The 56,138-nt window shown below is 63.3% G+C and carries 55 protein-coding genes and 1 pseudogene (1 of these 56 only partly in view); 31 read left to right on the top strand and 25 right to left on the bottom strand.

Going from position 1 to position 56,138, the window contains the following annotated elements; all coding sequences use genetic code 11:
• Positions 1 to 81 carry the 5' end (the start) of a cysteine desulfurase family protein gene (locus XB14_RS08400; protein WP_077961162.1) on the bottom strand. Its footprint begins 1,086 nt before the window's first position, so only the first 81 of its 1,167 coding nucleotides appear in the window; the start codon lies at positions 79 to 81; its stop codon lies beyond the left edge, outside the window.
• Between the two features lie 224 nt (positions 82 to 305).
• Between XB14_RS08400 and XB14_RS08395 the strand changes: the two genes are divergently transcribed.
• Positions 306 to 983: an alpha/beta hydrolase gene (locus tag XB14_RS08395; protein ID WP_077961161.1), complete on the top strand. Its 678-nt coding sequence runs from the start codon at positions 306 to 308 to the stop codon at positions 981 to 983.
• 82 nt (positions 984 to 1,065) lie between these two features.
• On the opposite strand, the gene XB14_RS08390 is transcribed toward XB14_RS08395, so the two are convergent.
• Together XB14_RS08390 and XB14_RS08385 are read right to left on the bottom strand one after the other, a co-directional pair.
• On the bottom strand, positions 1,066 to 2,265 hold the full coding sequence (locus XB14_RS08390; protein ID WP_077961160.1) for a sensor domain-containing diguanylate cyclase: 1,200 nt from the start codon (positions 2,263 to 2,265) through the stop codon (positions 1,066 to 1,068).
• Between the two features lie 141 nt (positions 2,266 to 2,406).
• Positions 2,407 to 3,540 carry an anhydro-N-acetylmuramic acid kinase gene (locus tag XB14_RS08385; protein WP_077961159.1) on the bottom strand — a complete coding sequence of 378 codons (1,134 nt, stop codon included), beginning with the start codon at positions 3,538 to 3,540 and terminating at the stop codon, positions 2,407 to 2,409.
• A 99-nt stretch (positions 3,541 to 3,639) separates the two neighbouring features.
• Here XB14_RS08385 and tyrS point away from each other — a divergent pair, with 99 nt between their 5' ends.
• Positions 3,640 to 4,893 (top strand): tyrosine--tRNA ligase, encoded by a 1,254-nt coding sequence (gene tyrS / locus XB14_RS08380; protein WP_077961158.1) that lies wholly within the window; start codon positions 3,640 to 3,642, stop codon positions 4,891 to 4,893.
• Positions 4,894 to 4,947: 54 nt separating this feature from the next.
• Here tyrS and XB14_RS08375 read toward each other — a convergent pair whose 3' ends face one another.
• Entirely contained in the window at positions 4,948 to 8,340 is a 3,393-nt protein-coding gene (locus XB14_RS08375) for a DUF3971 domain-containing protein (protein ID WP_077961157.1), read from the bottom strand.
• 410 nt (positions 8,341 to 8,750) lie between these two features.
• On the opposite strand from XB14_RS08375, the gene XB14_RS08370 reads away from it, so the two are divergent.
• From XB14_RS08370 to XB14_RS08350, 5 genes are all read left to right on the top strand, one after another.
• Positions 8,751 to 9,218: a peroxiredoxin gene (locus tag XB14_RS08370; RefSeq protein WP_077961156.1), complete on the top strand. Its 468-nt coding sequence runs from the start codon at positions 8,751 to 8,753 to the stop codon at positions 9,216 to 9,218.
• Between the two features lie 7 nt (positions 9,219 to 9,225).
• On the top strand, positions 9,226 to 10,053 hold the full coding sequence (locus tag XB14_RS08365; protein ID WP_077961155.1) for a ferritin-like domain-containing protein: 828 nt from the start codon (positions 9,226 to 9,228) through the stop codon (positions 10,051 to 10,053).
• A gap of 105 nt (positions 10,054 to 10,158) precedes the next feature.
• Positions 10,159 to 11,487, top strand: a complete 1,329-nt coding sequence (locus XB14_RS08360) for a M23 family metallopeptidase (protein WP_327325864.1) — start codon at positions 10,159 to 10,161, stop codon at positions 11,485 to 11,487.
• 185 nt (positions 11,488 to 11,672) lie between these two features.
• Positions 11,673 to 13,181, top strand: coding sequence for a DEAD/DEAH box helicase (locus XB14_RS08355; protein WP_077961154.1), 1,509 nt, complete (start codon positions 11,673 to 11,675; stop codon positions 13,179 to 13,181).
• Between the two features lie 8 nt (positions 13,182 to 13,189).
• Entirely contained in the window at positions 13,190 to 13,621 is a 432-nt protein-coding gene (locus XB14_RS08350) for an NUDIX domain-containing protein (RefSeq protein WP_077961153.1), read from the top strand.
• Between the two features lie 91 nt (positions 13,622 to 13,712).
• Here XB14_RS08350 and XB14_RS08345 read toward each other — a convergent pair whose 3' ends face one another.
• The 7 genes and pseudogenes from XB14_RS08345 to XB14_RS08315 all read right to left on the bottom strand — a co-directional run bounded on the left by XB14_RS08345 (position 13,713) and on the right by XB14_RS08315 (position 19,538).
• On the bottom strand, positions 13,713 to 14,030 hold the full coding sequence (locus XB14_RS08345; protein WP_077961152.1) for a TfoX/Sxy family protein: 318 nt from the start codon (positions 14,028 to 14,030) through the stop codon (positions 13,713 to 13,715).
• A 1-nt stretch (position 14,031) separates the two neighbouring features.
• Positions 14,032 to 15,648, bottom strand: a complete 1,617-nt coding sequence (locus tag XB14_RS08340; protein ID WP_077961151.1) for an NTP transferase domain-containing protein — start codon at positions 15,646 to 15,648, stop codon at positions 14,032 to 14,034.
• On the bottom strand, positions 15,645 to 16,349 hold the full coding sequence (locus tag XB14_RS08335; RefSeq protein ID WP_077961150.1) for an XdhC family protein: 705 nt from the start codon (positions 16,347 to 16,349) through the stop codon (positions 15,645 to 15,647). The genes XB14_RS08340 and XB14_RS08335 overlap by 4 nt, the downstream gene beginning before the upstream one ends.
• A gap of 2 nt (positions 16,350 to 16,351) precedes the next feature.
• Positions 16,352 to 16,684 carry an XdhC family protein gene (locus XB14_RS08330; RefSeq protein ID WP_077961149.1) on the bottom strand — a complete coding sequence of 111 codons (333 nt, stop codon included), beginning with the start codon at positions 16,682 to 16,684 and terminating at the stop codon, positions 16,352 to 16,354.
• A 26-nt stretch (positions 16,685 to 16,710) separates the two neighbouring features.
• Positions 16,711 to 17,967: a vWA domain-containing protein gene (locus tag XB14_RS08325; RefSeq protein WP_077961148.1), complete on the bottom strand. Its 1,257-nt coding sequence runs from the start codon at positions 17,965 to 17,967 to the stop codon at positions 16,711 to 16,713.
• Entirely contained in the window at positions 17,967 to 18,896 is a 930-nt protein-coding gene (locus XB14_RS08320; protein WP_077961147.1) for an AAA family ATPase, read from the bottom strand. The genes XB14_RS08325 and XB14_RS08320 overlap by 1 nt, the downstream gene beginning before the upstream one ends.
• Before the next feature lie 115 nt (positions 18,897 to 19,011).
• Positions 19,012 to 19,538 (bottom strand): annotated as a pseudogene (locus XB14_RS08315) (flavin reductase family protein).
• A gap of 262 nt (positions 19,539 to 19,800) precedes the next feature.
• On the opposite strand from XB14_RS08315, the gene XB14_RS08310 reads away from it, so the two are divergent.
• The 7 genes from XB14_RS08310 (at position 19,801) to XB14_RS08280 (ending at position 25,770) form a co-directional block, all read left to right on the top strand.
• Positions 19,801 to 20,892, top strand: a complete 1,092-nt coding sequence (locus tag XB14_RS08310) for a branched-chain amino acid ABC transporter substrate-binding protein (RefSeq protein ID WP_077961146.1) — start codon at positions 19,801 to 19,803, stop codon at positions 20,890 to 20,892.
• Complete coding sequence (locus XB14_RS08305) at positions 20,889 to 21,896, top strand: P1 family peptidase (protein WP_077961145.1); 1,008 nt, start codon at positions 20,889 to 20,891, stop codon at positions 21,894 to 21,896. The genes XB14_RS08310 and XB14_RS08305 overlap by 4 nt, the downstream gene beginning before the upstream one ends.
• 76 nt (positions 21,897 to 21,972) lie before the next feature.
• The gene (rpe, locus tag XB14_RS08300) at positions 21,973 to 22,650 is read left to right on the top strand and encodes a ribulose-phosphate 3-epimerase (protein WP_077961929.1); all 678 of its coding nucleotides are present in this window, start codon (positions 21,973 to 21,975) and stop codon (positions 22,648 to 22,650) included.
• Positions 22,647 to 23,390, top strand: a complete 744-nt coding sequence (locus XB14_RS08295; RefSeq protein WP_077961144.1) for a DUF2259 domain-containing protein — start codon at positions 22,647 to 22,649, stop codon at positions 23,388 to 23,390. Before rpe ends, XB14_RS08295 begins: the two co-directional genes overlap by 4 nt.
• A complete protein-coding gene (locus XB14_RS08290) occupies positions 23,387 to 23,947 on the top strand; it encodes a hypothetical protein (RefSeq protein ID WP_143348291.1) in 561 nt (186 codons plus the stop codon). Before XB14_RS08295 ends, XB14_RS08290 begins: the two co-directional genes overlap by 4 nt.
• A 62-nt stretch (positions 23,948 to 24,009) precedes the next feature.
• The gene (gene purB, locus XB14_RS08285) at positions 24,010 to 25,311 is read left to right on the top strand and encodes an adenylosuccinate lyase (RefSeq protein ID WP_077961143.1); all 1,302 of its coding nucleotides are present in this window, start codon (positions 24,010 to 24,012) and stop codon (positions 25,309 to 25,311) included.
• 153 nt (positions 25,312 to 25,464) lie between these two features.
• Complete coding sequence (locus tag XB14_RS08280) at positions 25,465 to 25,770, top strand: PilZ domain-containing protein (RefSeq protein WP_077961142.1); 306 nt, start codon at positions 25,465 to 25,467, stop codon at positions 25,768 to 25,770.
• A gap of 197 nt (positions 25,771 to 25,967) precedes the next feature.
• On the opposite strand, the gene XB14_RS08275 is transcribed toward XB14_RS08280, so the two are convergent.
• Complete coding sequence (locus XB14_RS08275; protein ID WP_077961141.1) at positions 25,968 to 26,783, bottom strand: DUF2189 domain-containing protein; 816 nt, start codon at positions 26,781 to 26,783, stop codon at positions 25,968 to 25,970.
• A gap of 260 nt (positions 26,784 to 27,043) precedes the next feature.
• Between XB14_RS08275 and XB14_RS08270 the strand changes: the two genes are divergently transcribed.
• Complete coding sequence (locus XB14_RS08270) at positions 27,044 to 27,598, top strand: RBBP9/YdeN family alpha/beta hydrolase (RefSeq protein ID WP_077961140.1); 555 nt, start codon at positions 27,044 to 27,046, stop codon at positions 27,596 to 27,598.
• A 183-nt stretch (positions 27,599 to 27,781) separates the two neighbouring features.
• Entirely contained in the window at positions 27,782 to 30,304 is a 2,523-nt protein-coding gene (locus XB14_RS08265) for an EAL and GGDEF domain-containing protein (RefSeq protein WP_179119559.1), read from the top strand.
• 72 nt (positions 30,305 to 30,376) lie between these two features.
• On the opposite strand, the gene XB14_RS08260 is transcribed toward XB14_RS08265, so the two are convergent.
• Positions 30,377 to 30,691, bottom strand: a complete 315-nt coding sequence (locus XB14_RS08260; RefSeq protein WP_077961138.1) for a DUF1476 domain-containing protein — start codon at positions 30,689 to 30,691, stop codon at positions 30,377 to 30,379.
• Positions 30,692 to 31,020: 329 nt separating this feature from the next.
• Between XB14_RS08260 and purC the strand changes: the two genes are divergently transcribed.
• The 4 genes from purC (at position 31,021) to XB14_RS08240 (ending at position 33,348) form a co-directional block, all read left to right on the top strand.
• Entirely contained in the window at positions 31,021 to 31,785 is a 765-nt protein-coding gene (gene purC / locus XB14_RS08255) for a phosphoribosylaminoimidazolesuccinocarboxamide synthase (RefSeq protein ID WP_077961137.1), read from the top strand.
• 16 nt (positions 31,786 to 31,801) lie between these two features.
• The gene (gene purS, locus XB14_RS08250) at positions 31,802 to 32,044 is read left to right on the top strand and encodes a phosphoribosylformylglycinamidine synthase subunit PurS (RefSeq protein ID WP_034794427.1); all 243 of its coding nucleotides are present in this window, start codon (positions 31,802 to 31,804) and stop codon (positions 32,042 to 32,044) included.
• Between the two features lie 168 nt (positions 32,045 to 32,212).
• Positions 32,213 to 32,884, top strand: a complete 672-nt coding sequence (gene purQ / locus XB14_RS08245; RefSeq protein ID WP_077961136.1) for a phosphoribosylformylglycinamidine synthase subunit PurQ — start codon at positions 32,213 to 32,215, stop codon at positions 32,882 to 32,884.
• Between the two features lie 56 nt (positions 32,885 to 32,940).
• Positions 32,941 to 33,348, top strand: coding sequence for a hypothetical protein (locus tag XB14_RS08240; RefSeq protein ID WP_077961135.1), 408 nt, complete (start codon positions 32,941 to 32,943; stop codon positions 33,346 to 33,348).
• Positions 33,349 to 33,448: 100 nt separating this feature from the next.
• Here the strand turns inward: XB14_RS08240 and XB14_RS33140 are convergent, their stop codons facing one another.
• Entirely contained in the window at positions 33,449 to 33,679 is a 231-nt protein-coding gene (locus tag XB14_RS33140) for a DUF1127 domain-containing protein (RefSeq protein ID WP_419178569.1), read from the bottom strand.
• A gap of 106 nt (positions 33,680 to 33,785) precedes the next feature.
• On the opposite strand from XB14_RS33140, the gene XB14_RS08230 reads away from it, so the two are divergent.
• Both XB14_RS08230 and XB14_RS08225 read left to right on the top strand, forming a co-directional pair.
• A complete protein-coding gene (locus XB14_RS08230) occupies positions 33,786 to 35,204 on the top strand; it encodes a PLP-dependent aminotransferase family protein (protein WP_077961134.1) in 1,419 nt (472 codons plus the stop codon).
• Positions 35,205 to 35,277: 73 nt separating this feature from the next.
• Complete coding sequence (locus XB14_RS08225) at positions 35,278 to 35,856, top strand: acyloxyacyl hydrolase (protein WP_143348289.1); 579 nt, start codon at positions 35,278 to 35,280, stop codon at positions 35,854 to 35,856.
• A gap of 43 nt (positions 35,857 to 35,899) precedes the next feature.
• Here XB14_RS08225 and XB14_RS33135 read toward each other — a convergent pair whose 3' ends face one another.
• A complete protein-coding gene (locus XB14_RS33135; RefSeq protein ID WP_162768892.1) occupies positions 35,900 to 36,067 on the bottom strand; it encodes a hypothetical protein in 168 nt (55 codons plus the stop codon).
• Between XB14_RS33135 and purL the strand changes: the two genes are divergently transcribed.
• The 6 genes from purL (at position 36,054) to XB14_RS08195 (ending at position 42,582) form a co-directional block, all read left to right on the top strand.
• Complete coding sequence (purL, locus tag XB14_RS08220; protein WP_077961133.1) at positions 36,054 to 38,285, top strand: phosphoribosylformylglycinamidine synthase subunit PurL; 2,232 nt, start codon at positions 36,054 to 36,056, stop codon at positions 38,283 to 38,285. The genes XB14_RS33135 and purL overlap by 14 nt on opposite strands.
• 234 nt (positions 38,286 to 38,519) lie before the next feature.
• A complete protein-coding gene (locus XB14_RS08215) occupies positions 38,520 to 38,753 on the top strand; it encodes a BolA family protein (protein WP_034794447.1) in 234 nt (77 codons plus the stop codon).
• 7 nt (positions 38,754 to 38,760) lie between these two features.
• Entirely contained in the window at positions 38,761 to 39,006 is a 246-nt protein-coding gene (locus XB14_RS08210) for a hypothetical protein (RefSeq protein ID WP_077961132.1), read from the top strand.
• 131 nt (positions 39,007 to 39,137) lie between these two features.
• Positions 39,138 to 39,476 (top strand): Grx4 family monothiol glutaredoxin, encoded by a 339-nt coding sequence (grxD, locus tag XB14_RS08205; protein ID WP_043614534.1) that lies wholly within the window; start codon positions 39,138 to 39,140, stop codon positions 39,474 to 39,476.
• A gap of 474 nt (positions 39,477 to 39,950) precedes the next feature.
• Positions 39,951 to 41,189, top strand: coding sequence for a multidrug effflux MFS transporter (locus tag XB14_RS08200; RefSeq protein ID WP_077961131.1), 1,239 nt, complete (start codon positions 39,951 to 39,953; stop codon positions 41,187 to 41,189).
• Positions 41,190 to 41,289: 100 nt separating this feature from the next.
• A complete protein-coding gene (locus tag XB14_RS08195) occupies positions 41,290 to 42,582 on the top strand; it encodes a multidrug effflux MFS transporter (protein ID WP_077961130.1) in 1,293 nt (430 codons plus the stop codon).
• Between the two features lie 126 nt (positions 42,583 to 42,708).
• Here XB14_RS08195 and XB14_RS08190 read toward each other — a convergent pair whose 3' ends face one another.
• From XB14_RS08190 to XB14_RS08170, 5 genes are all read right to left on the bottom strand, one after another.
• Entirely contained in the window at positions 42,709 to 43,533 is an 825-nt protein-coding gene (locus tag XB14_RS08190; RefSeq protein ID WP_077961129.1) for an inositol monophosphatase family protein, read from the bottom strand.
• A complete protein-coding gene (ttcA, locus tag XB14_RS08185; RefSeq protein ID WP_077961128.1) occupies positions 43,530 to 44,414 on the bottom strand; it encodes a tRNA 2-thiocytidine(32) synthetase TtcA in 885 nt (294 codons plus the stop codon). The genes XB14_RS08190 and ttcA overlap by 4 nt, the downstream gene beginning before the upstream one ends.
• A 158-nt stretch (positions 44,415 to 44,572) precedes the next feature.
• Positions 44,573 to 45,520, bottom strand: a complete 948-nt coding sequence (locus tag XB14_RS08180; protein WP_077961127.1) for a glutaminase — start codon at positions 45,518 to 45,520, stop codon at positions 44,573 to 44,575.
• 153 nt (positions 45,521 to 45,673) lie between these two features.
• Complete coding sequence (gene rpsD / locus XB14_RS08175; protein ID WP_077961126.1) at positions 45,674 to 46,291, bottom strand: 30S ribosomal protein S4; 618 nt, start codon at positions 46,289 to 46,291, stop codon at positions 45,674 to 45,676.
• Between the two features lie 228 nt (positions 46,292 to 46,519).
• The gene (locus tag XB14_RS08170) at positions 46,520 to 47,047 is read right to left on the bottom strand and encodes a MarR family winged helix-turn-helix transcriptional regulator (protein WP_077961125.1); all 528 of its coding nucleotides are present in this window, start codon (positions 47,045 to 47,047) and stop codon (positions 46,520 to 46,522) included.
• A 111-nt stretch (positions 47,048 to 47,158) separates the two neighbouring features.
• Between XB14_RS08170 and XB14_RS08165 the strand changes: the two genes are divergently transcribed.
• Complete coding sequence (locus XB14_RS08165; protein ID WP_077961925.1) at positions 47,159 to 47,494, top strand: cupin domain-containing protein; 336 nt, start codon at positions 47,159 to 47,161, stop codon at positions 47,492 to 47,494.
• 80 nt (positions 47,495 to 47,574) lie between these two features.
• On the opposite strand, the gene XB14_RS08160 is transcribed toward XB14_RS08165, so the two are convergent.
• Positions 47,575 to 49,092, bottom strand: a complete 1,518-nt coding sequence (locus XB14_RS08160; protein ID WP_077961124.1) for an ATP-binding protein — start codon at positions 49,090 to 49,092, stop codon at positions 47,575 to 47,577.
• A 108-nt stretch (positions 49,093 to 49,200) separates the two neighbouring features.
• Between XB14_RS08160 and XB14_RS32600 the strand changes: the two genes are divergently transcribed.
• A complete protein-coding gene (locus tag XB14_RS32600; RefSeq protein ID WP_143348288.1) occupies positions 49,201 to 49,617 on the top strand; it encodes a hypothetical protein in 417 nt (138 codons plus the stop codon).
• On the opposite strand, the gene murI is transcribed toward XB14_RS32600, so the two are convergent.
• The 3 genes from murI to XB14_RS08140 all read right to left on the bottom strand — a co-directional run bounded on the left by murI (position 49,614) and on the right by XB14_RS08140 (position 53,332).
• Positions 49,614 to 50,459, bottom strand: coding sequence for a glutamate racemase (gene murI, locus XB14_RS08150; protein ID WP_077961122.1), 846 nt, complete (start codon positions 50,457 to 50,459; stop codon positions 49,614 to 49,616). The two genes, XB14_RS32600 and murI, sit on opposite strands and share 4 nt — an antisense overlap.
• Positions 50,446 to 51,291, bottom strand: a complete 846-nt coding sequence (locus XB14_RS08145; RefSeq protein WP_077961121.1) for an RNA methyltransferase — start codon at positions 51,289 to 51,291, stop codon at positions 50,446 to 50,448. Before XB14_RS08145 ends, murI begins: the two co-directional genes overlap by 14 nt.
• A 64-nt stretch (positions 51,292 to 51,355) precedes the next feature.
• Complete coding sequence (locus tag XB14_RS08140; RefSeq protein ID WP_077961924.1) at positions 51,356 to 53,332, bottom strand: FUSC family protein; 1,977 nt, start codon at positions 53,330 to 53,332, stop codon at positions 51,356 to 51,358.
• A 278-nt stretch (positions 53,333 to 53,610) separates the two neighbouring features.
• Here XB14_RS08140 and XB14_RS08135 point away from each other — a divergent pair, with 278 nt between their 5' ends.
• Complete coding sequence (locus tag XB14_RS08135) at positions 53,611 to 54,825, top strand: NADP-dependent isocitrate dehydrogenase (protein WP_043614565.1); 1,215 nt, start codon at positions 53,611 to 53,613, stop codon at positions 54,823 to 54,825.
• Between the two features lie 151 nt (positions 54,826 to 54,976).
• Here the strand turns inward: XB14_RS08135 and XB14_RS08130 are convergent, their stop codons facing one another.
• The gene (locus XB14_RS08130) at positions 54,977 to 55,972 is read right to left on the bottom strand and encodes a carbon-nitrogen hydrolase family protein (protein ID WP_077961120.1); all 996 of its coding nucleotides are present in this window, start codon (positions 55,970 to 55,972) and stop codon (positions 54,977 to 54,979) included.
• Between the last annotated feature and the right edge of the window lie 166 nt (positions 55,973 to 56,138).

The raw sequence follows: 56,138 nt of genomic DNA, 5'->3' as shown, positions 1-56,138 counted from the left end.
CGCAGACAGGCAGGCCTCGCGCGCTTCGGCAAGAAGCGGCGCCGTGGCGTTCCAGTCCATATAGATGCGCGAACCCGACATGATTTCCTTCGCTAGATCAACAGGCCGCAAGCCGGCAACCTCTGGCGATGCATTTTCCTTGAATTTTCCGCGCCGCTTGCCTTATGAGACGAAGCACAGGGCGGAATGCCCGCACAGAAGTTTTGAACGGTTCTAAACTAGGTTTTAGAAAAGCTGACTGCTTTCGTCAAGACTGATCGCGATCTGAACCCAAGATTCGAACCAGGAACACTCCCGGAGAGCCAATGCCCGAAATCATCTTCAACGGACCCGCCGGCCGCCTCGAAGGCCGTTATCAGCCTTCGAAGCAGAAGAGCGCGCCGATCGCCATCATCCTGCACCCGCACCCGCAGTTCGGCGGCACGATGAACAACCAGATCGTCTACCAGCTCTTTTACATGTTCCAGAAGCGTGGCTTCACCACGCTGCGGTTCAATTTCCGCGGCATCGGCCGCAGCCAGGGCGAGTTCGACCATGGCGCCGGCGAGCTTTCGGATGCGGCGTCCGCGCTCGACTGGGTGCAGAGCCTGCATCCGGATTCCAAGAGCTGCTGGGTCGCCGGCTATTCCTTCGGCGCCTGGATCGGTATGCAGCTCCTGATGCGCCGCCCGGAGATCGAAGGCTTCATGGCCGTCGCTCCGCAGCCGAACATCTACGACTTCTCATTCCTGGCACCCTGCCCGTCCTCCGGTCTGATCATCAACGGCGATTCCGACAAGGTCGCGCCGGAGAAGGATGTGAACGGTCTCGTCGAGAAGCTGAAGGCCCAGAAGGGCATTCTGATCACGCACCGCACCGTTCCCGGCGCAAACCACTTCTTCAACGGCCAGGTCGAGGGCCTGATGGCGGAATGCGAGGATTACCTCGACCGTCGCCTCAACGGCGAACTGACGCCGGAGCCGGCCGCCAAGCGCATCCGCTAACAGGACGCCTCAATACAGAATCAAACCGCCGTGGCTCTTCAGCCGCGGCGGTTTTTCGTTGAAACGGTGCGAGTAAGAAGCCCTAGGGACGCCCGATCCAATGGGGCACCCCCGGATTGACGACCGTGGTCGGCACTTCGGCGCATTCGACACGGTTGCGGCCATTCGCCTTGGCCATATAGAGCGCCTTGTCTGCGCGCTGTATCACAGGGTCGAGCGCCTCGCCGCTGCCGACGGCCGTGACGCCGAAGCTTGCCGTCACTCTTGCTGCTTCCGGAAGGCCGCCGATCTGCTGGGACATGATGGCCGCACGCATGCCGTGGGCGACGACGCGCGCTTCGGACAGGTCCGTGCAGGGCAGGAAAACCGCGAATTCTTCGCCGCCGAGGCGGCCGGCAACGGCACGATTTGGCATCACATCCATCAGAACCCGGGCGAATCGGCGAATGACCTCGTCGCCCGTGAGGTGGCCATAGGTGTCGTTGACCAGTTTGAAGCGGTCGAGGTCGGCGAGGATAAGCGTGCCGGGCGTCTGGGTGGCGCGGGCGTGCAGGAGCGGCATGACCCGCTCGATGAAGCCGCGGCGGTTGTAAAGGCCGGAGAGCAGGTCGATTTCCGAGCGCGCCTGTGCGTCGTCGACGATCTCCTTGACCATGACGCCGAGCATGGCAAGGCCGGCACCGACGATGAGGATCGCGCCAAGCGCCTGGGAAATGAGCGCAAAGGGACTTGAAACATAGTCCTGGGCGGTTGCGCCGGAACCGGCAGCCACCGCGGCGTAGATCTTTATCAGATAGTAGGCGGCAGAGAGCGCCAACAGGCCGAAAAGCAGCCAGTCGAAGAATGTGCGGCGGCCGGAGCGAAGGACGACGGATGCCGTCCACGCCTGGATCACGACGAAAGGTGCCTGGTATGGGATCGCATGCTGCCAGGTGCCTCTGGGCAGGTCGTAGATCGCCAGATCCAGGGCAACGCCGGCAGCGAAGAAGGCTCCCAGGAGGGGGAGCCGCACCGGCACCTGATAGAAGAGACCGAGGCCGAAACGCAGAATGCAGAAGCCGCTGAGCACGCAGGCGAAGGCGCTGATGGCGAAGAGACGCGGGGTCGAGGAAAAGGGAACGATGGCTTCGCAGACGGCGGCAAGCGAAGCGACGGCAAATCCGGCGGCGCACCAGAGAGCTGCGCGCCGCTGCCGGCTCTTCGCGGCGATGATGAGAAATGCGGCCGTGAATATCTGCGCGATGATGAAGTTCACAGCCAGCAGAGAAATCGCACCACCCATCGACGAACCCGAAACCTTCGTGCGGCACCAGGCCGCTCTTCGCCACCTTCTGTGGCAGCGGCCAAGATACTACGTCGCTGTTGCGAAAATTTGATTAACCCGCTCGGGAGGAAAGCACATGCCGAACCCGAGCGATCTACTTTAAGTTTTCCGGGCGAACCGGCCGCCGCTCACGGGATACCGGACGCCGGTCGTTCCCGGATAGGTGAGCGGCAGGTCCTGCAATGCGCGCACCGCGAGGTACGCCCAGGCTTCGGCCTCCATCGAATCGCCGTTGAAACCCACGTCCTCTGCCGCAAGCACCGCTGCCCCCTCGCCTTTGGCAAGCAAGCCGAGGTCACCCATGATCACCGGATTGAGCCGTCCGCCGCCGCAGACGACATAGGTGGCCGGCCGTTCCGGCAGATGCCCGGCCGACTTGATGATCGCCGCCGCTGTGACATGGGCCAGCGTGCGGGCACCGTCGGCAAGGCCCGCATCGCTTCCGGCCGGCGGTCCAAAATCGTTCCGGTCCAGCGAGCGGCGCGTGGCTGCGGTGAAGAAGGGGTTGGAGAGATAGCGTTCGGCAAGCGCCGGCAGCACGGTGCCCTCGCTGGCGATCATGCCGCCCTGGTCGTAGGGAATGCCGGCATGGGCCTCGACCCATTGGTCGATCAGCGTGTTGCCGGGGCCGCTGTCATAGGCAACCAGCGTTTCGCCCGCGCCGATGCCCCCGCCGATGAAGGTCAGGTTGGAAATGCCGCCGATGTTGACGAAGACGACCGGCGCCGCAAGACCGGCCGCACCCCGCGCAAGTGCTGCGTGATAGGCGGGGATCAACGGCGCGCCCTGCCCGCCGTGTTCCATGTCGTTGGCGCGCATGTCGTAAACAATGTCGATGCCGGTCTCGCGTGAAAGCAGCGGGCCGTCGCCGATCTGGACCGTCAGGGCCTCGTCGGGGCGGTGCAGCACGGTCTGCCCGTGAAAGCCGATTACCTCGATATCCGCCGCCGACAGGTTGTTCTGCTCAAGGAAGGTCTTCACCGCTTCCGCATGCCGCAGCGTCAGGTCGCGCTCGAGGTCAGAAAGTGCACCCGGCCTTTCATCGCGTTGCGTGATCGCCTTCGCTTCGACCAGTCCCTGCTTCAAACGATCCCGAAATCGTGCGTCGTAGGCGAAGCCCGCGGATGGACCGCGTTCGACAACGGTCTCCCCGTCTGTCCTCAGCATAGCGACATCGATGCCGTCCATGCTCGTGCCACTCATCAGGCCGATTGCCGTTCTTGTCTGTGTCATGCGGTCAATATTTCCAGAATCACTTTTGAAGTGATTATGCGCAAAAACAGTGCTAAACGCCCGTTCGTTCAAAAACTCCCCCCGCAAGAGAGACAGATCATGTCCGGTTTCAAGTCCGATTTCCTTCACACCCTCAGCGAGCGTGGTTTCATCCACCAGATCTCCGACGAGTCTGGTCTCGATGAACTGTTCCGGAAGGAAACCGTGACGGCCTATATCGGCTTCGACCCGACCGCGCCGAGCCTGCATGCCGGCGGTCTGATCCAGATCATGATGCTGCACTGGATGCAGGCGACCGGCCATCGGCCGATCTCGCTGATGGGCGGCGGCACCGGCATGGTCGGCGACCCGTCGTTCAAGGACGAAGCCCGTCAGCTGATGACGCCGGCAACGATCGATGCCAACATCGCCAGCATCAAGACGGTCTTCTCCAACTACCTGACCTACGGCGAAGGCCCCAAGGACGCGTTGATGATCAACAACGCCGACTGGCTGCTCGGCATCAACTACCTCGAATTCCTGCGTGACGTCGGCCGCCACTTCTCGGTCAACCGCATGCTGTCGTTCGACAGCGTCAAGACGCGGCTTGATCGCGAGCAGTCGCTGTCCTTCCTCGAATTCAACTACATGATCCTGCAGGCCTACGACTTCGTCGAGCTGCACAAGCGCACCGGTTGCCGCCTGCAGATGGGCGGATCTGACCAGTGGGGCAACATCATCAATGGCATCGACCTCGGCCACCGAATGGGCACCGAGCAGCTCTATGCGTTGACCTCGCCGCTCCTGACGACCTCGTCGGGCGCAAAGATGGGCAAGTCGGTCAACGGCGCCATCTGGCTGAACCCGGACATGCTGTCGGCCTATGACTTCTGGCAGTACTGGCGCAACACCGAGGATGCCGACGTCACCCGCTTCCTGAAGCTCTACACGACCCTGCCGATGGCCGAGATCGAGCGGCTCTCCAAGCTTGGCGGCTCTGAGATCAACGAGGTCAAGAAGATCCTGGCGACCGAGATCACCGCCATGCTGCACGGCCGCCCGGCCGCCGAGCAGGCGGCGGAAACCGCCCGCAAGACCTTCGAGGAAGGCGCTCTCGCCGCGGACCTGCCTTCGGTCGAAATCCCGGCTGCCGAGCTCGAAGCCGGCCTTGGCCTCTTGACGCTGATCGTGCGCGCAGGTCTGGCCGCTTCCAACGGCGAAGCCCGTCGCCACGTTCAGGGCGGTGCCGTCAGGATCAACGACGAGGCCGTCAGCGATGAGCGTCGGGTCATCGGCACCGGCGACGTCACCGGCGACAACGTCGTCAAGCTGTCGCTCGGCAAGAAGAAGCACATCCTGGTGCGCCCGGCCTGATCCGAGGCGTCCCACAATCGATTAAAAAAAGGCCGGCCTCACCGCCGGCCTTTTTCATTGGAATTCGAAGATGCTGCGGAAGACGCCGGGCGCGATGATCGACAGGGGGTTGATCGTCAGCTTCGGCTGATTGAACGGGCCGTTGAGCTTGAAGGTGATTCCGAGCAGGCCACGGTCGCGGCCATTGCCGAGCAATACGCCGATCAGCGGCAGTTCGCCGAAGATGCGGTTCAGACCATAGGCAGGCATGAAGGTGCCGGTCATGTCCATGATGCCGTTGTTGTCGCGCACCGTCCCCTGGAACGTCGCGCCGACATCGGTGCCTCGCAATACGCCGCCGTCGACGCGGATCGCGCCGCGGTCGAGCGCAAGCTGAGCGAAGCCACGCTCGAAGCGGGCCGAGCTTACGTCGATATCGCGCCGGACGGCCTGATTGAGGCTGCGTCCGTCCGCGCCGGTCGGGGTCGACACCATCGATTGCAGCCGCTGTTCGCCGACGAGCTGGAACTTGCGGATATCGACGCTGCCGCGCCAGGAGCGGCCGCCGCGGTCGCGCAGCTTAAGATTGATCAGGCCGCCACGCATGTTCTGATAGATGTCGGCAAACCGCGCCAGGGCCCCGGCGTCACCCGAGGTCAGCTCCAGCGTGTTGTCGGCGCCCGCTTTGGCAAGCCTGGCAACCAGCGCCTGGCCGCTGCTGGTGACGGCGGAAAGATTGACGTCCTCGATCTGGCGCCCGCGCTCGCCATAGACGAGATTGACGTTGGACAGGAACTCGCCGTTGAAGCCGGTAACGCGGCCAAGCTGCGCCTTGATCGTGACGTCGTCGCCCGCGTCCTGGCTCTGGTCGCTTCCAGCCTTGAGCTGGGCCAGGATCGGCCTGATGTCGGCAGCGGCACCCGTCAGGACCGCGGTATAGCCGCCCTTCTTGCGGTCGACCGAGACCTTGAAGTCGTCGCCCTGCGCCAGCCGCACATTGTCGAGATCGGCCGATACGAGGCCGCCATCGTCGACCTGCAGAGCGCCACGCGCGCCGAAACCGTCGCCGGCGATGGCGAAGTCGCTGATGCTGGTGCCGTCGCCGTCCTCGCTTGAGACGAACTGTGCCTCGGCGGGTATGCCCACTCCCTTGCTCCAGCCGATCCAGGGAAGCGAAAGCGCAGCCTTGGCGAGGCCGATCTTCACCTTCTGCTTGCCGGTCTCGTCGATCGTCACATCCATGGCGATCGGGCCGGAGATGATGCGCGACAGGCCCGGCGTGAGTTTCCGCCAGACTGCATCGTCGAGCGTGCCGGAAATCTGGCGCGAGCGTTTCACGGTCGAGCCGGATTCGACCGGCTCCGTCAGGATGACCTTGATCTTCGCCCCTTCGATACGGGCGTCTGCGTCAAGAAGCGCCTGCTGATTGTCCACCCGGAAGGTGCCGACGATGTCTTCGGCCGAACGTCCGAACATCGCCTTGTTGACGGTAACGCCGTCAAGCTGCATCTCCACCTGGTAGAGCGGCTTTGGCGGATGCTGGTCCGAAATCAGGCCGAAGCGCGCCCCGACGACGGCCGTCAGCGGGCCGCTGAAATCTTCCGGCAGCAGCGGTGTCTTCTGCAGCGCCTGGATCGGCTTGTAGCTGACGAGCTCGGCAATCGCGTCGGCATTTCCGCCGACCTCGATCTTCATCTCGGCCATCAGCGGCTTGGTGTAGACGTCGGGCAGGATGAACTCGCCGCCGTTGAGCGCGACCGAGCGCCCCGACGGGAAGAAGGCGGTGCCCTCTTTGATCTGGGCCGTCATGCGCTGGCCGCTCAGCTTGAACTTGCCTCCCGTGTCGCGCAGCGGCGGTATCTCGCCCGTAATGTTGATGCGGGTGTCATCGATATCGAAGTTGATATTGAGTTCCTGCTCGTTGAGCTTCAGTTCACCCTCGTTGTTGGCGATCCGGCCCTCGGCGACCGACACTTCGATGCGCGCATTGGTAACCGTGCCGCCGAAGAGGTTCGCGATCGCCCAGCGGCGCGCGCCCTTGGCCAGCCACCACGGCCACAATTGCTTGACGGCAGTCGCCTCCATGCGATCGGCGACCGAGGCGAAGCTGATCTGCGGCGACGTCTTGCCGAAGGCGACCGAAAGCGAGCCGTACATGGAGCCGAGCGGGCTCGATACGGCGAGCTGATCGAAGATCAGCCGGCGCTTGTCCGACACGAAGCGACCGTTTGCCTTGGCATCGAAGATCAGCGGCGCGTCGGCAACGTCTTCCGGCGCCGAACTCGCGTTCTTGAGCAAGAGGTCGATGGCAAAGCCCTTTTCCGTTGCGTCGGCAATCTTGTCGAGGTCGATGATCGCGCCGGTGAACGGAAAGGTCGAGCGGCCGATCTTGACCATCGACGGCAGGATCTCGACGGACGAACGCTCGAAGTCATAGGCGACGTCCATTTGCGACGTATTGAGGGTCGAGATGAGGTTGCCGGCATGGAATTCGCCCTTGGACGTGCGCACCGTGACGCGCAGATCCGGTTTCGCGTTCCCGGCTGCCCGTGTCGCCTTCAACTGCAGCCCGGCCGACGCGACCACGCCGAAGGGAGGCTCTGAACCCGATTTGCCATGGTAGAAGAATGGCGCGAGCGGCAGGTTGGTGATCGCCGCTTCGAAGCCGGTCACGTGTCCCTTGTCGCCGAGAGCGTCGGCGCTGAGATCGACATCCACCCCGTCGACCGTGACGCTCCCCTTCACGCTCATAGAGCCGCCGGCATCGCGGTTGAACTCAATCGCGTTGGCGACAATGGGTACGATGCGATCGCGCGAACCGATGACGGAAAAGCTGAAATCCGAAAGCGTGACCGTCTGGCTGCCGCGGCTGGCCGCCATCCGCGACATGCGGTCCACGTGGGAGAAGATTGCCTCAAGCGCATCGCCGACGTCGGCAATGCGAATTTTGGTCAGATCGAGCGGTTCGCCGCGCGGCAGCAGCCCCGTGTCGAAATCGCCGCCTTCGGCTTCGAGGTTGGAGACGGCGATCCGCCCGGTCATCAGCGCCAGCGGGTCGAGCGCGATCGAGATGGCGCGGAGCTTGGCGATCGGCTGGCCGGAGGAGGCTTCGCTGAGTGCCACTTCGCGAGCCCTGAGCGCGATCGCGCCGCTTGCGGTCATGCGCACGACGGTGCTGCCGACCTCGGCGCGATAGTTGTCGCCGAGCGCGGCATTGAGTGCAGTGCGGGCGCGCGCGTTGAGCGTGCTGTCCATCAGCCCGCTTTCGATGACAACGATGAGGATCGCTGCGATGGACAGCGCAAGCAGCGACGTCAGCAGCGCGATCTTGGCGCACAAGCGCGCGGCCGTGCCCTTGCGCGGCGCGTGCACGATCATGGGTTCGTGCGCCTGCGCCGAAGGCAACGCATGCAACGCGACGATGTCTTTCTTGCGAAAGCCGACTTTTTCGCCGCGGATCTCACTCATCAGCGCGGACGTCCTCCGTTCGATACGAGTTTTGCCGCCGCCTCTTTCCGTCGTTTCGGGGGGCGACCGCTTCTCGTTTCCTGTAGACCACATGTCGTCGTGCCGAGTCACCAAGGGACGCGGGACCATGCTGTGGAAAGCCACCACCTGCGAAAAGGATTCGCGCGCGCAGGCGACTGCAATGTTTCGTAACGGCAGATGCCGTCCGAAACCTGTCGAATCTAGCACAAATGCGCTGGACGGCAGTCGACGATTTTCGCTATGCCCAAGAGCGCCGCGCGCCTTGCGGCGCGCAAATGTCGCTCTGGAACTCAAGCACTGCACGTTTTGGCCTCAGGTCGGCAAAGACCAATAAAAACATGCAGTAGCGCGCGATTGTCTGCAAAACTTGGCGGAAGGAAGGTTTAATCATGGCAAGACCCGCTCCCGGAGATGTCGCTCCCGACTTCACCCTGCCGCGTGACGGAGGCGGCATGGTCTCGCTCTCCGCCCTGCGCGGCCGCCCGGTTGTTCTGTTCTTCTATCCGAAGGACGACACGCAGGCCTGCACGCTTGAGGCGATTTCGTTCACGGAGCTTGCCGACGAATTCGCGGCATCCGGCATCGCGCTGATCGGACTTTCGCCCGATTCGGTGAAGAAACACGACCGCTTCGCCAAGAAGCACAACCTGACGGTGACGCTCGCCGCCGACGAGGAAAAGTCGGTCGTCAATGCCTATGGCGTCTGGGTCGAGAAGATGATGTACGGGCGCAAATACATGGGCGTCGAGCGCAGCACCTTCCTGATCGGCGCTGACGGCGTCGTCGTCAAGGTCTGGGAAAAGGTGAAGGTCGACGGTCACGCCCGCGAAGTCCTTGAAGCCGCAAAGGCGCTCTGAGGAAGCGATGACCGAGTCGCCCGTGTTTCATAGCCTGCGGGGCGGTGCCGTCGAGGCGATCCGCGCCGCGGATCTGGAGGTCAAGACCGCGCTCGCGCAGGAAACCGCACGGCGCTGGCAGCGCCGCACGCTGTCGCTGCGCTCGCCGCTCGACCGGCCGGTGCCGGTGCGTCCCGGCCGGCCCGACAAGCCGGTGCTGACGCCGCCGACGCAGGTCAAGCGCCGGTCACTCGGATCGCTCAAGGGCCGCATCGCGCTTCTGCACTCCATCGCCCATATCGAACTGAACGCCGTCGATCTCGCCCTCGATATCGTCGCCCGCTTTGCAACCGAACCGGTGCCCAATTCCTTCTTCGACGGCTGGATGCGGGTCGCCTTCGAGGAGGCCAAGCATTTCCGTATGGTCCGCCAGCGTCTGAACGATCTCGGCGCTGACTACGGCGATCTGCCCGCCCACGACGGCCTCTGGCAGGCGGCGCACGACACCCGCAACGACCTGACGGCGCGGCTTGCCGTCGTGCCCCTCATTCTCGAAGCACGCGGCCTGGACGTGACGCCGGGGCTTCAGGCCAAGATGCGCGAAACCGGCGACTTCGAGAGCGCGGCCGTGCTCGATGTCATCTACGAGGACGAAAAGGGCCATGTCGCCGTCGGCGCAAAATGGTTCCGTTTTCTTTGCGCACGCGAAAAGAAGGATCCGGCGGCGACCTTCCAGGCGCTGGTGCGCGCCAATTTCCGCGGCCCTCTGAAGGCGCCGTTCAACGATATCGCCCGGGCGGAAGCCGGCCTGACGCCTTCGTTCTACCGATCGATGACCGCGTCGACCAACCGCTAGGCCGAAATCACCTTCCCGCAATGATCCTTACCGATTGTTAACCCTAACGAAGTGTAATGATCCGCAGGTGATGCGAGGCAACGCGCACATGGCGGGAGAGAACGGGTGTCTGGACATCAGGCAAATCGTGCCTTTGGAAAATGCAAACAGAATCATGTTCTGATCCTCGCCAGCGGCGACAAGGTCCGGCACATGACCGTGCGTCCCTGGATGGCGGCACTCGCCGTCTCCTTCGCCGGCGTCTGCAGCATCGGCTATCTTGCCGCCACATCCTATCTGGTTCTGCGCGACGACCTCATCGGCGGTACGATTGCCCGCCAGGCCCGCATGCAGCATGAATACGAGGATCGGATCACGGCGCTGCGGGCACAGGTCGACCGGGTCACCAGCCGGCAATTGCTCGACCAGCAGGTGGTCGAGGAAAAGGTCGAGAAGCTGTTGCGCCAGCAGATGGCGCTGACATCGCGCAACGGCAAGCTCGGCGCCCTGGTCGAGCGGGCGGAGAATTCCGGCGTAACGACCGCAACCGACGGGCCTGCCGCCGTCGAACCGCTTGCCTATGATAAGCGCGCCGATGCAAGCGGCAGCGTCAAGGCGATCGAAAAGCTGATGGGGCTGAGCGCGGCGCCGGTCAGCGCTGCGACCGTCCCCGCCCTCGCCTATGCCGCGCCCAATGCCGGCGAATCAAGCTCAGACCGCGCCGACCGGATTTTCTCCAAGGTCACGCTTTCGCTGAAGGATGTGGAGCGCGAGCAGATGGCACGGGTCCAGCAACTGACGGACGGTGCCGCCAAGACGTCGGATGCGATTCGCTCGATCGTCGGGCGCACCGGCGTCGATCTGCCCGAAGACGACGTCGCTGAAATGATCCCCGTTAGCGAAACACCCGCCTCGGCCGATACGGCGATTGGCGGTCCGTTCGTCGAGCCTGCCGGCGATGACGATTTCGGCCGCTCGCTTGCTGCGCTCGATACCGCGCTCATGGAGCTCGACCGCACGCGCGCGCAGGTGCGCAAGCTTCCGTTCGGCAACCCCTCGCCGGCGAGCGACATAACCAGCGATTTCGGCAACCGGCTTGATCCGTTTCTCGGCCGTCTGGCGCTCCATGCGGGCATCGATTTTCGCGCAACGGTCGGCACGCGCATCCGCTCGGCAGCGCCCGGCACGGTTACCAATGCTGGGTTGACCGGGGGCTACGGAAACATGGTCGAGGTCGACCACGGCAATGGCGTCTCCACCCGCTACGCCCACCTGTCCACCGTCTTGGTGAAGGCCGGCGACCAGGTGAAGGCTGGCGAAGTCATCGCCAAGTCCGGCAATACGGGGCGCTCCACCGGACCGCACCTGCACTATGAAATCCGGCTGAACGGCGGGGCCGTTGACCCCATGCGGTTTCTGGACGCGAGCAGCAAGCTTGCAAGCTTCATGAACTGATGCCGACGCTCGGTTCAGCTTGACAAGAAATGCGACAGATTCGCCACTATTTACCTTTTACTGCTTCAACGTGCTGGATTTCTTGACTTTCAGCGGCGTTCAGCTTAAGAGCGCGGCCACGTGCTCGTGCGTTTTCCATCGATCGATCAGTGTTCTATTGAACCGGAACGGAAACAGATTTCCCTTTGACCAATTTTGCTGACCTTGGCCTGAGCCAAAAAGTTCTCTCCGCTGTCACCGATGCGGGCTACACAATCCCGACCCCGATCCAGACTGGCGCCATCCCGCCGGCGCTGCAGCGTCGTGACATCCTGGGCATCGCCCAGACGGGTACGGGCAAGACGGCCTCGTTCGTGCTGCCGATGCTGACGCTGCTCGAAAAGGGTCGCGCCCGCGCTCGCATGCCGCGCACCCTTATCCTGGAGCCGACGCGCGAACTCGCCGCGCAGGTCGCAGAGAACTTCGACAAGTACGGCAAGAACCACAAACTCAACATCGCGCTTCTGATCGGCGGCGTGTCCTTCGACGAGCAGGACCGCAAGCTCGAGCGCGGCGCCGACGTGCTGATCTGCACGCCCGGCCGTCTGCTCGACCATTTCGAGCGCGGCAAGCTGCTGATGAGCGGCGTCGAGATCCTCGTCATCGACGAAGCCGACCGCATGCTCGACATGGGCTTCATTCCCGATATCGAGCGCATCGCCAAGCTGATCCCGTTCACGCGCCAGACGCTGTTCTTTTCGGCGACCATGCCGCCGGAAATCCAGAAGCTTGCCGATCGCTTCCTGCAGAACCCGGAGCGCGTCGAAGTCGCCCGTCCCGCCTCGACGGCGCAGACGGTGACGCAGCGCTTCGTTGCAGCGCATGCCAAGGACTACGAAAAGCGCGCGGTGCTGCGCGATCTGATTCGCGCCCAGGACGAGCTCAAGAACGCGATCATCTTCTGCAACCGCAAGAAGGACGTCGCCGATCTCTTCCGCTCGCTCGACCGTCACGGCTTCTCCGTCGGTGCGCTGCATGGCGACATGGATCAGCGCTCGCGCATGACGATGCTGGCGAACTTCAAGGACGGCAACATCAAGCTTCTCGTCGCTTCCGACGTTGCCGCGCGCGGCCTCGATATCCCCGATGTCAGCCACGTCTTCAACTTCGACGTTCCGATCCATGCGGAAGACTACGTCCACCGCATCGGCCGCACCGGTCGTGCCGGCCGTTCGGGCGCTTCCTTCACGCTGGTGACCAAGCGCGACACGAAATTCTCCGACGCCATCGAGAAGCTGATCGGCCAGAAGGTCGAATGGCTGAACGGCGACCTTTCCAATCTGCCCGAGCCGATGGAAAGCCACGACACCGGCCGCCGCGAGCGCGGTCGTGATGGCCGCAAGGACCGGAAAAAAGATGGGGATCGCGGCTCGAGGGGTCGTTCCGATCATAAATCCGATACCGTGCGCGCCGATAGTGAGGCCGAAATTGAAACAGTCGTGGAAAGGGCGGAATCGGTGAAACCGGCACGCAGCGCAGACAACAAGCAGGCACAGAACAACCGCGGCGATCGCCCGGTGCGCGCATCGAATCCGGCCAACGACGACAATCGCGACCGCCGCAACCGTCACCGCCGCGACTATGACGATGGCCCGACGCCTGTCGGCTTCGGCGACGAAATCCCTGCCTTCATGCTGATTGCCGGCAAGGCCTGATAGCGACCATGGGTCTGCCGGGAATCGATTTTCCGGGCTTTGGCTGCGGACTTGTCATCGTGCGCGACGGCAAGATCCTGCTCTACAGGCGCGTCAATGCGCCCGAGGCCGGGCATTGGAATATCGTCGGCGGCAAGGTCGACCACATGGAGCGTTCGCAGGCGGCGGCCTGCCGCGAGGCCGAAGAAGAATCCGGCCTCAAGATTGGCTCGACCGAATTCCTCTGCCTCAGCGAACAGGTGATCGACGCCGATCGCCAGCACTGGATCTCGATGATCTACGTCACCCGGGATTTCTCAGGCGAACCTCAGCTGACCGAACCGGAGAAATTGTCCGAATTCGGCTGGTTCGATCTCGACGCCCTGCCCCAGCCGCTGTCACGGTTCACGGCCGATGCCGCCGAAGCGTTGCGCAAACAGGGGCAGAGCGTCGCGGCGTAACCGCGCCTCAAACACACCTCGCTAGGCCTGTTGCCCCCACGCACTTGCGATCACTTCGCTCGACCGACCGGACTGCATTGGCAGGTCCGGCCTATTTTCTTGAACGTAGCGCCGCCTCATAGGCGAGCCGTACCCAGCGCGCCATTTCGTCGGGGTCGTCGAAGGCATCTTCCGGAATGCTCCAATAGGGCATCTTCACCGGCTTGCCCTTGCCGTCATAGGCCCATTGCCTCGATCCCGCCGCTTCGAACTCCGGCGCAGTCTGTTCGTCGCCCTTCAGCAGGATTTCGCCGTCAACCTCGAGCGCGAAGATCACGCCCTGGCAATAGATGCCCTTGCCGCCGAACATCCGCTTGATCGTGACCGGCCCGAGCGTTTCGAACATTTCCTCGATGGCGACATTGTCCACGCTATTTCTCCAGGGTTCCGCCGGCGGCGACGATCTGCTCCGGCGTGTCGAGGTCGAGGCGCGCTTGAGCTCCCAGTTCGACATCGATGACCGACAGGCCGCTCTTTTCGATGATGTGCCTTGCGCCAACGTCACCAACCAGTTGCCTGATCGCCGAAAACGTCTGCCGCGGCAGGACGACGGGATTGCCGCGCTGGCCGCCGGCGGTGGCGCGGACGATCGAGCGGCCGCCTTCGGCAACAAAACGCTCGATGAGCCGGCTGAGGTCGTCGCCGGTAATGCCGGGCATGTCCGCGAGCATCACCAGCATGCCGGCCGCGCGCCCGCCGATTGCCGAAAGCCCCGCCGTCAGGGACGACGCCATGCCCGAACTGTAGTCGGGGTTGGAGACGAACGTCACCGGAAGCCCTTCCAGCGCCCCGCGGATGTCGGCTTCGCGATGACCGGTTACGACGCTGACCTTGCCCGGCGCGGCCGCGAGTGCCGCTTCGACGCTGCGGCGCACGAGCGGCACTCCATCGAAGGTCGCGAGAAGCTTGTGCCCGCCTTTCGCGCCCATCCGGCTCGCCTGGCCGGCGGCAAGAACGACGACCGCGACCGCTTCGGACTGCAACTGCGTTGCCGGTTCACGTGGCTGCGGGCGGGTTGGAATTTCGCTCAGCAAGCCGCCGACGCCGAGGCCGGTAATGTCGTCGAAGCTCGGCCATTCACCGGCAAGGATGCGATCGAGAATCCAGTCGAAGCCGTTCTCGCGTGGGCTGCGCGCGCAGCCGGGCGCGCCGATGACGGGGGTTTCGCCGATGCGACCGAGAACGAGAAGATTGCCGGGGTCGACGGGCATGCCGACGTGGTCGACGGCGCCGCCTGCCCGCCGGATCGCAGCCGGAATGACATCGTTCGGATCGGCGACGGCGGAAGCGCCGAAGACGACCAGCAGGTCATGGTCTGCGCGTAAATCGTCGATTGCCGCCGCGACCGCGCTTTCCGTGTGGGCGACGCGCCGCTCGCTCAGAAGCTCGCTTCCCGATTGCCTGAGGCGGGCCGCCAGGATCGTTTTGGTCTTATCCATCACCTGCGGCTTCAAGGTCGGCAACTGAGTTGCTATCAGCGCTGCACGCCGTGCGGCAAAGGGTTTGACTTCGAAGGCGGTATGGCTCTGGAGCAGCGTCTGCGCGTCCTCGACGAACTGACCGGCCACCGCAAGCGGAATGATCTTGATCGTCGCGACCATGTCGCCGGGCTGCACCGCCACATGGTCGGCAAGACAGGCAAGCGTGATCGCCGGGTCGATGCGGTTCAATCGGCCGACGGTTTCGCGTGTGGCGACGAAGAGGCCGGCGACCCGCGAATAGACATTCACCCGTCCGGTTGCTGCCGGGGAGAAGCGCAGGTGATCGGGTGCGATCGCCGCTGCGATCTGCGTTGCGGCCTCGTCCTCCATGAGATCGCCGGGGTCGAGACGTGCAACGACGACCTCCGGCGCGCCGCAGGCGATCAAAGCGGCGATATCGGCGGGCGAAAGCCGGTGGCCCTTTGGCAACCGGGTTTCATCCACCTTGACCGCATGCGCCAGAATGGCACCTTCCGCTTCGCTGGTCTTGACGGAGCCGAACCTCACACGATCGCTCCCCGGCTTTGGGCGGTGTCGCGGCGTCGAAGCGCCTCGATGATCTCGGCGAGGATTGCGACGGCAATTTCCGCCGGGCTCGCCGCGCCGATGTCGAGGCCGATCGGTGCACGGATGCGGGCTATCTCGGCATCGGAAACACCCGCCTGCCGCAACCGCTCGGCTCGCGTCGCATGGGTTTTCCGGCTGCCGAGCGCGCCGACATAGAAGCAGCCGGCTGCAAGGGCGGCGCGGATCGGACCGTCGTCGATCTTCGGATCATGGGTGACGGCGACAAGTGCTGTGAAGCGGTCGAACGGCCTCTCTTTCAGGGCATCCTCCGGCCATTCGGCGATGAGCTCGACGTCGGCGAAGCGCTCCGGCGTTGCGAAGGCGGTGCGTGGATCGATGATCGTCATGTCGAAGCCGGCAACGGGGGCCATCCTGGCGAGCGCCTGCGAGAGATGCACGGCGCCGATGACGAGGATCCGCGGCGGCGGCAAGTAGGCATTGAGGAAAAAGGCGCCCTGCTCCGTCTCGACGATGCCGGCTCTGCCGGACTGCAGGGCGCTTGTGACGGCAAGGCGCCAAGGCTCGGGACAATCGTCACCCTCGACATGGACGCGGACTCCACCGGTAAGATCGCTGATCGTGACGGCCGCGCGCCGGGCCGCGCGCGCGAGATTGAGTGTTTTGAGGATTGCCCGTTCCATCGTCAGCCGTCGACCCGTTCCACGAGGACCCGAATCCTGCCGCCGCAGGAAAGCCCGACGCGCCAGGCGGTCTCATCCGCGACGCCGAAGTCGAGTATTTTCGCGGCACCGGAAGCGATCACGTCGGACGCTTCTGTAATGACCGCGCCCTCGACGCAGCCGCCGGAAACCGAGCCCTGAAAATTGCCGTTGTCGTCGATAACCAGATGGCTGCCGACCGGCCGTGGCGCCGAACCCCAGGTCTCGATCACGGTTGCGATCGCCACCTGGCGTCCTTCCTTCAGCCAGGCCTCGGCGATGTCGAGCGGATCGAGAACATTTGCAGCTTCCAGCATGTTGCCACCTCCTCCCACCGGACCGGTCACCGTGACCCCAGGAACCGTCGCGGGTCAGCCTGCCGGGAGCCCTGCCCGGAAAGCGCCTTCACCAGTTCCCCAATTGATTCAAGATTGTGCACGGCCCGGAATTCGTCAACATGCGGCAGCATCGCCCTGACACCACGGGCCCGAGCCTGGAAGCCGTCGAAGCGCAGCAGCGGATTGAGCCAGATCAGCCGCCGGCAGGATCGGTGCAGCCGGTCGATTTCGATTTCCAGGTCGGCGACGTCGTCGCGCTCCAGCCCGTCGGTGATCAGGAGCACGATCGCGCCCTGCCCGAGCACGCGCCGCGACCAGCGGCGGTTGAATTCATGCAGGGTCTCGCCGATGCGCGTGCCGCCGGACCAATCCTTGACCGCAGCCACGCAGTCGTCGATCGCCGCATCCGGATCGCGATTGCGCAACTGGCGCGAGACATTGGTCAGCCGGGTTCCAAACAGGAAGGTTTGGACACGCCGCCGCTCTTCGGTCAGCGCATGCAGGAAATGCAGGAAGATGCGGGTGTACTGGCTCATCGAACCGGAGATGTCGGCGAGCACCACGATCGGCGGATGAACCACACGCCGCTCCCGAAACCGCGGCAGGATCAGTTCCCCGCCAAAGCGCATGGCGTCGCGCATGGTAGCGCGGGGATCAACGCGCGCTTGGCGACGGGAGGGACGAAAGCGTCGCGTCACGACGCGGTCCATCGGCAGCGTCAGTGCCGAGAGCGCGCGCTTGGCCTCGGCAAGCTCAGCAGAGCTCATCTGCGCGAAATCGGCGCGGCGCAACAGCTCGCGACCGGAGACGGTGAAACGTGCATCGACTTCGATTTCGGGTTCGTCGCGCGGCGGCCGATCGGCCTCGTGTCCGGAAAGCAGCGCGTCGCTGACGCGGGTCTCGCCTGGCCGGCGCTGCTGCCGTTCGCTCTCGCGGTCCGGCGCCAGCGGTGACATCATCGCGATCATCTTTTCGACGAGCCCGCGTGAGCGCCAGAACAGCCGGAACGCTTCGTCGAAGACCGGCTGGTCCTCATGGCGCTTCACGAAGACGCATTGCAGTGCGGCGTAAAACGCGTCCCGCCCACCGATCCCGATCAGCGCCACCGCATCGATGGCGTCGGCGATGGCGCCCGGCCCGATCTTGATGCCGGCGCGCCGCAGCGCCCGCGCGAAGAAGACGATATTGTCGGCAAGCCGACCGTCGCCTGCCGCGACGGGCGGGGGAACATTGTTCCGGTGCTGTTCCCGCGCCCGCGCCATCAGTTCGCCGCCAGCAATTCCGCCTTGACCTCGGAGAGCAGCTTTCGGCCCTCGGCCCCTTCGATCCTGGCGATGTCGTCCTGATACTTGAGCAGGGTGCCGAGCGTGTCGGCGATCGTCTCCGGATCGAGCGCCAGCCGGTCGAGCTCGGTCAGTGCCGTTGCCCAATCGATGGTCTCGGCCACGCCGGGGTTCTTGAAGAGGTCGATCGTGCGCAGCCGCTGCACATAGGCGATGACTTCGCGCGACAAGGCCGCGTTGCAGCCGGGAACCTTGCGGCGGATAATCTCCAGTTCCTGTGCCGCCTTGGGGTAGTCGACCCAATGATAGAGGCAGCGCCGCTTCAGCGCGTCATGGATCTCGCGGGTGCGGTTGGTGGTGATGATCACAACAGGCGGTTCGTCCGCCCGGATCGTACCAAGTTCCGGAATGGTCACCTGGAAATCGGACAGAACTTCCAGCAGGAACGCCTCGAAGGCTTCATCTGTCCGGTCGAGCTCGTCGATCAGAAATACCGGCGCTCTTCCTCCATTCGAAGAGATCGCCTGCAAAACCGGGCGGCGGATCAGGAAACGTTCGGAAAAGATGTCGCTCTCGATGCGCTTGCGGTCGACCTTGCCGGCCGCTTCCGACAGGCGTATTTCGAGCATCTGCGCCGGATAGTTCCATTCGTAGACGGCCGATGCCACGTCGAGGCCTTCGTAGCATTGCAGCCGGATCAGCGGCCGGTCGAGCGCTTTTGCCAGAACCTTGGCAATCTCGGTCTTGCCGACCCCGGCCTCGCCCTCGAGAAAGAGCGGACGCTTCATCCTAAGCGCAAGAAACAGCACAGTCGCGAGCGCCGTGCCGGCGAGATAGTCATGCGCCGTGAGCAGCGCCATCGTCTCCTCGATGGACTGCGGCAGGCCCACTGTCGCCTCTGTCGCCATGTCTCCTCCGCCACGGCTCGAATCGATTCTTTGAAGCCGGTGGATTACACCGGAAATTCAAAGCATTATAGCGATCTCCTCATGTCGGGATGAGTACTCGACCGCTACATGAAACTTATAGCGAGTGGTATCCGCGGTCCACATAAATGAGCGGCGGACGGGATGGTCCTATCGCGACATCGACGACCTCGCCAAAAAGCACCAGATGCGTGGCGATCGTCTTCACTTCAACCAGGCGGCAATCGAAAGCGGCAATGGAATTGACGAGGATCGGTGCACCGGTCGTAAGCCGCTTCCACTGCCCGAGCGCAAAGCGCAGGTCCATGTCGAGTTGGTCGCGGCCGGAGAAGGCATGGGCCAGCGCACGGTGCTCGTCGCCGAGCAGATTGAGCGCAAAACTGTCGCTGCGGGTGAAGATCTCGTTGCGCGGGTTGGCGCCGTTCAGGCAGACGAGTATCGTCGGCGGGCTATCGGAAACCGAGCAGGCCGCAGTCACGGTGACGCCACGCCGCTCGCTGCCATCAGCGGCGGTGATGATCTGCACGTGACCGGCCAGGCGGCTCATCGCGTCGCGATAACTGATAGGGTCCAGCCGGGTCTTCTCCAACACATCTTTCTCCGGGCGATGTCAGGCACATACATAGACGCTGGCGGAAAATATGAAACCCGCCGGAGGGAGAATCTTGCACATCTGCGGCGTGGCCGTGACGCGGATTGAACCTTCTTCGCCACGAACGGCATCTTTTCCTTTGACGCCGCGGGGCACATCCTTAAAACATGCGGCAACGACCGTGCCTCGCGTCTGACGCGAGCGGCACCGGAAGACGAAGCTGTGGTGGCTGGCCGTAGGATTTTGCCCCGGATCGGTTCGGTCGGGGGGAGCATACGGCAGCGGAGTAAGTGAATGCGTCGATCCATTGTCACCAGCCTTATCCTCGCCGGACTGGCGCAGGCGACACCGGCTTTGGCGGCCGGCATCAAGGTGGCGGTCGTGGCGCCGGTGGAAGGTCCGTTCGTGCCGCTCGGCAAGCAGATCATCGATGGCGCCGGCTTCAAGGCCGGTGATCGCGGCAGCGAGATCGTCGTCATTCCCGAGACCTGCGACGCGGCGGGTAACGAGACGCTGACCAAGGCATTGCTTGCCGCAGGCGCCGAGGCAGCCGTCGGCTTTCTCTGCACGGAAAGCCTCGATGCGACGCTTCCGGCGCTCACCGAGGCGGGCTTGCCCGCGATCACGCTCAGCGTGCGGTCCGATATCCTGATGGAAGACGCGCTCAAGAACAAATGGCCGCTCTTCCGCCTCGCGCCGAGTGGCAATGCCGAAGCTGCGGCGATCGTCGACGTGATTGTCAATCGCTGGAAGGACAAGCCGATCGCGCTCGTCGACGATGGCACGATCCACAGCCGGGAACTGGTCGAGGCCGTGCGCGCAGCACTCGCCGAAATCGGAATGACGCCGGTCTTCAGCGACACCTACCGGCCGGCGCAGGAGCAGCAGATCAACCTGGTGCGGCGCCTGGTGAAAAGTGGTGCCACTCATGTCTTCACCGGCGGCGACCGACAGGACACCGCCGTGATCGCCCGCGATGCGCTGGGCGAAGGCGCGAGCCTCACCTTGCTCGGCGGCGATGCCTTGAACGCGGCCGACTTGACCGTGCCGCTTGCCGATGGCGTGCTGGCGGTGACCCTGCCGGATGCGGCGCAATCGCCGGAAGGCAAACCCTTCGCCGACGAAATGCGGGCCGCCGGCATCGAGCCGGAAGGCTATGTGATGTCGGCATTTGCCGTCATGGCCTTGCTGGAGGAGGCCAAGGACCGGGCTGCTGAGGATGACAAGCCGCTGAGCGAAGCGATCGCCGGCAAGGGTCCCTACCCGACCGTTCTCGGCCTCACCGCATTCAATGCTCAGCACGAGCGCGCCGACAATCCCTACCGTTTGATGCAGTGGCAAGGCAGCCGTTTCGTGCCCGCGGCCGCTGAAGGAGCCACCCCATGATGCGCACCGGGCCGTTGAACCTGATCACCGATGTTGCAGGTCTGACGGTCGGCAACGCCGAAGACCATCGCCTGAAGTCGGGCGTCACCGCGATCGTCTGCGACCCGCCGGCAACGGCCGCGGTCCAGGTCCTGGGCGGTGCGCCGGGAACCCGGGAAACCGACCTGCTCGACCCGCACAATACGGTGCAGACGGTTGACGCGCTCGTGCTTTCCGGCGGTTCGGCCTTCGGGCTCGATGCCGCCTCCGGCGCCCAGGCAGCACTTCGGGAAATGGGCCGTGGCTTTGCCGTCGGACCGCACCGGATACCGATCGTGCCGACGGCGATCCTGTTCGACCTGATCAACGGTGGCGACAAGGATTGGGGGCGGTTCCCGCCCTATCGCGAACTCGGTTTCGAGGCTGTCCAGCGGGCCGCAACGACCTTTTCGACCGGCTCGGCAGGCGCCGGCACCGGCGCGCTGACCGCCACCTTGAAGGGCGGTCTCGGTTCGGCATCGACGGTTCTGCCGAACGGCATCACCATCGGTGCGCTTGTCGCCGTCAACGCGCTTGGATCCGCCACCGTCGGCGAGACCGGGCATTTCTGGTCCGCGCCCTTCGAGCTGGAGAGCGAATTCGGCGGGCTTGGCCTGCCTCATCCGTTGCCAGCCGATGCGGCCGATATCCGCATCAAGTTCCGCGACCGCCAGGCGGCCGTCGTCAACACGACGATCGCGGTCATCGCCACGGATGCGGTACTGACGAAGGCGGAGGCGAAGCGTCTGGCGATCGCTGCCCATGACGGTTTTTCCCGCGGGCTCTGGCCCGCGCACACGCCGCTCGATGGCGACCTGATCTTCGCGCTTGCGACCGGCGCCAGCGGCAAGACAGCGACGCTTGAGGATTTCATCGATCTCGGCGCGGTCGCCGCTTCGACCATGGCGCGCGCGATCGCCCGCGGTGTTCACGATGCGACGCCGGCCGAAAACGATCTCATGCCGTGCTGGTCTGAGCTTCGCTGACGCAGCTTTGATCGCAGGCATGTTGTTTGCCGGGCCTGGCGGTGCTATTCCCGCCGAAAACACGCTGGAGCGCGCCATGACCCATCCTATCCGCATTGCCCCGTCGATCCTGGCGGCCGATTTCTCCAAGCTCGGTCAGGAGGTTCGCGATGTCGTCGATGCTGGCGCGGACTGGATCCATCTCGATGTCATGGACGGTCATTTCGTGCCGAACATCACCTTCGGCCCGGATGTCATCAAGTCGCTGCGCCGCTACACCGATGCGACGTTCGACTGCCATCTGATGATTTCGCCCGCCGATCCGTTTGTGGAAGCTTTTGCCAAGGCCGGCTGCGATATCCTGACGGTCCATGCCGAAGCCGGTCCGCATCTTCACCGCTCGCTGCAGACCGTAAAGTCGCTCGGCAAGAAGGCTGGCGTCTCGCTCAATCCGGCAACGCCCGAGAGCGCGATCGAGTACGTGCTCGACGAGGTTGACCTCATCCTTGTCATGACCGTCAATCCGGGCTTCGGCGGGCAGAAATTCATCGATGCGACGGCGGAAAAGATCCGTCGTATCAAGGCGATGATCGGCGATCGGCCGATCGAGATCGAAGTCGACGGCGGCATTGCGCCCGAAACGGCGGCCACTGCCGCCGGCGCTGGCGCCAATGTCCTTGTCGCCGGTTCGGCGATCTTCAAGGGCCGCTCCGTCGAGGCCTATCGTGCTGCGATCGAGGCGATCCGTGCGCCCGCAAGAAAGGCCTATCGATGAGGCTACGCGCGGCACTTCCCGGCGTACTTTCGCTCGCTGCCGCGACAGTCGCATCGCCGACCCTCGCCGGCGACTATGCCGCGCTGCAGCCGATCGGCTTTTCGGCCGACGGCAATGTCTTTGCCTTCGAGGAATATGGCGTCCAGGACGGCTCCGGCTTTCCCTATTCGACCATCTATGTGATCGACACGCGCAATGACAGCTTCCTGCCGGGCGCACCGGTGCGTGCCGTCAGCCGCGAGGATGGCAGTCCGCTGTCGAAGGCGCGCCATGAAGCCCGTCGCCGCGCCGCCCCCCTGATCGACGCCTATCGGCTGGCCGACGCGCCCGGGCTGCTCGCGGCCTTCAATCCGATCACGGAAGCCAACACCAAGCCGCTGGCGCTCACCTACGATTCCTTTGCGGCTGACGAAGCCTTCCGCGAGACCTATTCGGTAACGCTTGAGGAAAAGACCTTCGAGCCGGAAGGCATCTGCAAGGATTTCCTGAAGGAGGCCAAGGGTTTTCGTCTGTCGATGACGATGAAGGCGCGCGCGCCGGCAAAAGACGTGCTTCAGGACGACAGCCGCATACCGGAAAGTCGCCGTTGCCCCACCGGCTACCAGATCGGCGGCGCCGTCACCCACCGGAACGACGATGGTTCGGAGACCCATGTGATCATGGTGCTCGTGAAATCTCTCGGCTTCGAAGGCACGACGGACGGACGCTGGATCGCGATCCCGACGCGGATCGCGAAATGAACGAGGCAGCCGCCAGCGTCGAAGCGAAAGCAGGGCGTGCGGCGGCTGGTGCCCGGAAACGGGCCCGCCTCGCCCGGTCCGTTCCGAGCGTGCCTTTGTTGCTCTTCGGCGCGCCTTTCTGGAGCGCGGCGATGACACTGTCGGCTTGGTTCGCGCTCTGGCTGTTTGAACGGGACGTGACCTTTCATCTGGCCGAGCTGCTGTGGCTCTTCGGGTCTGGTGCCCTTCTTGCCTGGCCGCCGTCGCTGTTTCTGGCCCGCTTCGCAGCGCTCGGACGCCGAGCGGAAACGCGTTTCGCTGCCTATCTCTTTTTCCTTTCGCTCGGCACGATCGGAGTGACGGCACTGCTCTTTGCGCTCGACTACCGAGAGTTCTATTCGCAATGGCACGCTCCGATCGGAACCCGGACCTGGTTCTTCCAGTTCGCTTTTACGACGCTCATCGCCTTCTACCAGTTTCTCGTGATGGGACTTCGCCTCTATTTGCCGATCGGCGGTGTTATACTCGTCGCCGTCAGCCTGTGGCTGGCAAGCGATCGCTTTGCGCAACGGCGTTGAGCTTCACGGCTATCTTTGCTAGAGGCACGGCCATCCTCCACTGACGACGAAAGCTTAAGCCCATGATCCCCCGTTACTCCCGACCGGAAATGGTGGCCATCTGGTCGCCGGAAACGAAATTCCGCATCTGGTTCGAGATCGAGGCCCACGCCTGCGATGCGCTTGCCGAAATCGGCGTGATCCCGAAGGATGCAGCCCGCACGATCTGGGAAAAGGGCGGCGCTGCCACCTTCGACGTCGCGCGCATCGACGAGATCGAGGCCGTCACCAAGCATGACGTCATCGCCTTCCTGACGCATCTTGCCGAATTCGTCGGCCCGGACAGCCGTTTCATCCACCAGGGCATGACCTCGTCTGACGTGCTGGATACCTGCTTCAACGTCCAGCTGGTGCGGGCGACGGATCTGCTGCTCGCCGACCTCGACAAGCTGCTCGAAGCCCTGAAGCGCCGCGCCGTCGAGCACAAGGACACGGTGACGATCGGCCGCTCGCACGGCATTCACGCCGAGCCGACCACTTTCGGGGTCAAGCTGGCACTCGCCTATGCCGAGTTCGACCGTTGCAAGCAGCGTCTCATCGCCGCGCGCGAGGAAGTTGCCACCTGCGCGATCTCGGGCGCCGTCGGCACCTTCGCCAACATCGACCCGCGCGTGGAGGAACACGTCGCCAAGGCGCTTGGCCTGAAGCCGGAACCGGTTTCCACCCAGGTCATCCCGCGTGACCGTCATGCGATGTATTTCGCCACCCTCGGCGTCATCGCCTCGTCGATCGAGCGCCTTGCCACCGAGATCCGCCATCTGCAGCGGACCGAGGTTCTCGAGGCGGAAGAGTATTTCTCGCCGGGCCAGAAGGGCTCGTCGGCGATGCCGCACAAGCGCAACCCGGTCCTGACCGAGAACCTCACGGGCCTTGCCCGCATGGTTCGCGCCTTCTCCATCCCCGCCATGGAAAACGTTGCCCTCTGGCATGAGCGCGACATCTCGCACTCCTCGGTCGAGCGCATGATCGGCCCCGATGCGACGGTGACGCTCGACTTCGCGCTGGCGCGTCTGACAGGCGTGATCGACAAGCTGCTCGTCTATCCCGAGAACATGACCAAGAACATGAACAAGTTCCGCGGGCTCGTGCATTCGCAGCGCGTGCTTCTGGCGCTGACGCAGGCCGGCGTGTCGCGTGAGGACGCGTACCGCCTGGTGCAGCGCAACGCCATGAAGGTCTGGGAACAGGGCAAGGACTTCCTCGAAGAGCTGCTCGCCGATGCGGAAGTTCGCGCCGCGCTGTCTGAAGAAGACATCCGCGAAAAGTTCGACCTCGGTTACCACACCAAGCACGTCGACACGATCTTCAAGCGTGTTTTCGGCTGAGTGCCCGCACTGAGCGGACGGCCGTAGGCCATTGGTTTTGTTGCCATGCCCGCATTTGGAGCACGCCGCTCGAATGCGGGCATTTCTGTTAGCAGGAAATTCACGCATTGCGTGCAAAATTCAGGGCCTGTCAATCCAGGTTCTGAGGATCACATGGCCTACAAGGACAGTGTCGAGCGGGCGACGCAGCGCACGCAAACGAAAATTACGGGAACGGTGACCGTCAAGTCCGGTTCCAGCAACGGTATCGTCAAGGACCTTTCGGCGGAGGGCATCTGCTTTCAGCTTCTCTTCGACATCGGCGCCAAGACGGGGCAGGAAGTGACGATCAGAAGCGAGGAGCTCGGCTTCCTGACCGGCATGGTCCGCTGGTATCGCGGCGACAAGATCGGCATCAAGCTCAACCTGTCGTCCAACACGGCGGCGCAGATCTCATCCTATTACAAGCACTTTCGCTAGAGCATCCTGCCTTCAAGTGGAATCACTTGCGGGCGGAAAGATGCTCTAGAATCAAAGTGCTGGAGCGTCCTTTGTGCGTTCGTATGAACGCACGGCGCTCTAGGCCCGGTTTCGCGCCGGCAGATGCGCCGAAAAACGCCGCACGTCGACCGACCTGCGGCGCTTTTCTCATTTGGCGATTGTGTCGTGCCGCACAATTACCGTGAACGGGCGCGCGGACCTGGCTCCACCATCTTGCGATAAAGGTGCCAGGTGGCGTGGCCGAAGATCGGCATGATGACCGCGAGGCCGACGAAGACCGGGATCGAGCCAATCACCAGACCGGCGGCGATGATGAAACCCCAGACGGCGACAGGCACCGGGTTGACGAGGGTTGCGCGGATGGAGGTCTCGACCGCGGACACGGCCCCGACGTCCCGATCGATCAGCAACGGGAACGACACGACGGACGTCGACAGCACGATGACTGCGAAGACGAAGCCGACGGCGTTGCCGACGAGGATGAGATTCCAGCCCTGCTCGGTGCTGACGACGCCGTTCCAGAAGGCGGCGATCGAAGCCGGCGGTGCCGTCCCGAAGATCTGCGCATAGAGCGCCTGCGCAACCAGCAGCCAGAGAATGAACACGACGAACAGCATGGCGGCGACGGCCATGATCGACGGCAGAGCCGGAGAGCGATGCAGACGAAGCGCATGCGGCCAGGAGTAGTCCATGCCGAGTTCTCGCCGTCGGCTGATTTCGTAAAGGCCGATCGCGGCGACAGGGCCGATCAGCGCGAAGCCGGAGGCAAGAGGATAAAGCAGCGGCAGCATGTTGGCGCCCGCGCTCCAGGTGATCAGAACGGCACCGGCTATCGGGTAGATCAGGCAAAGAAAGACGTAGTGCGACGGCTTTTCGCGAAAATCGTCAAATCCAAGGCGCAAGGCGTCGAACACATCCGCGACGCCGATCTTCTTTATTCCGGGATGGGCGACACTCGCGTCCGCTCCCGACAGGACATGGAATGTTGTCATGGCTCACACTCCTCAACGAACCAGAGCGGCCACGGAACAGCGATGCGGCGAAACCAAGCCGCACCATCCGCGACCGTCCGTTCGATTATACAGAAAATGCGACCGCTGTCGCCTGCCCCTCTTTCCGCCGAGAGGCGGCCGATTGACGGGCGAGACACCACGCCCGTCGCGCAGCTTTCATGCCCCCTGGCACGCCTTGATGGGCGAGCAATGCCGGAGGCCTTGACTTCGGCGTCTTTCAGCGCCACATCGCGGCCACCATGAAAGTATCCGACGCTCATATCCTCATCGTTCCAGGCTACACCAACTCCGGACCGGAGCACTGGCAGACCCGCTGGGAGCGCAAGATGTCGACCGCGCGCCGCGTCGAGCAGGCCGAGTGGTCAAAGCCCGTCCGCGAGGACTGGGTGGCCCGCATGGTCGAGGAGGTCAATGCGTCGGAAAAGCCGGTGGTCATCGTCGCTCATTCGCTCGGTGTCGCGACCGCCGTCCACGCCCTGCCCCATTTCCAGAAGCCGATTGCCGGCGCCTTCCTCGTGGCGCCGCCGGATGTTGCCAACCCGACGATCCGTCCGAAGCACCTGATGACCTTCGGCCCCTATCCCCGCGATCCTCTTCCCTTCCCGTCGCTGATGGTCGCCAGCCGCAACGATCCGTTCGGCTCCTATGAACACGCCGGCGAAATCGCCAACGCCTGGGGTTCGCTGCTCGTCGACGCCGGAGAATCCGGCCACATCAACACCGAGTCCGGCCATGGACCATGGCCGGAAGGAACGATGGTGTTTGCCCAGTTCCTGAGCCGGCTCAAACCCTGACGCGTCGCATCGGCTCGCTGACGCCTTATTAATCCGACGTTCATTGTCCGCGGTCATCATCGCCGGGCTCGACAATGCGACTCGTCTCCGTGATGGTGCGGAGCGCTGTCTGACCTTGATTTGCGGCCCCATTGACCGGCTCCTTCCGGTTGGTTGTCTGGCCGCAGATACTGGACATGGGAAGTGGCCGTAAACGAACGTCTCACCAAAGGTGCGTCTGGCGCACCGGGGCATCCGGATGCTCTGACTCAGGCCACCCTGGAACGGTTGCCGGCAGGCGCCGTCGTTGTCGATGGGCATGGACGGGTTCTCGCGGCCAACGCCCGCGCCGGCGAAGTGCTCGGTCGCGCACCGGGCCAGTTGCAACAGGCATTTCTGAGCGAATTCGTAGAGGACGAGGACCGACCCCGCCTGCCGCCGCGCGCCGCGTTGACGGTCGCAGAGACGATCCGTTTCCTTGGTCCCGACCGCTCCGTGCCGATGCTCGTTTCCTCGTCGCCGACGCGGTTCGGCGACAAGGCCGGCTCGCTGCTCCTGATGCTGCCGGCCGATGATTTCGTCAACGAGATCGCCCGACTGCGCAACGACGAGACCCGCTGGAAATATGCGCTCGACAGCGCGCTCGAAGGCGTCTGGGACCACGACTTCGAGACCGGCGACCTCTTCTACTCCGCCACCTGGAAGCGACTGCGTGGCCTGCCTGAGGACGCCGAGGTCGACGGTTCCCTTGAAACCTGGATTCAAAGCGTTCACCCGGACGACCATGCGCATGTGCGCGCCGCGATCGAGCGGCAGGATTCGGGCGCGGCCATCTTCAACAACTTCGAGTATCGCGAGCGCCATGCGGACGGTCACTGGATCTGGATCGAAAGCCGCGGCGCCTCGGTTGCCTACTGGCCGGATGGCAGGCCGAGCCGCATCATCGGCACGGACACCGACATCACCGCCCGCAAGGAGGCGGAGGCACGGCTCGAGGAGGTCTCGCGCCGGCTGCGGCTGGCGCTCGGCGTCTCGAAGATCGGCGTGTTCGACTTCAATCTCGACATCGAGCGCGACGACTGGGACGAGCGCATGTTCGAGATCTACGGTCTCGACCCGGGCGACGGGCCGCCCAGTTCCGAGACCTGGGAAAACTGCCTTCACCCAGGGGATCGCGACGCCGTCATCGCCAGGACCGAAGAAGGCATCGCCTCGGGAAAACCCTATAGCAACGCCTTCCGCATCGTGCGGCCGGACGGCTCCGTCCGCCACATCCGCTCGAATGCAGCGACCTATGTCGATCATCTGGGAACCCGCAAGCTCATCGGCGCCAACTGGGACGTCACCGAAGACATTGCGCTGCAGGAAGAGCTGCGCCAGGCCAAGGGCTCGGCGGAAGCCCGGAACCGCGAACTGGAGCAGGCGCGGATAAGGATCGAGTACAACGCGCTGCACGACTACCTGACTGACCTGCCGAACCGTCGTTATCTCGATCAGATGCTGACGGAGAACGTCGCCGTCAACGCGATCCTGCATATCGACCTCGACCGGTTCAAGCAGATCAACGACACGCTTGGCCATCAGGCCGGCGACGCGATGCTGACGCATGCGGCCGCCATCCTGCGCGCCCATGCCCGCCATGACGATTTCATCGCCCGTATCGGCGGCGACGAATTCGTCATCCTCTGCCGCCGGGACCGAGACCTGCCGCAACTGAGCGAGCTTGCCGAGCGGATCGTCCATGCCTTCCGTCGCCCTATCCCCTATGACGGCCAGCTCTGCCGACTGGGTGCGAGCATCGGCATTGCCTGGAAGGGGCAGGAGGACGTCGATGCAAAACAGCTGCTGATGAATGCCGACATCGCGCTCTATCGGGCAAAGAGCCTCGGACGTGACCGCGTCGAAGTGTTTTCCGAGCTCATTCAAACCCAGATCCTCAACGCCAAGCGCATCGGCGACGACATCCGCCAGGCGATCGAGGAAGGGCAGTTCACGGTCTACTACCAGCCGCAGTTCCATGCGCGCACGCTGGAGATAACCGGCGTCGAGGCTCTGGTGCGATGGAACCATCCCGAGCGCGGCATCCTCGCCCCCTTCCATTTCCTGAAAGTGGCCGAGGAGATCAACGTCCTGCCGGCAATCGACCGGAAGGTAGTCGAGATCGCCTATCGCGACTTTCAGTCCTGGCAGCGTGAGGGCCTGGGCGTGCCCAAGCTCTCGGTCAACATGTCCTCGCCGCGCCTGCGCGATCCGGGCCTCGTCGCCGACCTCAGCGACATGCGGATCCCGCCGGGTGTGCTTTCGCTCGAACTTCTGGAGTCGATCTTCCTCGATGACCTCGAGGACGAGATCGCCGAGACCATTTCGGCGCTCGGCGACCTCGGCATCGAAATCGAGATCGACGATTTCGGCACCGGACATGCATCGATCATCGGTCTGCTCAATCTCAATCCGGCCCGGCTCAAGATCGACCGGGCGCTCGTCGGCCCGATGACTGAAAGCGCAAAACAAGCGAAGCTGGTGCGGGCGATCATCGACATCGGCCATTCGCTCAACATCGCCGTCGTCGGCGAGGGCGTCGAGACCTGGGAACATGCGGCGATGCTGCGGGACCTCGGCTGCGACGTGCTTCAGGGCTACGCGCTCGCGCGGCCGATGGACCGCCTGGAGCTGGAGCAGCGATTGCGCCGCGGCTGGAAGCCGGTCTTCGGAGGGCCGGAGAAATAAGAAGCACAAACAAAAACCGCCCGTCCTGATGGACGGGCGGCGCTTCAATCGGTGGTGCAACAGCCTTTCGGCTTATTTGCTCTGAACCTGCTGGACCGCTTCGCCGAGCAGTTCGAGCATGCGCACGCGGATCTGCTCTTCGGTCTGGGCAACGCCCGCCGCGTCGAAATCCGCCTTGATCTTGCGCACGACGTCTTCGTGGCCGGCCTCTTCGAAATCGGCAGCCACCACTTCGCTGGCATAGGCGTCGGCGTCGGCCTTGCCGAGCAGGCCGGCGGCCCACAGGCCGAGCAGCTTGTTGCGACGCGCTTCAGCCTTGAACCTCAGCTCTTCGTCCATCGCAAACTTTGCTTCGAAGGCTTTTTCGCGATCCTGCATCGACGTCATCAATCAATCTCCCTGAGAATTCCATGCTGAAATCAGTTTATCGCCATAAATCAAAACGAAGGTCAAACTGCAATGCGAACTTTTCCGGTTTGATGACTTTCATGTTACCCTTCCGCCGTTCCTTGATCGCATTCCATCGCGGATGAGAACATCGCCGCGTCGTGCGGCTGCGGCAACCTCGGCGCACTTTGAGAGGACGCGCGGCGCCCTATGCAAATCAGGGGAACGGGAAGATACGCCGATTGTGAAATCGGTTCTTTTCGGCTATGGACCCCGAGAGATAGTCCACGCGCGTCCCGAGAGCGCCAACAACCACAGAGACAAAATTCATGAATCGTCGCCGCCGTATCTACGAGGGCAAGGCCAAGATCCTCTATGAGGGTCCGGAGCCGGGCACGCTCATCCAGTTTTTCAAGGACGACGCGACCGCTTTCAACAAGAAAAAGCATGACGTCATCGATGGCAAGGGCGTGCTGAACAACCGGATTTCCGAGTATATCTTCACGCACCTGAACCGCATCGGCATCCCGACGCACTTCATCCGCCGTCTCAACATGCGCGAGCAGTTGATCAAGGAAGTCGAGATCATCCCGCTCGAGATTGTCGTGCGCAACGTTGCCGCCGGCTCGCTCGCCAAGCGCCTCGGCATCGAGGAGGGCACGATCCTCCCCCGCTCGATCATCGAATTCTATTACAAGGCCGATGCGCTCGACGACCCGATGGTCTCCGAAGAGCACATCACCGCGTTTGGTTGGGCAAGCCCGCAGGAACTTGATGACGTCATGGCGCTCGCCATCCGCATCAACGATTTCCTGACCGGCCTGTTCCTCGGCGTCGGCATCCAGCTCGTCGACTTCAAAATCGAGTGCGGTCGCCTGTTCGAGGGCGACATGATGCGCATTATCCTCGCGGACGAAATTTCCCCGGACAGCTGCCGTCTGTGGGACATCGAGACCAAGGAAAAGCTGGACAAGGACCGCTTCCGCCGCGACCTCGGTGGTCTCGTCGAGGCCTACCAGGAAGTCGCCCGCCGTCTCGGCATCATGAACGAGAACGAACCGGTGCGTGGCACCGGTCCGGTTCTGGTAAAGTAACATCGGGGAAATCAAAGTGATCAAGGCACGTGTAACCGTGACGCTGAAGAACGGCGTTCTCGATCCGCAGGGTAAGGCAATCGAAGGTGCGCTCGGTGCGCTCGGCTTCGACGGCATCGGCCAGGTTCGTCAGGGCAAGGTCTTCGACCTGCAGATCGAATCGGCAGACAAGGCCAAGGCCGAGGAAGACTTGAAGGCCATGTGCGAAAAGCTGCTCGCCAACACGGTGATCGAGAACTACAGCATCTCGTTCGCCTGATCGGTCAGGCATGAAGATCGGTCCGCGTCTTCGGGCGCGGAACCAGCCTCTAAGAAACGACGAGCAGCGCACGCCCAATGGGAGTCGTGCTGCGATCGTCGCAAGTGGTGCCTGGCTCGTCGGGGTGCGGCATCAAGATTTGATCTCGCCGCTAACGGAGACAGAGATATGAAGTCAGCCGTCGTCCAGCTTCCGGGCCTCAATCGCGACCGCGACATGATCGCGGCCCTCACCAAGATTTCCGGCAAGGCGCCTGTCACCGTCTGGCAGACCGAGACCGAGATTCCGGATGTCGACCTGATCGTCATCCCCGGCGGCTTTTCCTATGGCGACTACCTGCGCTGCGGCGCGATCGCCGCGCGCATGCCGGTCATGCAGGCGATCAAGGCCAAGGCGGAAAAGGGCGTGAAGGTGCTCGGCGTCTGCAACGGCTTCCAGATCCTCGTCGAGGCCGGCCTGCTGCCGGGCGCGCTGATGCGCAACGCCTCGCTCAAGTTCGTCTGCCGTGAGGTCAAGCTTGAGGTCGTAAACGCCGACACCGACTTCACCCGCGCCTATTCCAAGGGCCAGGTGATCCGCTCGCCCGTCGCTCATCACGACGGCAACTACTTCGCCGACGCCGAGACGTTGAAGACGATCGAAGGCAATGGCCAGGTCGTCTTCCGCTACGCCGAAGGCACCAATCCGAACGGCTCGATGAACGACATCGCAGGTGTGATGAATGCGCAAGGCAACGTGCTCGGCATGATGCCGCATCCGGAAAACCTTATCGAAGCCGCGCATGGCGGTTCCGACGGCCGCGGCCTCTTTGCTTCTGCACTTGAAGTAATCGCCGCTTAACCATCCGCCTGATAGAAGGCATCCGACCCATCCCCGATTTGCGAGCGAGACCGTCGATGCCTTCATTTGTCCCTGCACGCCTGACCGGCCTTGCCTGCGCAACATTCGGTCTTGCGCTTCTGGCCTCGTGCCAGTCGCCGAAGCCGCCTGCACCGAGCCCGAACACGGCCGCGCTGCCGACCATGGAACGCGTGGCGCTCGGCGCCAACAGCTGCTGGTTCAAATCCGGCGATGCCGCATTCAAATCCTATCGCCTGGCGCCGGAACTCAATTCCTTCTCCGGCCGCCCGCGCATCCTGATCGTGCCGCGCAAGTCGCCGGAAGCGCGCCCCCTCGCCGTCGTTCAGGCCGAGGGCAATCCGGCCCGCCTGCAGGCCTTCGGACCGTTGATGAGCGAACCGACGGGAACGCGCATGGCTGCCGACATCAGGCGCTGGGCCGCCGGCGGACAGGGCTGCAAGTAAGACTTCGCTCAATTGCCGAATGTTTCCAAGGGCCGGCGCGATCCCCAAGGGTTACGCCGGCCCTTTTTCTATGCGCGGTCAGGGGCACAATACCGATCGGCTACCGCCAGAACGGCACCTGTGATTCCTGGCGCGCATCCTTTTCGCAAACGCCGATATCCTTGAGCTGCCAGTCGCTCATTTCGCCGAGCGCCAACCGACTGCGGCGCTTGGCCGCCAGTTCGCAATAGAGGCCCCACAGCCGCTTCAGCAGGCCTTCGCGTTCGTCCGAATAGTCGCCGCCCAGCAATGTGCTGGTGCACTCAATGGACTGTGCTTCCGAGCGGGACAAACAAATTGTATCCATTGTACTCATTGATAACCCCAATGCAGCGATTGTCATCGTTGTTATGGTGATAATTGACATATTTCCCGCTGTAATCTAGAGAATTGTCACTATGACAAATTGGCTCCCGGACATACAGCAGGGTCACGGTCCGCTTTACGCGCGGATTGCCGACCAGATCGAACACGCAATTGGCAACGGCGCCCTGCCCGTCGGTGCCAAGTTGCCACCGCAGCGCAACCTCGCCTACGATATCGGGGTGACAATCGGCACGATCGGCCGAGCCTACAACATTGTCCGCGAGCGCGGCCTGGTGAGCGGCGAAGTCGGGCGCGGAACCTATGTGCTAGACCACCCCGAAAGCCGGCCGCCGGAGCAGTCGGACCCGCTGACGACGTCCCTCGCCGGCACCCGGCCGCTGGTGGCGCCGGTCGGCAAGCTCCGGTTTGACAGCACTGCCGCGCCGGATATCGGCCAGGGAACGGTTTTGAGCGAAGTGCTGAGCGAAATCAGCCACGAGCACCATGCGGACATCGCAAGCTACGCGCGCAACTTCCCGGATCACTGGTTCGAGGCGGGCTGCCTGTGGCTGGCGCGCGGTGGCTTCCGCCCGAGGCCGGAAAACATCGTGCCGACGCTCGGCGCCCATGCGGCCGTCGTTGCCGTGATCGCCGCGGTGACGGCGCCCGGCGATCGTATCGCCTTCGAGACGCTGACCTATTCACAGGTCAGTCGCAGCGTCGGCCTGATCGGTCGCCGCACGACGATGGTCGAATCCGACGCCTTCGGCATGATCCCCGACGACTTCGAGCGCGTCTGCGCGCAGCAGCATCCGAAGCTCGCCTTCCTGATGCCGAGCGCGCAGAACCCGACAGTGGCGGTCATGCCGCTCGCCCGCCGCCAGGCGATCGCCGATATCGCCCGCAAATATGGCGTGTGGTTGGTCGAAGACGATCTCTACGGTGCCATGACCGGCGATCAGACGCCGCTGCTCGCCGAACTGGCCCCGGAACGCACCTTCCTGGTCGGCGGTCTTTCGAAGTCGGTCGCCGCCGGCGTTCGCGGCGGCTGGGTCGCCTGCCCTCCGAATTTCGGCCAACGCATCCGCATCGCCCACAAGATGGTCAGCGGCGGCCTACCCTTCATCCTGGCGGAACTTTGCGCCCGGCTGGTGCTTTCCGGTTCGGCTGCGGCCTTGCGCAGCCAGGGTATCGAGGAGGTTCGCGCCCGCGAGGCAATCGCGCGCGAAGTCTTCGAAGGCATCGAGTTCGCCTCCCATCCCTGCATTCCATTCCTCTGGATGAAGTTGCCGGACCCCTGGCTATCCGGCACTTTCAAGCAGGCCGCACTGCAGGAAGGCGTGCTCGTCGACGACGAGGATGAGTTCAAGGCCGGCCGCACCGATCATGTCTTCCACCGGATCCGCATCGGCTTTTCCTCGCCACCCCAGCGCGCCGAGGTAAGGGCCGGCTTCCAGACGCTGAAGCGGCTTCTCGACAGCGGACGAGCCGGCTACGACAGCTTCGAGTGACGATCGAAATCCACCGGGTGACTTTCGGGCAAGGTTGAGCAAGATACTGTTTTAGCAGTCTCAAGGATTCCGCATGCCGCTATCGCTCAGTCTTGCCCAGTCACGCCGCATCGCCTGCCTTCTTCTCATCACAACCACGCTGATCGCCGCACCCGCCTCGGCTGCGGAGCAGATCTTCGACGAAATGCGCTTTGGCGTAGCGACGTCGATCGCCAGTGGCGACAAGCAGGAGGACGGGGTCTTTCCGTCATTCACGGTCTACTTCGATCCGTTCGATGCCGATGGTGCAGCCGATCTTGGCGACAAGCTGCTGCGTCCGCGCGTCTATACCGGCGCAGCTGTGGCCACCTCGTCGAATGGCGTCAACCAGGCCTATGCCGGTTTGAGCTGGACCTTCGACATGACGCAGCGCCTCTTCGTGGAGTTCGGCGCGGGCGGCACGGTTCACGATGGCGATCTCGACGATCCCAACGGTTCCGGTCCGCAACTCGGCTGCCGCTTGCTCTTTCGCGAATACGCCGCCGCCGGCGTGCGCCTCGACGAGCATTGGAACGTTTCGGCGACTGTGGAACATGCGTCGCATGCCAATCTGTGCGACGGTCCCAACAACGGCCTGACACGCGCCGGCCTCGCGCTCGGCTACAAGTTCTAGGGCCGCGTCCTGCCGTAGCCTTCGGCAAAGTGCCGTAAGGGCGTCAACCGCTGTTGATCGCCCGTATTTTTCTGTCGCGCCGCGCCGCAGCATAGGCTAAAGAAGCCGCAAAGCGCCCCCTGTTTCTGTTGCGGTTCGCACGCGCCATATTCCTCTTTCGTGGATTGCGCGCCGCCCGAAGGATTTGACGGTCGACGATGACGATTTCCAACACCCGCCCCATCACCCCGGACCTCATCGCATCGCACGGGCTGAAGCCTGACGAATACGAGCGCATCCTCGGCCTGATCGGGCGCGAGCCGACCTTTACCGAGCTCGGCATCTTCTCCGCCATGTGGAACGAGCACTGCTCCTACAAGTCCTCGAAGAAATGGCTGCGCACGCTGCCGACCAAGGGCCCGCGCGTTATCCAGGGTCCGGGCGAAAACGCCGGCGTCGTCGACATCGATGACGGCGATTGCGTCGTCTTCAAGATGGAGAGCCACAACCACCCGTCCTATATCGAGCCCTACCAGGGCGCTGCCACCGGCGTCGGCGGCATCCTGCGCGACGTGTTCACCATGGGCGCGCGTCCGGTGGCGGCGATGAATGCGCTGCGCTTCGGCGCGCCGGATCACCCGAAGACCCGCCACCTCGTTTCCGGCGTCGTTGCCGGCGTCGGCGGTTACGGTAATTCCTTCGGTGTTCCGACCGTCGGCGGCGAGGTCGAGTTCGACGCCCGCTACAACGGCAACATCCTCGTCAATGCCTTTGCCGCCGGTCTCGCCAAGAGCGACGCCATCTTCTATTCCAAGGCCGAAGGCGTCGGCCTTCCGGTCGTCTATCTCGGCGCCAAGACCGGCCGCGATGGCGTCGGTGGCGCAACCATGGCGTCGGCCGAATTCGACGAGTCGATCGAAGAGAAGCGTCCGACCGTTCAGGTCGGCGACCCCTTCACCGAGAAGTGCCTGCTCGAAGCCTGCCTCGAGCTGATGACAACAGGCGCCGTCATCGCCATCCAGGACATGGGTGCAGCCGGCCTCACCTGCTCGGCCGTCGAAATGGGCGCCAAGGGCGACCTCGGCATCGAACTCAATCTCGACACCGTTCCGGTGCGCGAAGAGCGTATGACCGCTTACGAAATGATGCTGTCGGAGAGCCAGGAGCGCATGCTCATGGTGCTGGAGCCCGCCAAGGAAGAGGTCGCCAAGGCGATCTTCGTCAAGTGGGGCCTCGATTTCGCGATCGTCGGCAAGACCACCGACGACCTGCGCTTCCGCATCCTGCACCAGGGCGAGGAAGTCGCAAACCTGCCGATCAAGGAACTGGGCGACGAAGCTCCGGAATATGATCGTCCTTGGACGCCTGCCAAGACCGCGGCTCCGCTCGCGACCAACGACATCCCGGCTGTCGATGTCGCCGATGCGCTCGTCAAGCTCGTCGGTTCGGCCAACAATTCCTCGCGCCGCTGGGTCTACGAGCAGTACGACACACTGATCCAGGGCAATTCGCTGCAGCTTCCGGGCGGCGACGCTGGCGTTGTGCGCGTCGAGGGCCATGCTTCAAAGGCGCTTGCCTTCTCCTCCGACGTCACTCCGCGTTACGTAGAAGCCGATGCTTACGAAGGCGGCAAGCAGGCTGTTGCCGAATGCTGGCGCAACCTGACGGCAACCGGCGCACTGCCGCTGGCGGCCACCGACAACCTCAACTTCGGCAATCCGGAACGTCCTGAGATCATGAGCCAGCTGGTTCATGCCATCAAGGGCATCGGCGAGGCCTGCACCGCGCTCGATTTCCCGATCGTGTCGGGCAACGTCTCGCTCTACAACGAGACCAACGGCCAGGCGATCCTGCCGACCCCGACGATCGGCGGCGTCGGCCTGATCAAGGACTGGTCGAAGATGGCGCGCATCCGCTTTGCCGCGGAAGGCGAAACGATCCTGCTTGCCGGCGCACCGGCCGGTCTCGGTTCGCACATCGCCCAGTCGGTCTATATGCGTGACGTTCACGGCCGCACCGACGGCCCGGCGCCGCATGTCGATCTGGCGCATGAGCGCAAGGTCGGCGATTTCGTCCGCGGTCTCATCGTCGATGGTCTCGTGACCGCCGTTCACGACTGCTCGTCGGGCGGTCTCGCGCTCGCCGTTGCCGAAATGGCGATGGCATCGGGCATCGGCGCCTCGGTCGACGCCGTCGCCGGCCATGATCCGATCGCTACCTTCTACGGCGAAGACCAGGCCCGCTACGTCCTGACGGTCGCCGCCGGCGCGCTCGACGCGGTTGCCGATCGCGCAAAGGCCGCCGGCGTCTCGCTCCCTGTCATCGGCAAGACCGGCGGCGATGCCGTCAAGCTCGGCGATGCCAAGGCAGTTTCGGTCGCAGATCTGCGTTCGGCGCATGAGGGCTGGTTCCCCGAGTTCATGCAGGGCGATCTCGCCCCCGAGAACTAAGAACAAGCAACGGGAGCCGCGGTTGGCGGCTCCCGTTCCGCTTTTTTTCAAGCCGTGGCAAAGCCTTTGCAGGCGGACTTGAACGCATGCCGTTGATCGGCTCTGCCTTCCGCCGATTGGCTTCCCTCACCCAATTCAGCAATTGCGTTCCGCCCCTGAATCGTGGTTCCCTTGTTTCATGGACAACGTCGGCAGGCTGCTGACGTTGCAGAATAAAAAGGGAGTTGGCGTATCATGCCCATGACACCAGGCGACATCGAAGACATGATCAAGGCGGGGATTCCCGGAGCCAAGGTCACGATCCGCGATCTGGCCGGTGACGGCGACCACTATGCCGCCGAAGTCGTGGCCGAGGCGTTTCGTGGCAAGAGCCGCGTGCAGCAGCATCAGATGGTCTACAATGCCTTGAAGGGCAATATGGGCGGCGTGCTGCATGCGCTTGCCCTGCAGACGAGCGCGCCGGAGTAAGCAGGCCGTGGCTGACCTGATCAAGGAACTCGTCAGTGGCATCGTCGACAGCGCGCTGAAGGAAATTCTGCGGAAGACCGGCCTCAAGCGCACGACCACCAAGCGGACGAAGCGCCGGACGCGGCCGGCGGCCTCTGGCGGCGGCATCCTCGCGGATATCCTCGAAGCCGCGATCCGCAAGCCGGCGAAGAAGCAGGTCAGCCGGCGGAAAACCACGGCGGCGCGCAGCAAGACCCGGCGCCGCACGGCTTGAGTGGTATTAAAACCACATCTTGAGGCCCATCAATATTTGTTGCGATTGGGTGGTGAAAATCACCGATATGCATGCTATCTAAGGCCCAATCGATATCCGGCCCTTGAAGCCGGCGCAGGAAGGAAGACAGGATGAGCGGAATTCACGAATTCATCGACAACGAAGTCAAGACGAACGATGTGGTGCTCTTCATGAAGGGTACACCGCAGTTCCCGCAGTGTGGCTTCTCCGGTCAGGTGGTCCAGATTCTCGATTATATCGGCGTCGACTACAAGGGCATCAACGTGCTCGCCGACGCAGACCTGCGCCAGGGTATCAAAGACTACTCCAGCTGGCCGACGATCCCGCAGCTCTACGTGAAGGGCGAATTTGTCGGCGGTTGCGACATCGTGCGCGAGATGTTCCAGGCCGGCGAACTGCAGTCCCACCTTTCGGAGCAGGGTATCGCCGTCAAGGGCGCCGCCGCCTAACTCAAGGACGCCTTGTCCCGATCCATCGGAGAAGGCGGGCAACCGCCTTTTTTTGATTCGGACATCCGTCCGGATTTCGATTTTCGTTGTCTTTCCGAAGGCTTTGCGCGCTCAGTTCGCGCAATGACCGTTTGAATGTTTGTTGAAGCAGGCTTCTTTCCTGTAACGTTTCCGGCGTTCTGAAGCGAAGCCTGGGGCCGAGTTTTCGGCCTGTCATGAAGCAGTCGCGATCGTTCGGCATAAGCAGCAGCGGTTCCCCCTCCGGCCTTCCCGGCACGGAAATGCCCCCGTCGCTGCCGATCGATGCTCCCGTTTCATGCAGGCCCGGTCCATACGGTGCGGCTGCCCGGTCGCTCCTGCCTGACATCCCCATGCCGACCGGCAATTAAGCCAGCCGACATCCTTCTTTTTCCGGCGCCGTCCGGACCCAGACCTGTTTCGCTTGGCGCGCTGCGCGCCGCTAGGACTTTTGAAATGACAAGCACGACCAACGACGACGCCCTGCCCGGCCTCACGAAATTCCAGTTCATCGCGCTGATGGCGACGCTGATGGCGACGAACGCTATCTCGATCGACATCATGCTGCCGGGCCTTCAGGAAATCGGCGCAAGCCTCGGCGTCGTCGACGAGAACGAGCGGCAATACATCATTACCGCCTATCTGCTCGGCATGGGCGTGGCGCAGCTGTTCTTCGGTCCGCTGTCGGACCGCTTCGGGCGCAAGCCCCCGCTTGTCGCCGGCCTTGCCCTCTATGCCGTCTGTGCGGTCGCAATCGCCGTCGTGCCGACCTTCGGTCTCATGCTCGCCCTGCGCTTCATGCAGGGTGCTGGTGCGGCCGCGACACGCGTCATCACGATCTCGATCGTTCGCGACGTCTACGGCGGCCGGCAGATGGCCGAGGTGATGTCGCTTGTCATGATGGTGTTCATGATCGTGCCGGTCATCGCCCCGTCGATCGGCCAGCTCATCATCAGCTTTGCCGAATGGCACATGATCTTTGTCATCGTCGCGCTTTATGCCGTGATGAACATCGCCATCGTACTGTCGAAGCTCGGCGAAACGCTTGATCCGGCGCACCGCCGCGCCTTCACGCCGTCGGTGATCCTCAGCGGCTTCCGCATCGTGCTGACCAACCGGCTGTCGCTGCTTTATACGCTCGCGACCTCGGTTATCCTCGGCGCCCTGTTCGGCTTCATCAACTCGGCGCAGCAGGTGCTCGTCGGCGTTTACGATCTGGGCGTGTGGTTTCCGCTTGTCTTTGCGGCTTTCGCGAGTATGATGGCGGTTGCTTCCTTTACCAACTCCCGCCTCGTCCGCCGCTTCGGCATGCGGCCGCTGTCCCATGCGGCACTCTGCGGCTTTACGCTGGCAAGCTTCATCTGGATGTCGGCCTCTCTCTATGCGCCGCTGCCCTTCCCGGTCTTCGTGGTCCTCTATTGCGCTACGATGTTCCAGTTCGGGCTGATCGCGCCGAACTTCAACGCCATGGCCATGGAGCCGCTCGGCCACGTGGCCGGCACTGCCTCCTCGGTCCTCGGTTTCGTGCAAACGATCGGCGGGAGCGTGATCGGAGCCTTCATCGGCCAGTCCTTCGACGGCACGGCCACCCCGCTTGCCACCGGCTACTTCACCGTCGCGGCCATCGGCCTTGTTTTCGTTCTGATTGCCGAGCGCGGCAAGCTGTTCAAACCACACCATCAGCCGGCCGGCTGATCTCTACAGCGCCACGCGTCTCTGAAGACGCGTAAAGGTCGCTGTAGCGCTCTAAACTGTCGGCCAGTATTTCCAAAGATTGAATTTACGGGTTTTCCCAATGTCCACCATCACCAATCAATCCGAACATGTCGACGGCGTTTCCGGGGCTCAGCGCCTCAACATGGGCATCGTCGAGTTCATCATCACCATCGCCGTCATGACGGCGAGCGTCGCCATCGCCATCGACAGCATGCTTCCGGCGCTGCCGGCCATCGGCCAGTCCCTGAACGTTGCCAACACCAACGACAGCCAGCTGGTGATCGGCGTCTTCTTCCTCGGCTTCGGCATTTCGCAGATCTTCTTCGGCAGCCTCTCCGACGCCTTCGGCCGCCGCAAGGTGCTGCTCGGCGGCCTCGCCTTCTTCACCGTATCGATGTTTGCGGCCGCGCTTACGCAGAGCTTCGAGACGCTGCTCATCCTGCGCTTCGTTCAGGGCATCGGTGCGGCCGCCATCCGCATCACCACCATGGCGATCGTGCGCGACTGCTTCGGCGGTCGCGAGATGGCGCGCGTCATGTCCTATGTCATGATCGTCTTCATGATCGTGCCGATCGTGGCGCCCTCGATCGGCCAGCTCGTGATCCTCTATGCCAACTGGCACTGGATCTTCATCCTGATCGGCATCATCGGCGCGATCCTTTTCGCCTGGGCGTTCTCTCGCATGAAGGAGTCCCTGCCCCGCCAAGAGCGCATGCCGCTCTCCGTCGGCGCGGTCGCTTCGGGCTTCAAGACCGTTCTCACCAACCGCATCACCTGCGGCTACATGATCGGCATGACGCTGTTTACCGCCGTTATCTGCGCCTACATCGTCACCGTCCAGCAGATCTTCGGCGAGGTCTATGGCCTCGGTGACTGGCTGCCGATCGCCTTCGCGGGCACGGCAGGCGGCATTGCGGTTGCGAACTTCGCCAACGGCTTCTTCGTCCGTAGCTTCGGCATGCGCCGCATCTCGCACGTCTCGATGATCCTGTTCACGCTGCTCTCGATCGCGGGCTTCGTGATGTCGCTCTCGGGCACGCCGGCCTTCGTCGTCAGCTACCTGATGTTCTCGGTGCTGCTGATGTTCTTCGCAGTCATCGCGACGAACTTCACCGCGATCAGCCTGGAGCCGATGGGTCACCTCGCCGGTACCGCGACGGCGATCACCGGCTTCGTTTCGACGACCGGTGGCGCCTTGATCGGCGGGACTGTCGGCCAACTCTTCAACGGCACGCTGCAGCCGCTCTTCGGCGGTTTCGCCCTCTTCGGTGCTGTGACGATCCTGGCGACGCTCTGGGCCGAGAAGGGCAAGCTCTTCACCCATCCCGGCGACAAGGACGTCTCCATGGATCACGGTGGCGGGCACATGTAACTACAGCGCCGCGCGTCTCTTGAGACGCGCAAAGGTCGCTGTCGCACGTTCAGTCGCCGCATGACATGAAAAAGCCCGCCCGGAGCGATCCGGGCGGGCTTTTTGTTTGAGCACCGACTGTGGAGATCAGACCGTGAAGACCTCGCGGCGCAGCGTCTCCCAGCTTTCCTTGTCGGTCGCCAGCAGCAGGCCGCCATTGAGATGTGCCGGCAGATAGGGCGAACCGTCGAAGCGGGCGGCAAAGGCACCGGCTTCCTGCGAAATCAGCGTGCCGGCCAGGTGGTCCCAGGGCATGAGCTTCTGGTACATCAGGAAGTGGATGTGCCCGCCGGCAAGCATGCGGTATTCGTGCGCGGCGCAGCGATAGCTGGTGGCGATGCGGACCTTCGCCATGTTGGCCATGACCTCGCGCCGCGCTTCCTGCTTGTAGAACCCGGTCGAGGCGCCGCCGACCATGGCTTCGAGCGGCACGCCTGCGGTGACCGACAGGCGCTCCTGCGATCCATTCGGGCGGCACATCCAGGCGCCCGAGCCCTTCTCCGCGATCACCCAGTCATTGCCGAGCGGATCGTAGATGATGCCGGCAACCGTCTCGCCCTTTGCGACGACGCTCGCCATGACGCCGAAGAGCGGCACGCCGGCTGCAAAATTGAAGGTGCCGTCGATCGGATCGACGACGACAGCCAGGTCGGCATCGGCGAGTTTCTCAAGCAGTGCGGGATCGGCCGCAACCGATTCTTCGCCGACGAAAAGTGCGCCCGGTGCCACCTCTTCGATGCGCGCCCGGATCAACCGCTCCGCGGCTTCGTCACCTTCGGTCACCAGATCGATCGCTTCGGACTTCACCCTGACGTCGCCGTCGCCAAGATTGCGGAACCGCGGCAGGATCTCTTTGACGGCGGCTTCCTGCAGGAGATTGGCAAGGCCGGCGATGTCGACGGAATGGCTCATTCTTTGGGCTCCGGTGTGAGGGACTGGAAATCGAACAGCTTGGGATCGAGCAGATGCGACGGGTTCACGTGGCCGAGCGCGCGCAGCATCGTGTCCTTGCGGCCCGGCATGCGCCGCTCGATATCGGCAAGCATCGCCTTCATCGCATTGCGCTCGAGGCCGTCCTGCGAGCCGCAGAGATCGCAGGGGATGATCGGGAACTCCATGGCTGCCGCGAACTTGGCGAGATCGTCCTCGGCCGCATAGGCAAGCGGACGAAGCAGCATCAGGTCGCCCTCGTCGTTGAGGAGCTTTGCCGGCATCGAGGCGAGCCGGCCGCCATGGAAGAAGTTCATGAAGAAGGTTTCGAGAATATCCTCGCGGTGATGGCCGAGCACCAGCGCGTCGCAGCCCTCTTCGCGGGCGATGCGGTAGAGGTTGCCGCGGCGAAGCCGCGAACAGAGCGAGCAGTAGGTCGCGCCGGTCGGCACCTTCTCCTTCACGATCGAATAGGTATCGCGGTACTCGATGCGATGCTGCACGCCGATCGATGCCAGATATTCCGGCAGGATATGTTTCGGAAAGTTCGGCTGCCCTTGGTCGAGATTGCAGGCAATGAGCTCCACCGGCAGCAGCCCGCGCCATTTGAGGTCCATCAGGAGCGCCAGCAGGCTGTAGCTGTCCTTGCCGCCGGAAAGACCGATCAGCCAGCGCTTGGCGCCCTTCAGCATGCCGAAATCGTCCAGCGCCTGGCGGGTCTGACGCAACAGGCGCTTGCGCAGCTTGTTGAACGAGACGGAAGACGGCATGCGGTCGAAAAGCGGATGCGTGCCGGCATCGATAGAGACGTCATCGAACGCGGCTTCAACCGGATCGTGGGGCTGGCTCAACGGAAGGTCCATGGCGGGGATCCTGTACGGGCGGCGCGGGCGCAAGAGGCGCCGGCAAATCTTGGGCCAGCACTTGCCCGGTCCAGCTGACAAGATCAAGGGAAATCGGCCTGCGCGCGCCGCCTTTGGCTGCGTCACTCGGCCCTCTACGTGTTCGCAACCTGAGCCTCTTAGGAGCCGAACACCGACCAGCCGGTGCGCGCGGCAAGCATTTCGAGCGCCAGCGACCCGAGCAGCGAATTGCCGTTCTCGTTGAGGCCCGGCGACCAGACGGCGACCGAGGCCTTGCCGGGCGCCACCGCCATGATGCCGCCCCCGACGCCGCTTTTTCCCGGCAGGCCGACGCGGTAGGCAAAATCGCCCGAACCGTCATAGTGGCCGCAGGTCAGCATCAGCGCGTTGATGCGCCGCGCCCGCTGGCGCGAGACGACGTTGTGGCCGGTTAGCGGATTGCTGCCGCCGGCTGCCAGAAACAGCCCGGCCTTGGCAAGCTGGCTGCAGGTCATCGACAGCGCGCAGTGGTGGAAATAGACGCCGAGAACGTGGTCGACGGGATGGTCGAGCTTGCCGTAGGAGCGCATGAAATTGGCGAGCGCGAAGTTGCGGTAGCCGGTGGCGGTCTCCGAGCGCGCCACCTCGTGGTCGATGACGATCTGGTCGTCATCGGCGAGATAGCGGACGAACTGCACGATTTCGCCAATCAGTTCGCGCGGCGTATGACCGGCAAGGATCAGATCGCTGATGGTGATGGCGCCGGCATTGATGAAGGGGTTGCGCGGCTTGCCGCCCTCGTGCTCCAGCTGAACAATCGAGTTGAAGGCCGAGCCCGACGGCTCGCGACCGACCCGGTGCCAGATGTTCTCGCCGTGCTTGCCGAGTGCCAGCGTCAGCGTGAAGACCTTCGAGACGCTCTGGATGGAAAACGGCACTTCGGCATCGCCGACGCGAAAAATCTTGCCGTCGGTGGTGACGATCGCCATGCCGAAATGCTTGGCGTCGACTCGGGCAAGCTGCGGAATGTAGTCGGCGACCTTGCCCTGACCGAACCGTGGGCTCAGCTCCCGATGAATGTCGTCGATAATCGCCTGCAGATCCTGCGGCTTCTGCTCTTCGGGCATCGGGCTTCCCTCTTGGTCATCGCCTGCGGATCGAGGCGACGAAACGGCGCATGTTCGCTGGGGTCCGCGGTTGCGCGGATGCTGATCGGCACTGACAAAAAAACCGCCCGTTTCCGGGCGGTTTTCGATACGTCACAAGGCGTGAGCCCCGGATTAACGCGAGTAGAATTCGACGACCAGGTGCGGTTCCATGACGACGGCGTAAGGCACGTCGGAGAGAACCGGAACGCGGACGTAGGTCGCAACCATCTTGTTGTGGTCGGCTTCGATGTAGTCAGGAACGTCGCGCTCAGCGAGCTGAACCGATTCGAGAACGGTTACGAGCTGCTTGGACTTTTCCTTGACTTCGATGACGTCGCCCGGCTTGCAGCGGTAGGAACCGATGTTGACGCGGACGCCGTTGACCTTGACGTGGCCGTGGTTGACGAACTGACGGGCAGCAAAGACCGTCGGAACGAACTTGGCGCGGTAGACGATCGCGTCGAGGCGCGATTCGAGCAGACCGATCAGGTTTTCCGGGGTGTCACCCTTGCGGCGGGCAGCTTCAGCGAAGATCGCGCGGAACTGCTTCTCGCGGATGTCGCCGTAGTAGCCCTTGAGCTTCTGCTTGGCGCGCAGCTGTACACCGAAGTCCGAGAGCTTGGACTTGCGGCGCTGGCCGTGCTGGCCCGGGCCGTATTCGCGGCGGTTTACCGGGGACTTCGGACGGCCCCAGATGTTTTCGCCCATACGGCGGTCAATTTTGTACTTGGACGATTCGCGCTTGCTCATCGCATTTCCTTTCAAACAGTTACACCGGCCTGTTTCCAAACCGGATCAAGGAAACACGCCCTCCTCTGAACCCATTTTCTAAGGTTCTGACAGGTTTCTCACGATCACGCAGACGGAGAAGCCACGGGACATGTCAAATGAAACACCGGACATTTCTGCCCGGCGTTGGGGCGGCTTTAGTGGGTCCGGCCCCTGTTGTCAAACGAAATCGTGACAATCGGCATCGGCTCAGGCCGGATCAACGACCTCGACCCTCTCCAGCGAGACCAGCAGTTTGCGGAGCAGCCCTGCCAGTGCGGCGCGGTCCTCCTTGCTCAGGCTCTCCAGGTATTGCGCCTCGCTTTTCATATCCGCGCGAATCGCCGTTTCAGCAAGCGCTATTCCCTTCTCGGTCAATCCGACGACGCTGCTGCGGCCGTCCGACGCCGAGCGCTCACGCACGATCAGCCCTGCCTTCTGCAGCCGATCGAGCCGGTGGGTCAGCCCGCCCGACGAGATCATAAGCAGCGTATAGAGGTCTGTCGGCGTCAGCCGGTAAGGCGGTCCGGATCGTCGGAGCGTCGAGATCACGTCGAACTCGCCGCGGTCGAGGCCGAAGGAAGCGAAGGTCTCCTCGATCGACGGGCGCACCAAATTGGAAAGGCGATAGGCCCGCCCGAGGATCGTCATCGGCTCGGTATTCAGATCAGGCAGTTCGGCCGCCCACTGCGCCTGCAGCCGGTCGACATGGTCCCTCGCCTCGTTCTCGTTCGGCATCGCTTCACCTCGGTATCGGTCAATATATCTTGACGAGAAGATAGTTTTGGATATTATCTTCTCGTGAAGATAACTCATTGCAACCGGCCAGCCAAGCCGATGGAGGCGAGCATGTTTCATGTCATACCGCGTAGCGCGCAGAAGCCGAGCCCCAAGCGGACGATCCTGTTCGAAGGCGGGCAATATGGCACGCCGATTTCGCTCTTCCTGATGGATGCGGAGCCTGGCCAGGGGCCGGCGCTGCACGTTCATCCCTACCCGGAGACCTGGCTTATCCATTCCGGCGAGGCGGAATTCACGGTCGGCGAGCAAACGCTGATCGGCAAGGCAGGCGATATCATCGTCGTCGATCCCGGAACGCCGCACCGTTTCGTCAACTCGGGCACAGCCCGGCTGGAGATGACCTGCATCCACGCGTCGGATCACGTCATTCAAGAGTGGGTCTGAAACAGAGGACGACAGACCCCATCGCACGAATGCGCCGTTTCGTCATGGAAAGACCGAAATCAAAGCCGGCGGAGGCCAGCTCACTCCGCCGCAGCGGCGGACGGATCCATCACATCGGGCCCGTTGGCATCACCCGGAGCAGTTTCACTGCCGAGATCCGGGAAGGCAACGATGCGTTTTCCAGCGAAGTCGGCATGGATGACGATCAGCCCATGCTCCTCGAAGTAACCAAGCAGACGACGGGCCCGTCTTGCGGAATGGGTGCCATAGGCGCGCGCGATCATGGCGTCTGAAGGACACGGCAGGCCACGGACGGCGGCCTGCGCCATCATCAGGAACACGGCCTGAAGATCCTCGGTAACGCGGTCGGCAAGCCGCAAGGCCTGCGCCCAGGTTTCCGTTGCAGCGGTCTCCGCGTCGATGCCTGAGCGTGCGACCGCCATCTTGCGGCGGAAGGCGCTGAGCGACAGCGCTGCACCGGACGGCAGCCGGCGAATACGGCATCGCACCAGGAAATCCTGAAACAGTTCCGCGTCGGGGCGGAAGGCCGCCTCCGGATTGCTCAGGATTTCCGCAAAGACGCTGTCGAGCAGGCTCTCCTTCTCCTCGGCTGACAGCTCCGGCTGCGCCGGCCTTGCCTCGACCGGCGCGGCCGCTTCGGGTCGAGGACGCGACAGTTCGGCGAGGATGTCGGTCGTCGGGCGCGGCGGCGCGACGGCGCGCCGCATGATCGGCCGGGTCAGCTCGTCCGGATCCGGCGTGAAGATCAGGTCTTCGACATCCTGCGGCGCCTCGGGCAGCGGCATCAGCTTTGGGCTCGTCGAGCGGGCCGAGGTCTCGACCGTGCCGATCGTCACCTTGAGCGGCCGGCGCGACAGCGCCGGGCCAAGCGCCACGAAGGAACCGCGCTTCAGGTCGCGGAACATTTCCGCGGTGCGCCTGTCCATGCCGAGCAGATCGGCAGCGCGCAGCATGTCGATGTCGAGGAAGGTGCGGCCCATCAGGAAGTTTGAGGCTTCGGCCGCCACGTTCTTGGCAAGCTTCGCCAGCCGCTGCGTCGCGATCACCCCGGCAAGGCCGCGCTTACGACCGCGGCACATGAGGTTGGTCATGGCGCCGAGCGAAATCTTGCGCACCTCTTCGGTGACGTCGCCGGCGACCGACGGCGCAAACATCTGCGCTTCGTCGACGACGACGAGAACCGGGTACCAGAATTCGCGGTCCGCATCGAACATGGCGTTCAGGAACACGCCGGCATTGCGCATCTGCTGCTCGATATCGAGGCCTTCGAGCGACAGCACGCAGGAAACGCGGTGCTGGCGGATGCGATTGGCAATCCCGATCAGTTCCGCATCGGTCCGTTCACCCTCGACAACCACATGGCCGAACTTGTCGGCAAGCGTGACGAAATCCCCCTCGGGATCGATGATGCACTGCTGCACCCAGGGCGCCGATTGCTCCAGCAGTCGCCGCAACAGGTGCGACTTGCCCGAACCGGAATTGCCCTGCACCAGAAGACGGGTGGCCAGAAGCTCCTCGATATCGAGCGAGGCCGATGTCCCTTCGGACGTCGCTCCCATGTCGATGCCGACCTTCATGTCCACCTCTTCGTGCGAGAGCGGCCCTGATGACGAGGAACCACCCTATCTTTACGTTTTCACGCTCTTCCGGTTGCAGGACCGGTGCGTAGCTGTTCAATGCTTTAGATGATTCGCGATCGCGCGGAGACCGCCATTCGGGCTTCACCTAACACGGTTTTCCCGGAAAGCGTGGCGCCGCCTGAGAAAACCCACAGGGAATACGCGGCGGCGAATCGTGGAGAGCAAACCGCACGCCGTTCGTTGCAGGATAGAGTTGAAATTCTTGGGCATGCTGACTTTTGCGAGCGCACTCGTCCCCATATGAAGCGGAAGGGCAGCGATTTACCAGGGTCAGCAATGAGTCAGAGCGAAATCGAACGGCAGCTGGAGATGCACAATCTCGATCAGCGCATGCGCGATGCTTACAAGGAAGGGCAACCCGTCATCTCAAAGGCGCAAGCTGCGAATGCCGGCAACAAGAACTTCCTGCTCGCTTGCGCCTTGGTTTCCCTGATCGCCATATTATTGGCGATCCTCTTCTAGCCGATCGCTTCCGCCTGTCCGACGCGCCCATCAGCAGCGGCATTTGCTGTTACGGTCAGTCCGAAGCCCTGCATGAGCCGGCGCGTGGCAAAATCCGGTTTGCCTGACGTGAAGACCGCCGGGTCCTGACCGTTCAACGGCTCGAAACCGTTTGGCAACGGCACCAGCGAGCGCGCCCGCCGGGCGATCGCTTCGGCCGGATCCAGCCAATCGACCGGCCAGGGCGCCAGCCGGCGAAAGACGTTGGCCATGAAGGGATAATGCGTGCAGGCGAGCACGACGATGTCGGTCTTCCTGCCGTCCATCTCGACGAAGCATGGGGCGATCTCGGCCAGAACGGTCTCGTCGTCCAGCTTCTCGCCGCGAATATAGGCCTCAGCCATCTTGGCAAGGTTCTCCGAGCCGACGAGCCGCACGTGGCACTGGCTGGCGAAGGACTGAATGAGATCGCGCGTATAGGCGCGCTTGACCGTGCCAGGCGTCGCCAGAACCGAAACCAGCCCTGAACGTGTCCGCTCAGCCGCGGGCTTGATCGCCGGCACCGTGCCGACGAAGGTCATCTCAGGATAGGCTGCGCGCAGATCGGCGCCGACCAGCGTGAAGGCGGTGTTGCAGGCGATCACGCAGATTTCCGGATCGTGCTCGGACAGCAGCCGGCCGAAGAGTTCGATCACCCTCTCCTTCAGCGCCGCTTCTTCCCAGCCGCCATAGGGAAAGCCGGCATCGTCGGCGACGTAAATGAAGTGCCGCTCGGGCATCAGCACCCTCGCCTCGCGCAGCACGGTCAGACCGCCGATGCCGCTGTCGAAGACGAGGATGGGTTTCAGTTCACTCGCTGTCACCTTTGTCTCGCGCTTTCCTGCTGTGTTCACCCCTGCTGTGCTCACTTGGAGCGCCGGAGCCGCGCGGGTTTTCCCGCGTGAACCGGTCGAGCGAAGAAATGACGCCGCGCAGCACCTGGATTTCGGATTCGGTAAAGGACGGTCTGGTCAGAACCGCGCGCAGGTTCTCGACCAATTTCGGCTTTTTGTCGGCGGAACGGAAGTAGTTGCGCGCATCGAGTGCTTCCTCGACATGCTCGAACAGACCCTGCAGGTGTTCCTTCGTCGCCGGCCGCTGCTCGATCGCCTGGAACGAGGTCTGATCCTCAGACTCCATGCCGGTCTTCAGCCACTCATAGGACATCAGCAGCACGGCCTGCGCGAGATTGAGCGAGGCGAAAGCCGGATTGACCGGAAAGGTCACGATCTCGTCGGCAAGCGCCACTTCATCATTGGTGAGGCCGGTGCGCTCGCGCCCGAAGAGGATGCCCGTCTTCTCGCCGGTCTGGAACCGCTGGCGCAGCGTGCGCGCCGCGACGATCGGCGAACGCACCGGCTTGTAGCCATCGCGGTCGCGCGCCGTTGTCGCATAGACGAAGTTGAGGTCGGCGATCGCCTCCTCGACCGTGCCATAGAGCTTGGCAGCGTCGATCACGTGGTCGGCGCGGCTTGCGGCGGAGCGTGCCTTCTCGCTCGGCCAACCATCACGCGGATTGACAAGCCTCAACTCCGCCAGCCCGAAATTGGCCATCGCGCGGGCCACCATGCCGATGTTTTCGCCGAGCTGCGGATAGGCGAGAATGATCGCCGGTCCTTCCGCCAGAAGTTCGCGCTCGCTGTTCGTACCTGCCATTTCCTTAGCCTTCGCCTTTCGTTCGGCGCTTCCCTTGCACAAATGCGGCAGAAATTAAAGTCCACTACAAATGAAGGCGGTTGAGCGACACCCCGATCATCTCCAGACCCAGCTCGGCATCGTCCTTCGAGATCGGCAGATGGCGATCGACCGGCGCACCGATGCGGCCGACCTCGTAGAAGTAGGCCGACGCCTTGTCACGCACCGTCTGGACGAGCGCGAGATTGGCGTCGATGTCCGCCTTGAAATCGGTTCCTTCCAGCGCCGCATCCGTGCCGACACGCCGCGCGAAAACCCGTGCCCAGTAGGTGCAGGCCATGAAGATCGCCAGCGCCTGGCGCACATGACCGGGACGCGTCACCAACTGCCAGGGAAGCCCGAGCGGCTTTGCGGCGGCGGCTAGGTCACGATAGGCGCGGTCGAGCGCCTGCGAGCGGGTAATGAGCACCAGACCCGATGCCCCGTCCCGCGCCGCCTGCAGCAGGCCCTTGAGTTCGTCGCACCAGGTTGCGACGGCGGCATCGAGCGTCGTGCGGGTGCGCGTCGGAAACACGACGAAGGCGACCGCAGCACCGGCGATCGAGCCGATCATGGTTTCCTCCAGGCGCAGTTGCAGCAGATGCGGGCTCAGCACGCCCATCAGGCTATAGACCAGCGACAGAACGACGGAGATGAAGAAGGTCATCGTCGCATAGGAGACGGCGAGGAAATAGAAGGCGAGAAAGACGCAAAGTGCGCTGAGCGGCAGCACCAGGTAGATATTGCCGGCTACCAGCGTGCCGACGATGATACCGACCACAATGCCAAACAGGGTGCCGGCCGAGCGCTGCAGCGCCTTGACCGCCGTATCGCCGCGCGAGCGCGTGTTGGTGAAGACGAGAAACGCCGCAAGCACCGCCCAGAACCAACGCTCCCGCGACAGCATCAACCCGAACACCATGGCGATGCCCGAAGCGAGCGTGATCTGGATCGCCGCCTTTAAGGCGGGATCGTTCAGCGACGGCCTCCAGCGGGCGGCAACGCCGCTCAAGTGCAGTGGCGGCTCTTCCAGATCGGCCGGCGTCAGCTTTGCAAGCCTTCGGGCGAGCCTTTGCCGGACGTTGCGCAGCCAGAGCAGCGCCTTCACCGTTTCTTCGCGGCGCGGAGCGGCATCGCCGAGCCGCGCGATCTCCGCGTCGATCCGCTCGCCGTCGCGCGCCACCATCGCCTCCACCAGTGCCGGCGGCGGCATCGATTGGAAGCTGACGACCATCACGCTTTCGGCCGCAAGATGCAGGTCGAAGAGGTTGATGACGAGGTCGGAGGTCGTAAGGCCGGGCTGCGGTTCCGGCCGCCGGTTTTCCGTCGGAATGAAGCTTTCCGCCATCAGCACCGCTTCCTTCAGCCGCTCTTCGGCCGCATGCAGCTGACGACGATCGGCCGGTGACAGAACGGGCTTGCGGGCGATCTCCGCCAGTTGCAGCAGCATCTGGTCGACGCGACGCTGCACGCTTGCGGTTGCGCGCAGGAGGTCGCGATAGCGATCATCCGGCAACAGCCGCGTGCGGACGAGATGCGCGACGGTGGCCGAGACCGCCGCCCCGAAGAACAGGGCCGGCAACTGGTCGAGCGTTGGCCTCAGATAGGCGCCAGTGAAATAGGACATGAAGGCGAACATGCCGACGGCAAAACCTCGGGGGCCGAAGGAGCGGCCATAGACCGCGAGAAAGATGATCAGCAGGAAGACGACGTCGGAAACGTAGCGGTGATTCTCGAGAACCGAAGCAAGCCCGACCATCGAAACGCCGACGAGGACCGCGATGATGCGGGTGAGCCGCTGGCCGGCAATGGTGCGATCGCGCACCGCCAGTCCCCCTTCGATCGACAGCGACGCCGCAAGCCCGAAGGCGGCCGGCGGCAGCGGTGCGACGAGGTAATGAAACGCCATCAGCAGCAGGATGGAAACGACGATGGTCGCGGTGATGCGCGAGGCCTGCCGCAGGCGGGAGAAGGCCGGATCGTTGGCAAGAAGCCAATCGCGCATACGGGAACGAAGTGCCATCGGAAGCCTTTGCCTGTCCCGCGGCCGCCTGTGGACGCGCGCCGCCTTCGCCGGTTCTTCCTGCATAGCGGCAGATGCGATCTTTGCAAGGCCGGCGCGACGAAAGCAGGCGTCGAAAAGCGGTGGCGAAGAGCTGTCCGAGGTCCGTGTCCACCTCCATCCAAAGTTTCAGCCAAGCATGCTTTGCCTTGTCGGTTCTGAGTGCTATAGGGCACAGGATTTTTCAGAGAGGAAGGGACATCGCTCCCGCTGTCCCGCATAAGCTACGAGGCATATTCATGGCAAAGATCAAGGTCGCCAATCCGGTCGTCGAACTCGACGGCGATGAGATGACCCGCATCATCTGGCAGTTCATCAAGGACAAGCTGATCCATCCCTACCTCGACGTCGATCTGGAATATTACGACCTCAGCGTCGAAAACCGCGATGCTACTGAAGACCAGGTAACGATCGACGCCGCCAACGCGATCAAGAAGCACGGCGTCGGCGTCAAGTGCGCCACGATCACGCCGGATGAAGCCCGCGTCGAGGAGTTCAAGCTGAAGAAGATGTGGAAGTCGCCGAACGGCACGATCCGCAACATCCTCGGCGGCGTCATCTTCCGCGAGCCGATCATCTGCAAGAACGTTCCGCGCCTGGTTCCCGGCTGGACCAAGCCGATCATCGTCGGCCGTCACGCCTTCGGCGACCAGTACCGCGCCACCGACTTCAAGTTCCCGGGCAAGGGCAAGCTGACGATGAAGTTCGTCGGCGAGGACGGCAAGGAAATCGAATACGACGTGTTCGACGCTCCGTCGGCCGGTGTTGCCATGGGCATGTACAACCTGGACGATTCGATCACCGAATTCGCCCGCGCGTCGTTCAACTACGGCATCCAGCGCAAGGTTCCGGTCTACCTGTCGACCAAGAACACCATCCTCAAGGTCTATGACGGTCGCTTCAAGGACATCTTCCAGCAGGTCTTCGACGCCGAGTTCGCCGACAAGTTCAAGGAACTGAAGATCTGGTATGAACACCGCCTGATCGACGACATGGTCGCCTCGGCACTCAAGTGGTCCGGCGGCTACGTCTGGGCGTGCAAGAACTACGACGGCGACGTGCAGTCGGACATCGTTGCCCAGGGTTTTGGCTCGCTCGGCCTGATGACCTCGGTTCTGATGACGCCGGACGGCAAGACGGTCGAAGCCGAAGCCGCCCACGGCACGGTTACCCGCCACTACCGCCAGCACCAGAAGGGCGAGGAAACCTCGACCAACTCGATCGCCTCGATCTTCGCCTGGACCCGTGGTCTTGCCCACCGCGCCAAGCTCGACGGCAATGCCGAACTCGCAAAGTTCTCCGAAACCCTCGAGAAGGTCTGCGTCGACACCGTCGAAGCCGGCTTCATGACCAAGGACCTCGCGCTCCTCATCGGTCCCGACCAGCCCTGGCTCTCGACCACCGGCTTCCTCGACAAGATCGACGAGAACCTGCAGAAGGCCATGGCCGCCTGATAGGCTCCAGTCCCAGAGACAACGAAACCCGGCCTCGCGCCGGGTTTCTTTTTTGGACCAATCAAAATTCCGGAACGCGGATCGGCGCCGGACTGCAGCCGGTAGTCGCACGACCTCAAGGCGAGCGCGGCCATGCTACCGGCAGCTACTGCTAGAACATGTCGCGGCTGCTGCTGCGCGGATCGTCGCTGACGATATGCGGGTCGTAGATCCCACCTCTCGCGCTCCGGCGCCATGGCCGGGCCGGATCGACGGCGTCCCTGCCGATATCCGCCACGACGATCGATGGTCCATCCCCGCTGCATCGGACCGCCCATTGCCCGTCGGGCGAAACAATCCCTGAAGGAGCCGTCAGGCCGGGCTGCGCGAGAACCGCAAAACTCGCCCAATAGCGATTGATCGAAGCATGCCCCTGCACCTCGGCGGCAAAGGCAATGTCGTTCGCCAGAGCGCCGCCGGAGGTCGAGAACAGGACGCAATCGACGTTCAGCCGCTCGTATTCGCCGAAAATCTCGGGAAAGTGGCACTCGATGCCGAGCGCGCAGCCGAAGCGGACGCCGTCGACCTCGAACGTCAAAGGGAGCGTTCCGGGCGTGTACATGAACGAGACCTTGGTGTTCGACAGCATGCGCTCGTCGTAGCGCGTCGCGACCGCCCCCCTGTCGGAGATCACATAGAGGCTGTTGTGCGGACGATGTGGTTCGGTAAGCTTATGAACGGACCCGAGCACCGTCCAAAGACCAAGGTCCCGCGCCAGCGTCCGCGTGGCATCGAGCTCTTCGCGCAGCACCGCCCAATCGAACCGCCGCCAATCGGACGAGCCTATCTCGCGCGGACCGATCGCCGACATGATGCGCTTGTTCGGAAAGCATGTCGCCCCCTCCGGGAAATGCAGCACCCGCGCACCAGCCTGCCGCGCTTCCCGCATCAGGCGCCGGATTCCTTCGCCGGCAAGGCGAAGTGCCGCTGCGTCCCTGGGATCGTCGAAGTAGCCGGATTGCGCCACCGCCAGGCGCAGCGACCTTGGTTGCGGAGGCTCCGCTTCCACCGAAGCGTGGCGAAGATGCATGAGCGCGGTGGTGTAGGATTCGCCGGTCTTGGCGGCACGGGCGCGAACGCGCCGTTTGAAATTTCGGTTTTCAGTCATGAAAGGGCCTTTCGCGTCTCGGGCAAGTTCCCCAGCAACCGGACCCGAAACGGTGGGACCGAGCTTGCGACCCGAGACTGAAGTCCCTTTGCCCCCGTGAAAGGATCGCGCCGGGGACGATCTTTGGAGGTTCGGCGCAGGCCACGCCGAACCAAAGGTGCCGCCG

The organism is Ensifer adhaerens, assembly GCF_002007205.1.
Taxonomy (GTDB): Bacteria; Pseudomonadota; Alphaproteobacteria; order Rhizobiales; family Rhizobiaceae; genus Ensifer; species Ensifer adhaerens_D.
This window is presented reverse-complemented; position numbering and strand designations above follow the sequence as displayed.

Coding starts and splice junctions, on each gene's coding strand:
- XB14_RS08230 (WP_077961134.1), top strand. CDS start 33,786: ATGACAAATTGGCTCCCGGACATACAGCAGGGTCACGGTCCGCTTTAC.
- XB14_RS08200 (WP_077961131.1), top strand. CDS start 39,951: ATGACAAGCACGACCAACGACGACGCCCTGCCCGGCCTCACGAAATTC.
- XB14_RS08375 (WP_077961157.1), bottom strand. CDS start 8,340: ATGAGTGAGATCCGCGGCGAAAAAGTCGGCTTTCGCAAGAAAGACATC.
- XB14_RS08190 (WP_077961129.1), bottom strand. CDS start 43,533: ATGAGCCATTCCGTCGACATCGCCGGCCTTGCCAATCTCCTGCAGGAA.
- XB14_RS08395 (WP_077961161.1), top strand. CDS start 306: ATGCCCGAAATCATCTTCAACGGACCCGCCGGCCGCCTCGAAGGCCGT.
- XB14_RS08140 (WP_077961924.1), bottom strand. CDS start 53,332: ATGGCACTTCGTTCCCGTATGCGCGATTGGCTTCTTGCCAACGATCCG.
- XB14_RS08215 (WP_034794447.1), top strand. CDS start 38,520: ATGCCCATGACACCAGGCGACATCGAAGACATGATCAAGGCGGGGATT.
- XB14_RS08305 (WP_077961145.1), top strand. CDS start 20,889: ATGATGCGCACCGGGCCGTTGAACCTGATCACCGATGTTGCAGGTCTG.
- purQ (WP_077961136.1), top strand. CDS start 32,213: ATGAAGTCAGCCGTCGTCCAGCTTCCGGGCCTCAATCGCGACCGCGAC.
- XB14_RS08350 (WP_077961153.1), top strand. CDS start 13,190: ATGGGTCTGCCGGGAATCGATTTTCCGGGCTTTGGCTGCGGACTTGTC.
- XB14_RS08130 (WP_077961120.1), bottom strand. CDS start 55,972: ATGACTGAAAACCGAAATTTCAAACGGCGCGTTCGCGCCCGTGCCGCC.
- XB14_RS08280 (WP_077961142.1), top strand. CDS start 25,465: ATGGCCTACAAGGACAGTGTCGAGCGGGCGACGCAGCGCACGCAAACG.
- ttcA (WP_077961128.1), bottom strand. CDS start 44,414: ATGGACCTTCCGTTGAGCCAGCCCCACGATCCGGTTGAAGCCGCGTTC.
- XB14_RS08275 (WP_077961141.1), bottom strand. CDS start 26,783: ATGACAACATTCCATGTCCTGTCGGGAGCGGACGCGAGTGTCGCCCAT.
- rpe (WP_077961929.1), top strand. CDS start 21,973: ATGACCCATCCTATCCGCATTGCCCCGTCGATCCTGGCGGCCGATTTC.
- XB14_RS32600 (WP_143348288.1), top strand. CDS start 49,201: ATGATTCGCGATCGCGCGGAGACCGCCATTCGGGCTTCACCTAACACG.
- rpsD (WP_077961126.1), bottom strand. CDS start 46,291: ATGAGCAAGCGCGAATCGTCCAAGTACAAAATTGACCGCCGTATGGGC.
- XB14_RS08195 (WP_077961130.1), top strand. CDS start 41,290: ATGTCCACCATCACCAATCAATCCGAACATGTCGACGGCGTTTCCGGG.
- XB14_RS08165 (WP_077961925.1), top strand. CDS start 47,159: ATGTTTCATGTCATACCGCGTAGCGCGCAGAAGCCGAGCCCCAAGCGG.
- XB14_RS08260 (WP_077961138.1), bottom strand. CDS start 30,691: ATGACGTCGATGCAGGATCGCGAAAAAGCCTTCGAAGCAAAGTTTGCG.
- purL (WP_077961133.1), top strand. CDS start 36,054: ATGACGATTTCCAACACCCGCCCCATCACCCCGGACCTCATCGCATCG.
- XB14_RS08335 (WP_077961150.1), bottom strand. CDS start 16,349: ATGGAACGGGCAATCCTCAAAACACTCAATCTCGCGCGCGCGGCCCGG.
- XB14_RS08180 (WP_077961127.1), bottom strand. CDS start 45,520: ATGCCCGAAGAGCAGAAGCCGCAGGATCTGCAGGCGATTATCGACGAC.
- XB14_RS08270 (WP_077961140.1), top strand. CDS start 27,044: ATGAAAGTATCCGACGCTCATATCCTCATCGTTCCAGGCTACACCAAC.
- XB14_RS08295 (WP_077961144.1), top strand. CDS start 22,647: ATGAGGCTACGCGCGGCACTTCCCGGCGTACTTTCGCTCGCTGCCGCG.
- XB14_RS08225 (WP_143348289.1), top strand. CDS start 35,278: ATGCCGCTATCGCTCAGTCTTGCCCAGTCACGCCGCATCGCCTGCCTT.
- XB14_RS08325 (WP_077961148.1), bottom strand. CDS start 17,967: ATGGCGCGGGCGCGGGAACAGCACCGGAACAATGTTCCCCCGCCCGTC.
- XB14_RS08310 (WP_077961146.1), top strand. CDS start 19,801: ATGCGTCGATCCATTGTCACCAGCCTTATCCTCGCCGGACTGGCGCAG.
- XB14_RS08320 (WP_077961147.1), bottom strand. CDS start 18,896: ATGGCGACAGAGGCGACAGTGGGCCTGCCGCAGTCCATCGAGGAGACG.
- grxD (WP_043614534.1), top strand. CDS start 39,138: ATGAGCGGAATTCACGAATTCATCGACAACGAAGTCAAGACGAACGAT.
- XB14_RS08365 (WP_077961155.1), top strand. CDS start 9,226: ATGACCGAGTCGCCCGTGTTTCATAGCCTGCGGGGCGGTGCCGTCGAG.
- XB14_RS08290 (WP_143348291.1), top strand. CDS start 23,387: ATGAACGAGGCAGCCGCCAGCGTCGAAGCGAAAGCAGGGCGTGCGGCG.
- XB14_RS08135 (WP_043614565.1), top strand. CDS start 53,611: ATGGCAAAGATCAAGGTCGCCAATCCGGTCGTCGAACTCGACGGCGAT.
- XB14_RS08390 (WP_077961160.1), bottom strand. CDS start 2,265: ATGGGTGGTGCGATTTCTCTGCTGGCTGTGAACTTCATCATCGCGCAG.
- XB14_RS08145 (WP_077961121.1), bottom strand. CDS start 51,291: ATGGCAGGTACGAACAGCGAGCGCGAACTTCTGGCGGAAGGACCGGCG.
- purB (WP_077961143.1), top strand. CDS start 24,010: ATGATCCCCCGTTACTCCCGACCGGAAATGGTGGCCATCTGGTCGCCG.
- XB14_RS08160 (WP_077961124.1), bottom strand. CDS start 49,092: ATGAAGGTCGGCATCGACATGGGAGCGACGTCCGAAGGGACATCGGCC.
- XB14_RS08170 (WP_077961125.1), bottom strand. CDS start 47,047: ATGCCGAACGAGAACGAGGCGAGGGACCATGTCGACCGGCTGCAGGCG.
- XB14_RS08240 (WP_077961135.1), top strand. CDS start 32,941: ATGCCTTCATTTGTCCCTGCACGCCTGACCGGCCTTGCCTGCGCAACA.
- tyrS (WP_077961158.1), top strand. CDS start 3,640: ATGTCCGGTTTCAAGTCCGATTTCCTTCACACCCTCAGCGAGCGTGGT.
- XB14_RS08370 (WP_077961156.1), top strand. CDS start 8,751: ATGGCAAGACCCGCTCCCGGAGATGTCGCTCCCGACTTCACCCTGCCG.
- XB14_RS08330 (WP_077961149.1), bottom strand. CDS start 16,684: ATGCTGGAAGCTGCAAATGTTCTCGATCCGCTCGACATCGCCGAGGCC.
- purC (WP_077961137.1), top strand. CDS start 31,021: ATGAATCGTCGCCGCCGTATCTACGAGGGCAAGGCCAAGATCCTCTAT.
- XB14_RS08385 (WP_077961159.1), bottom strand. CDS start 3,540: ATGACACAGACAAGAACGGCAATCGGCCTGATGAGTGGCACGAGCATG.